Below are 49,195 nucleotides of genomic sequence, written 5' to 3' on the forward strand. Positions count from 1 at the left end.
ACACTAGCTCAGTTGGTAGAGCGCAACCTTGCCAAGGTTGAGGTCACGAGTTCGAACCTCGTGTGTCGCTCCAATATATAGCCCTCATCGTGCTTAACGGTGACAAAAGCGACACTAGCTCAGTTGGTAGAGCGCAACCTTGCCAAGGTTGAGGTCACGAGTTCGAACCTCGTGTGTCGCTCCAGTTTCTTTTTTATAAATGAAAGCAAAGCCTTCATCATCAACAAAGATGAAGCACTCGGACGCGGGGTGGAGCAGCTTGGTAGCTCGTCGGGCTCATAACCCGAAGGTCGTCGGTTCAAATCCGGCCCCCGCAACCAAATACAAGACGATAGATTGAATGCTTATTTATTAGCACAATCCTAAGTCGTCGACGGATGCGCCGCTTGATTCAATTCCTGCTTCTCGCAACCAATCACATCGCTCTTTTCATAATGCTGCGAAGCATGAATCCCCAAAAACTAAATTTTATCCGCATCATATGATGTCGGACGATTTCGTTTGTGTTTAAAACACGATATGAATCGGCTGGCGTACAAGCATGATGAGGTTCTGCATGTTTTATCTACTTTAATTAACAGAGTTATCCACATATGTCGTTCTGTGGATAAGTTAGTTGATAAAGTGTTTTTAGCTTGATTTTTTGCGATGGAGAAGAAAGATCTTTTCGCTGAAGGAAAGTCGAAATAATAGCGAAATATTGATTAAATCTTTGTTAATTAAGAGAAAAATAAGTTTTTTGTCGGATCGGATACGTTAAAATACGATCATTAACTGGTATTTTTTTGATCCTAGTCATTTCTCCAAGCTGTGTTTAACTTTTTTCTGCTAGCTTGTTTTTCTTGAATCTCAAATTTTTTTCCACATTACAAAATTGAGAACAAGGTCATGAATTGAACATGTAAAAGTGCTTTCAATCTCTTGCATATAGACTACGCACTATGCGTCTCTTGGTAGCCCCTTCTCGACGATTCTTATTAAGCGCTGCTTTTTCGTCTCTGTAGATGCTTTATTCTCAATGGGGAGTTGATTCAGTTGCTCGGCCAAAGCCCATTTGATGTGTTCATCAAGTAATTTATTTTCACCTTGTCGACTTTCTAACGCATCAATGACTCGTTGACTGTATTCTGCATTACCAAGTGCGACAGCAATATTACGCAGCCACTGTATATGACCAATGCGACGAATAGCGGAGCCTTCCATATTTTTTAGAAAAGTCGCTTCATCCCAGTTAAACATGTCAACGAGATCCGGGTTTTTGAAACTATCGCGACGATGGAAATCACTCTGCTCCGTTATGTCGGCGTAGCGATTCCATGGGCAAACCAATTGGCAGTCATCACAGCCATAAATGCGGTTACCCATTGGCTTGCGAAACTCTTCAGGGATCACGCCATCGAACTCGATGGTGAGGTAAGAGATGCAGCGTCTAGCATCGACAACTTTGTCTTCAACGATGGCTTGTGTTGGGCATGAGGTAATGCATGCTTTGCATTTACCGCACTGATCAACGCTTGGCTCGTCAACGGGAAGTGGCAAGTCGATAAGTAACTCGCCTAAAAAGAACCACGAGCCACAGTCCTGATCTAAAATCAGGGAATGTTTCCCTGTCCAGCCTAAGCCTGCTTTTTRGGCGAGTGGTCGCTCCAATATTGGTGCGGAGTCGACGAAAGGTCGGTAACCATACTGACCAACTTCTTGTTCAATAAGTTTGCCAAGTTTATTCAGTTGTTTTCTGACGAGCTTGTGATAATCACGCCCTAATGCATAGCGACTAATATAGGCATGATTTTTATTTGCTAGGTTCGAAGCGAATTGTGCTTCTGGTGGTAGGTAGTCCATCCGAACGCTGATCACACGAACGGTTCCCGGGAGTAGCTCATTGGGTCTAGCTCGCATCATACCGTGACGAGCCATCCAGTCCATTGAGCCGTGATAGCCTGCATCGAGCCATTTTTTCAGTGCGGCTTCATGCTCACTCAGATCAACGTCGCAGATCCCAACTTTTTGGAAGCCGAGCTCTTTTCCCCAAATTTTGATTTGTTGTGCGAGTTGTTCGTAGTTCATGCTAACCACCGGAATAAAAGGGGGGCGGATCTTAACGGATCTCTGGCTTTGGTGCTACCCAGTTATGGACGTTTTTGATGCTGTGAATACTGCTTATTGAAGTCATTTGCATATATTCTAAATCTAGGTCGATACTAAGGTGATTAAGATACCGTTCCTTGGATACTTTTTTCGCACATATGACATTTGAAAGCTTGTCTCTCAAAACCAACACGGTTTACTATTCCTGTTCTTTTGATTTTTATATAGTCAACGATCATTAGTTAGAGAAGCATCAATGAGCACGAAACAATTCAATTTAAAAGATGAGCACGAAACGGTTGCACTAGGTACCGCTCTGGCTCACCTTTGTTCGCAACAAACCACAATTTATCTGCATGGTGATTTGGGTGCAGGTAAAACAACCTTTAGTCGTGGTTTTGTCCGTGCTCTTGGCCATCAAGGTAACGTGAAAAGCCCAACTTATACTCTAGTCGAACCGTATCAGTTGGATCAGTGGCAAGTGTACCATTTCGATCTTTATCGTCTTGCGGATCCTGAAGAGCTTGAGTTCATGGGGATTCGAGATTACTTCACAGATGATGCAATTTGCTTGGTTGAATGGCCTGAAAAAGGGCATGGTTTGTTGCCACAACCGGATCTTGATGTGAACATTCGCTACCAAGGTGAGCAGCGTGTAGCCGAACTAACAGCTAATAATGATTATGGTGTGCAGTTACTCAGTCGATTGGAGCTATGTTGAGTTTTTCAAATTTTAGAGTAGTGGCGACGTTTGTCGCCACTTTTCTCCTTCTCATCCCCAATTTAGCATTTGCTAACGTCGTTAAGAGTTTTCGAGTTTGGCCTTCTCCTGATGAAACGCGTGTTGTCATCGATTTAGGCTCGGAAGCTGACTATTCCTATTTCTCTTTATCCGGACCGGATCGTCTTGTCGTGGATTTAAAAAGCACGACCATGCAGGCCAAACTGCCTGTTACTGTTACGGACAGCCCGGTTTTAAAGCTAGTTCGAAAAAGCTCTCCGCCAGAGAAGGGCACCTATCGTTTGGTGTTTGAACTGAAAAAGAGCGTTCAAGCAGAATTGTTTAAATTAAGCCCAACCCCTGGCGGGCAATATGGTCACCGTTTGGTGATTGACCTGCCGCACGGTAAGAAAGCATCGACTTCAGCTTCTAAACCGAGCAAGCCAGCGGCGACCAATAAAGACATGAGTTCAGTACAACGAGCTCAAGAAGTCTTGATCGTTATCGACCCTGGTCACGGTGGTGAAGACCCTGGCTCTATTGGCCCTTCACGCCGTAAGTATGAAAAAGATGCGGTATTGAGTATTTCACGAAAAATCGCCGCTCAGCTTGATGCTACGCCTGGGATTAAAACGCGTATGACACGTACCGGAGATTACTTTGTGAATCTAAACCGTCGTGTAGCCATTGCCCGTGAAAATGATGCGCACTTACTAATTTCCATTCACGCTGATGCGTTTACCTCACCGAAGCCTCGCGGAGGTTCGGTTTTCGTGTTGAATACTCGTCGTGCAAATACTGAAATTGCTCGTTGGGTTGAGAACCATGAGAAACAATCTGAAATATTAGGTGGTTCGGGTAATGCGTTCTTCACTAAGACCAAAGATCGTAACGTGAACCAAACTTTGTTGGACTTGCAGTTTAGTCATTCACAAAAAGAAGGGTATAAGCTGGCAACAGAAATCCTTGGTGAGATGGGGCGTGTTGCGCACCTGCATAACACCAAACCGATTAATACTAGCCTTGCTGTTTTACGCTCTCCGCAGATTCCGTCTGTATTAGTGGAAACGGGCTTTATTTCTAACCCAACAGAAGAGCGGTTGCTGTTTCAACGAGCGCACCAAGATAAGTTAGCTCAGGCGATCACCAAGGCGGTCGTTAAGTACTTAAAAGATAATCCACCAGAAGGTACGGTATTCTCGCCTTCAGCGAAGCCAATAGTGCATACCGTAAAACGTGGCGAGTCGTTATCGGTGATTGCGAATAAATATGGGCTTAGCTCTAAAGCGCTGATGTCGGCAAACAACTTGAAGTCGACTGGGTTGGCAATTGGTCAGAAGCTCAAAATCCCTTCTGCTGGCACGATTAAAGTGCCAAGTAAACCGATTACTGTTGAGACAGAAACCATTATTCACAAGGTTAAGTCAGGTGAGTTCTTAGGTAAGATCGCGAGTCACTATAAAGTGAAGGTTTCAGATATCCGCCGTGAGAACAACTTGAAGTCAGATACCTTGTGGGTAGGACAAAAGTTGAAGATAACCGTCGCTGTCAAAGATAAGCCGATTCGTAAGCACAAAGTTTCTCGAGGTGAATACCTTGGTAAAATAGCGTCCAAATACGGAGTCAGCGTTTCGAGCATTCGTAAAGCGAACAACTTACGCTCTGATCAGCTGGCGGTTGGGCAAGTTCTTATCATTCCAAACAAGTAGGTGAGCTTTTAACTCATTATGACGATTAAAATTTTGCCAGCTAGACTTGCAAACCAAATCGCAGCAGGGGAAGTGGTCGAAAGACCCGCCTCTGTGATTAAAGAACTGGTTGAAAATAGTCTTGATTCTGGCGCAACTCGAATCGATATTGATATCGAGAAAGGAGGCGCAAAGCTGATTCGTGTTCGTGATAATGGCAAAGGTATCGCGAAAGATGAACTCGGCTTGGCGCTCAGTCGTCATGCTACATCTAAGATACATACCTTGGATGATCTTGAAGCCATCATGAGTCTAGGTTTTCGCGGTGAAGCGTTAGCCAGTATTAGCTCAGTCTCGCGTTTGACGCTCACATCGCGTCCTGCGGCACAAGAAGAAGCCTGGAGTGCCTACTCCGAAGGGCGTGATATGCAGGTGAAGCTTAAGCCTGCAGCGCACCCGATTGGTACGACTGTTGAGGTGTTGGATTTATTTTTTAATACTCCAGCGCGTCGCAAATTTCTTCGTACGGAGAAAACCGAATTTGCTCATATTGATGAGTTATTGAAACGCATTGCGTTAAGCCGCTTTGATGTCACCATCAATGTGCGCCATAACGGCAAGATCATTCGTCAATATCGTGCGGCGAAAAATCAGCTTCAAACCGAAAAACGTATTGCAGCTGTCTGCGGTAATGCGTTTGTGCGGCATATGCTTAGAATCGAGCTTGAGCATCAAGGGTTAAAGCTACATGGTTGGATTACCACACCAGAAGGAGCAAGGCAGCAAAGCGATTTACAGTATTGCTATGTGAATGGCCGAATGATGCGTGACAAATTAATCAATCACGCGATTCGTCAAAGCTATGAAATGAGCTTAAAGCCAGATCAGTTCGCTGCCTATGTGCTCTTTATTGAGTTAGACCCGCACCAGGTAGATGTGAATGTCCACCCCGCTAAGCATGAAGTGCGCTTTCACCAAGCTCGCTTAGTGCATGATTTTATCTATCAAGCTTTGGCGGATGCACTTGCGCAAAGCGCCGTGATTGATAAACCACAGGTTAATGAATCCGCATTTCATCGTGTGGAACCGACTGAGTCCGAAGAGGTTGAGCATTCGCCTGAGCCTGAAAAAGTGCAAAGGCCGACACCTTCACAAGTACCAGAGCGGGTTTATCAAGCGATAGAGAGTACACCGGCTTATCCTGGACGCAATGATTATGAAGTGAAGCCTCGTAATAGCGGTCCTAGTGAAACCTCCGTGCGAGAGGCGCGCGTAGTGGAGTCATTCAAACGTAATGATTGGGTGGAATCCAAATCCGCACCAAAGCCGAATCACAGTAAAGAGCGCCATGTTGAGCCAGCACCAAGCAAGCAAGAAGTGCGCGCTTATCACGAGTTGTTGAAAACGCCAGAGTTTGAGTCTCAATCCGTAACGCCGATAGTGCCCCAAAAGGCAACTTCGCATGCATCACTTCCATCGATTAATGCATTAGGCAAAGCGCTAGTGATGGTCGATGAGCAATTTGTTTTGATGAGCAGTGACAGTGGGGCGGCGTTAGTCTCGTTACCTAGAGCGGAATTTTATCGTGTAAAAGGGCAGCTCACTCCAAGCGATGGCGCGCTTAAAGCACAGCCTTTACTCGTTCCTCTATCTATTAAGTTAGAGGCCGAGTTAGTGAAGCTGGCTCAAGATTATCAACAAGATTTGGCGTTACTTGGCATTCAATTGAAAGCGAGAAATGAGCAAGCCTTAATGGTGATGGGCGTTCCCGCGCCGCTACGTCAACAAAACTTACAAAATCTAGTACCAGATCTGTTATCTTACGCGCAATCTTGTGTGAAGGAAGGTATAGCAACGGCTCAGATGCTGTCTGAGTTGATAGATTGGCTCGCATTGCAGGTCACGACAGTGAAGAGTCACTATACTTTTTCTGAAGCAATTCAAATTATTGCGGAACTTGAACAGCTAAGAGATGGTCAATTGCCATTAGAAGATACAAAATTTGTATCCGCTGTTGATTTCTCTGCCACGATAGCCAAATTAAAACCATGACAGATAAACTACCTTTGGCGCTATTTTTAATGGGGCCAACTGCATCAGGCAAAACTGAGTTGGCGATTCGTCTTCGTCAAAAGTTCCCGGTTGAGATCATCAGTGTTGATTCTGCTTTGATCTATAAAGGGATGGATATCGGTACGGCGAAACCGGATGAAAAAGAGTTAAGTTTAGCGCCTCATCGCTTGATTGATATTTTGGATCCGAGCGAATCTTACTCTGTAGCCGACTTTCGTCGTGATGCATTGAAAGCGATGGATGATATTGTTGCAGAAGGAAAAATTCCACTCTTAGTGGGTGGGACAATGCTGTATTATAAGGCGCTACTTGAAGGTTTATCCCCACTTCCTGCTGCAAATCCTGAAATTCGTCAGCAAATTGAACAAGAAGCATTGACTAAAGGTTGGTCAGTGTTGCACGATGAACTCAAAGAGGTTGATCCTGTGTCAGCAGCGAGAATCCATCCCAATGATCCCCAACGTTTATCTCGGGCATTGGAAGTTTTTCGTATTTCAGGTAAAACTTTGACTGAATTGACTCAAACGAAAGGTGAAAGCCTGCCATACCGAGTCAAGCAGTTTGCAATAGCTCCCAAGGATAGGGCAGAACTTCACCGTCGAATTGAACTTCGTTTCGAAAAGATGATGGAAGCGGGCTTTGAAGAAGAAATGAAAGCGCTACATTCGCGAAAAGATCTTCACCCCGATCTTCCTTCCATACGATGCGTCGGTTACCGACAGATGTGGGAGTATTTAGATGGGGAGTGTACACGTGACGAAGCAGTATTTCGTGGCGTATGCGCGACTCGTCAATTGGCCAAGCGTCAAATCACCTGGTTACGCAGCTGGGATGACTTAACTTGGTTGGATAGCGAGAACATTGAACAGGCATTAGAAACGATGTCGGAAGCAATAGCATCTGATTGACATAGCTGTGTATAATGTGATCGTTTTTGCGTGAACGCACTCTCAAAGGATCTGTTGTTGGCGGTTTTTATACTATGCTGCTAATTACTTAGAGTGCATTTTTGATTCGTTTAGCTCAGATGCAAAAGCAGTATCTTTTGCATTGCACCACTAGCTAAATAATTACAACTACAAATTAAATAAGGAAAATAAAATGGCTAAGGGGCAATCTCTACAAGACCCATTTCTAAACGCGCTACGTCGTGAGCGTATCCCGGTATCTATCTACCTTGTGAATGGTATTAAACTACAAGGTCAGATCGAATCGTTCGATCAATTTGTGATCCTGCTGAAGAATACTGTTAACCAAATGGTGTACAAGCACGCGATCTCAACAGTTGTGCCGGCTCGTCCAGTGAGCCATCACAGCGGTGAACGTCCACAAGGTGAGCGTCCACAAGAGAAATCAGAAGATTAATTCTTCATCGAGTATTTTTAAAATAAGGAGTTGATTGCTTGTTTGACCGTTATGAATCCGGTGAGCGAGCCGTACTTGTTCATATCAACTTCACGCAAGAAGGTGAATGGGAAGATCTGGCTGAGTTCGAAATGCTGGTTTCTTCTGCTGGGGTAGAGGCGCTACAAGTGGTAACTGGTAGTCGTCAATCCCCACACCCGAAATACTATGTCGGAGAGGGTAAGGCCCAAGAGATTGCTACTGCGGTACAGTCGACAGGTGCCGAAATTGTGATTTTTAATCACGCCCTCTCTCCTGCCCAAGAACGTAACCTCGAAGCACTGTGCCAATGTCGAGTTCTCGACCGCACTGGTCTTATTCTCGATATCTTTGCTCAACGAGCTCGAACACACGAAGGTAAGCTACAGGTAGAGCTGGCTCAACTTCGTCATATCTCTACTCGTTTGATTCGTGGTTGGACGCACCTTGAAAGGCAGAAAGGGGGTATCGGTTTACGTGGCCCGGGTGAAACCCAGCTGGAAACCGACCGTCGCTTATTGCGTGACAGAATCAAAGCCATCCTGCGACGCTTAGACAAAGTAGCGAAGCAGCGTGAACAAGGGCGCCGCGCCCGAAATCGAGCTGAAATCCCAACGGTTTCACTTGTGGGTTACACCAACGCGGGTAAGTCGACACTCTTCAACCGTATTACAGAAGCTGGCGTGTATGCCGCTGATCAACTATTTGCTACTTTGGACCCGACTTTACGTAAGATAGAGTTAGCAGATGTTGGGCCTGCCATTTTGGCTGACACGGTTGGTTTTATTCGACATTTGCCTCACGACTTGGTTGCGGCCTTCAAGGCAACCTTGCAGGAAACGCAAGAAGCTGACATTTTGTTACATGTTGTTGATGCCAGTGATGAGCGTTTTCGTGAGAATATTCAAGCTGTTCATGAAGTACTAGAAGAGATCGATGCACATGAAGTGCCGACTCTGGTTGTCATGAACAAAATCGACAATCTAGATTCGCAGAAACCACGTATAGAACGAGACGAGGAAGGCGTACCTCGCGCAGTTTGGGTTTCAGCAATGGATGGGTTGGGCATTGATGTCCTGTTTGAGGCTCTGACGGAACGTCTGGCGTCACAAATGGTCGAGCATCAGTTGCGAATTCCTCCACAGTATCAAGGACGATTCCGTAGTACCTTCTTCCAAATGAAGTGTATTCAACGTGAGGAATATGACCAGGATGGTAACTTGTTGATCGATATTCGAATGCAGCAAGTAGATTGGTCTAGACTTGAAAAAAGAGAAGGGGCAGTTTTGACTGGCTTTATAGTCACTTAAAGGACTGCTACAGTATAACGTCATATCAAATGATGGAGCTTTCTAATGGCGTGGAATGAGCCTGGAAATAACAACGGCAACAATGGCCGCGATAATGACCCTTGGGGTAATAATAATCGTGGTGGCCAGCGTCCTGGTGGCCGAGATCAAGGTCCGCCAGATTTAGATGAAGTGTTCAATAAACTGAGTCAAAAACTGGGTGGCAAGTTTGGTAAAAAAGGCGGCGGTGGTTCTCCAATCGGCGGCGGTGGTGGTAGTGCAATTGGCTTTGGCGTGATTGCTCTTATTGCTGTTGCAGTTTGGTTCTTCGCTGGTTTTTACACCATCGGTGAAGCAGAGCGTGGTGTTGTGCTGCGTTTAGGTAAATACGATCGTATCGTAGACCCAGGCCTTAACTGGCGCCCTCGTTTTATTGATGAATACGAAGCGGTAAACGTACAAGCGATTCGTTCACTACGTGCATCTGGTCTAATGCTGACTAAAGATGAAAACGTCGTAACAGTCGCGATGGATGTTCAGTACCGAGTGACTGACCCGTACAAATACTTGTACCGTGTAACCAATGCGGACGATAGCTTGCGTCAAGCAACGGATTCTGCACTACGTGCAGTAATTGGTGACTCATTGATGGATAGCATTCTAACCAGTGGTCGTCAGCAAATTCGTCAAACTACGCAAGAAACACTGAACCAAATCATTGATAGCTATGATATGGGTCTGGTACTTGTTGACGTAAACTTCCAGTCTGCGCGTCCACCAGAGCAAGTGAAAGATGCGTTTGATGATGCAATCGCAGCTCGTGAGGATGAAGAGCGTTTCATCCGTGAAGCTGAAGCATACAAGAACGAAATCTTGCCGAAGGCAACGGGTCGTGCTGAACGTTTGAAGAAAGAAGCGCAAGGTTACAATGAACGTGTCACTAACGAGGCTCTTGGTCAGGTAGCACAGTTCGAAAAACTACTACCAGAATACCAAGCGGCACCAGGTGTAACGCGTGACCGTCTGTACATCGACGCAATGGAAGAAGTGTACTCAAGCACTTCGAAAGTGTTGATTGACTCTGAATCAAGCGGCAATCTTCTGTACCTTCCAATCGATAAGTTGGCGGGCCAAGAAGGTCAGGCAGACACAAAACGTAAATCGAAGTCATCTTCAACCTACGATCAAATTCAACTGGAGTCTGAGCGTACACAAGAAGACACTTCGAACACGCAGTCTCGTTCAACAGGTTCACGTCAAGGGAGATACTAAGAATGCGTAAGTTAATGATCCCTGTATTGGTAATCGCACTGGCATTAATGTTGATGTCTTTGTTTGTGATTCCTGAAGGTGAGCGCGGTATCGTGGTTCGATTTGGTCGTGTTCTTAAAGACAACAACGACATCACTCGAATTTACGAGCCTGGTTTGCATTTCAAGATGCCTCTGTTTGACCGTGTGAAACAACTTGATGCACGTATCCAAACGATGGATGGCCGTGCAGACCGTTTCGTAACGTCTGAGAAAAAAGACGTTATTATTGATACCTACGTGAAGTGGCGTATTGAAGACTTTGGTCGTTACTACCTAGCGACAGGCGGTGGTAATTCGCTAACGGCGGAGGCACTACTTGAGCGTAAAGTAACGGATGTGCTTCGTTCTGAAATCGGTGCTCGTGAAATCAAACAGATTGTATCTGGTCCACGTAACGATGATGTACTACCAGAAGATGCAAGTGCAGATGTTGTCGCAACTGAAGCGGCACGTGAAGCGCTTGAGATTGATGGTGAACGTGACCTAATTATGTCTGAAGTATTGAAAGACACGCGTGAAAGCGCGATGAAAGACTTGGGTGTTCGTGTTGTTGATTTCCGCATGAAGAAAATCAACCTGCCTGATGAAATCAGTGAGTCTATCTACCGTCGTATGCGTGCAGAGCGTGAGTCTGTAGCTCGTAAGCACCGCTCTCAAGGTCGTGAGAAAGCGGAAGTTATTCGTGCTCAAGCTGAGCTAGAAGTGGCAACCATTCTAGCTGAAGCTGATAAGACTGCTCGTGTAACACGAGGTGAAGCGGATGCAGAAGCAGCGAAGATTTATGCTGAAGCATACAACAAAGACCCTGAGTTCTTTAGTTTCCTACGCTCGCTACGTGCGTATGAGAAGTCCTTCAGCTCTAAGAGCGATATCCTGGTACTTGATCCGAAGAGTGAGTTCTTCCAATACATGAACCAGTCGAAGGGCGGCATGGAGAAATAATCTCAGCGTCAAATGAAGCAAAAGGCTCCTTAGGGAGCCTTTTTTGTATCTGATGCTAAGTGCTAGCTCATCATTATGGCGATTACGGCTCCAGCAACTACTAGGCAGCCACCGATGCGTCGTAGCTGATTGTTGGGCTGTTCACTTAATTGAGCCACCATATTCCGCCAACCGTTTGGAGCAATGAGTGGTCCAATGCCTTCCACGATCAGGACGAGCCCAATCGCCAACCATATGGATTCAGACATACCGCTTTCCAGTCGAATAAAGAAAACTAAATACTATCAGTGATATGCTGATTTCAAAATGAGCAAAGCAGCAAGATGACATTCTGGTAGCAACTCTGTGAACAAAAAATGACTGCAAGAAGCGTGATTCGGTGCTAGAATCCATTTTTAACTAGCAATCAGACTTGGAAAGATGGGAAATAACGTAGTCGTTCTAGGCACCCAATGGGGTGACGAAGGTAAAGGTAAAATCGTAGACCTTTTAACTGAAGATGCAAAATACGTGGTACGCTACCAAGGCGGTCACAACGCAGGTCATACTCTCGTAATTGACGGTGAAAAAACCGTTCTTCACTTAATTCCATCAGGTATCCTTCGCGATAACGTAAAATGTGTTATCGGTAACGGTGTTGTACTATCACCTGAAGCTCTACTTAAAGAAATGAAACCTCTTGAAGAGCGCGGTATTCCAGTACGCGAGCGTCTTTTCATTTCTGAAGCATGTCCGCTAATTCTTCCTTACCACGTTGCAATGGACCAAGCTCGCGAAATCGCTCGCGGTAAAAAAGCTATCGGTACAACAGGTCGTGGTATCGGTCCAGCATACGAAGATAAAGTTGCTCGTCGCGGTCTACGCGTTGGCGACCTATTCGATATGGAATCGTTCGCTGAGAAGCTAAAAGAAGTCATGGAGTTCCATAACTTCCAACTCGTTAACTTCTACAAAGCGGAACCAGTAAGCTACGAAGCTGTGCTTGAAGAAGCAAAAGGCTACGCAGAGCTACTTACTTCAATGGTTATCGACGTAACTGACGAACTAGACGCAGCACGTAAGCGCGGCGATAAGATCATGTTCGAAGGTGCACAAGGTACGCTACTTGATATCGACCACGGTACTTACCCATACGTAACGTCTTCTAACACGACTGCTGGTGGTGTTGCTGCAGGTTCAGGTTTTGGTCCTCGTCACATCGGTTACATCTTGGGTATCGCGAAAGCGTACTGTACTCGCGTTGGTGCAGGTCCATTCCCGACAGAACTATACGATGGTCTAGATAAGCAAGATCCAATTGGTAAGCACTTAGGTGAAGTTGGTCACGAGTTCGGTGCGACAACTGGTCGTCTACGCCGTACAGGTTGGTTCGATGCTGTTGCTATGCGTCGTGCAATCCAAATCAACTCTGTATCTGGTTTCTGTCTAACTAAACTAGACGTACTAGATGGTCTAGAAGAGCTAAAAATCTGTACTGGTTACAAGATGGAAGATGGCTCTGTGCTAGAAGTTTCTCCGATGGCTGCTGAAGCATTCGAAAAAGCAACGCCAATCTACGAAACAATGCCTGGTTGGTCTGAGAACACATTCGGTGCTAAAGCGCTAGAAGATCTACCACAAGCGGCTCTTAACTACATCAAGCGTATTGAAGAGCTAACAGGTGTGCCTGTAGATATCATTTCAACAGGTCCTGACCGCAACGAAACTATCATCAAGGTTCATCCATTCGAAGCTTAATTGATAGTCGTTAAAGATTGCAAAAGCCGACCTTCTGGTCGGCTTTTTTGTATCTGAACAAAAAACGGCAGTGATTCTCATATGGCAAATTTTTGCCGCTGAGTCTAAGTCAGAGGCAAAAATTGTCTAAAGCTTAGCTGGTTTTTGCCGATAAGGTTATCAAGCAGAGGAGATCCTTCATCGATCTTTGGTTTCTTAGATACCTTAAAGAGTACGTTTATGAAGTTACGAACAGTGGCTGCTTCACTGTTATTGACCTTGGTAGCTACCACAGCGAAAGCCAATGTTGCTGATGTGGGGGCGCCAGTTCCTATCTACACCGAAGCAGAGCTGATAAAGCTTATTGAGCAAAATAAGCACTTACAACGTGTGCGCGCTGATAACTGCCAGCTGGTGGAGGATATCGTTGCTCGTGCGACTCGAATTAACTTGCCCACTTATGAATTTCTGTACGGCGACATGTTGGCGTGGGGTGTGTGTGTCGAGCAAGATGTCGAACTAGGCCTTTACTACATCGAAAATGCAGCACATCAGGGATTACCTGCCGCGCTAGAGCAGATTGGTCGATACTATTCGCGTGGTACTTTAGTGCAGCAAGATAAAGAGCGAGCGATTCCTTACTTGCGAGAAGCCGCCTCAATGGGAAACCTAAATGCGCGTATTCATTTAGCCGAATTGCTCCTGCGTGATTACGGCAGCCCACTTGATTACGAAGATGCGTATCGTTGGTTATATAACTCTGTCACAGCAGATAAGCGGCAGCATAAGCGCATCACTGTATTGAGAAATGGCCTTGAGCAGCGCATGCCACAAAACGTTATTGCTCGAGCTAAAAGGCGAGACACCTTTTGGTAACGTCCTATCAAGGCAAACAACTTCATACAACAAAGCCCACATWATGTGGGCTTTGTTGTTTCCCGAAGAGTAATCTTGAGCGATTAAACGACTTTGTGTGGACCGAAGCATTCGTAATGGAATTGCTCTTGTGGTACGCCAAGTTCTAATAGTTGTTTCGCTACGTGCTGCATGAACCCGACAGGGCCACAGAAGTACACCTGCACGTTATCTTGCTTTAATGCGGCTTCAATTTCATACAGATTGACAAAACCCTTGAAGTGGAAGTCTTCACCTAGCTTGTCTTCTGCCGTTGGGTGGTTATACCAAACGAGCGCGTTCATGTTTTCTTTCGCCGCGACTAGTTGGTTCACGTGTTGCTTGAAAGCATGATGTTGACCATTTTCTGTTGCATGAACCCAAGTTACAGGTGCTTGATGTGCTGAGAGACTTTCTAGCATGGACAGCGTTGGCGTAAGTCCTACACCTGCAGAAATTAGAACAACGGGTGTTTGTGGTTCGGCATCCATAAAGAAATCACCGGCAGGGGCGGCAAGCTGCACTTTTTCGCCAATGTTCAGGCTATCGTGCAGGAAGTTCGATACTTTTCCTCCTTCTTCACGTTTTACCGAGATACGGTAAGTGTTCTCTTGAACCGCAGAAGATAGGCTATATTGGCGAATTTCTTGGTTTTCTAACTGGTCACTGTTGATATAGATGCCAAGATATTGTCCCGGTTTATACGGTGCCACTTTTTGGCCATCGGTTGGCTTAAACACAAAGCTGCAAATGTGTTCGCTCTCGATTTGTTTATCGACTAATTCAAATTCGCGTAGACCGCGCCAACCGCCTTCCAAAGCTTCATTTTGTTGGTAAATTTGTTCTTCGCGCTGAATAAATACATTCGCAAGTACGCCGTAAGCCTCAGCCCAAGCATCCAACACTTCTTGACCTGGATTAAATAACTCATCAATCGTCGCAAGTAGATGTTTACCAACGATTTGGTACTGATCTTCTGTGATCAAAAAGCTCGTGTGTTTATGCGCAATTTTTTCTACTGCGCCAAGTAGAGTTGGCAAATTTTCAATATTGGCAGCATAGGCGCAGATGGCGTTGAATAGCGCTTCACGCTGATCGCCGTTACGCTGGTTACTCATATTAAAAATATCTTTCAACTCTGGGTTATGAGTAAACATACGTTCGTAAAAGTGCGCGGTCAGTTTTGGTCCCGTTTCGGCGATAAGTGGTGCGGTCGCTTTGACGATCTCGATGGTTTGATTGCTGAGCATATGGGCTTCCTACTTTAAGTTGTATTTGTAATGCATGTTTAAAGTTGTATCTCAAATGTATCTTTCGATCAAGAAAAGATTTACACTTTTATCGATAGCTCAAGTTTGGCGTTTTAGTGTCACCAGCGAGTTATTGAGTCGCACTTTGGGAGAGAATATGCAGTTAACGAGCTTTACTGATTATGCGTTGAGAACCTTAATTTTCTTGGCTTCGTTGCCGGAAGATGAGTTAACTAATATCACTGAAGTGACGGATTTATTTGGTGTGTCACGTAACCATATGGTTAAAGTTATCAACCGTTTAGGGCAACTAGGTTATGTCCATACCGTGCGTGGAAAAAACGGTGGTATTCGGCTGATGAAACCTGCTTCTGAAATCACAGTAGGTGGTGTCGTGCGAGATTTAGAGCCGTTAGATTTGGTCAATTGCGGCGTAGATTTTTGCCATATTACCCCTGCCTGTCGCCTCAAAGATAAATTGGCAAAAGCAAAAAGTGCCTTTTTGGCGGAGCTGGATGATTGCACGATCGAATCCTTGCTGAGCGACAATTCTGAGTTGTTGATCTTACTGGCTCGTCCTTAACTCATTTGCACGTCTAGAGTCGATCTCGATCATTCTTTTTTCAAAGCAATTCTGTAGCTTATCGAGAGACTCAGATATACTAGCCATATACCTTCCTTGCTAGATAGGCGTGCCTATGTCAGACAATATTCCAAACGATCCTTTTGCAGATCGTGAATCCAAAAATTACGAAAATCCAATTCCAAGCCGAGAGTTTATCATCGAGTTTCTAGAGCAAGCGGGCGTTCCAATGAATCGCAATGACTTGTTTGAGGCACTAAAGCTTGAGGGCGAAGAGCAATACGAAGGGTTGCGTCGTCGGCTACGTGCGATGGAGCGAGATGGTCAACTGGTGTTTACCCGCCGTCAGTGCTACGCATTGCCTGAAAAACTTGAAATGGTGAAAGGTTACGTGATTGGTCATCGTGATGGCCACGGTTGGGTGCGTCCAGAAGGCAGCGTCGGCAAGGATGATGATATTCTGTTACCGCACCATCAAATGAAGAACATCATCCACGGTGACTTTGTTTTAGTGCAACCTACAGACAACAGCAAGCGCGGTCGTCGTGAAGGGCGCTTGGTTCGAGTGTTAGAGGAGCGTAATGATCAAATCGTCGGTCGTTTCTTCCTCGAATATGGTTATTCCTATGTTGTCCCTGATGACTCGCGTATCAGCCAAGATATTCTGATCCCAAATGAGCACAAAGCGGGTGCACGCATGGGTAACGTGGTCGTGATTGAAATTACTGATCGTGGCTCACGCTCACGTGGCATGATGGGTAAAGTGGTTGAAGTACTTGGTGAAAATATGGCACCAGGTATGGAAACGCAAATTGCGATTCGTACACACCAAATCCCTCACGAGTGGCCAGAGGCCGTCGATAAACAAATCGAAAACTTAGGCGAAGAAGTACCAGAAGAAGCCAAAGTTGGTCGTGTGGATCTACGTGAGTTACCACTTGTGACCATTGACGGCGAAGACGCACGAGACTTTGATGATGCTGTTTACTGTGAGAAGAACAAAGAAGGTGGTTGGCGTTTATGGGTAGCGATTGCTGACGTCAGTTACTACGTTCGCCCTGACTCTGCGCTGGATAAAGAAGCCATCAACCGTGGTAACTCGGTGTACTTCCCATCGCAAGTAGTGCCAATGCTACCGGAAGTGCTATCAAATGGTTTGTGTTCACTTAACCCACAAGTTGATCGTCTGTGTATGGTGTGTGAAATGACCATCTCAGAGACGGGTAAACTATCGGGCTACAAGCACTACGAAGCCGTGATGAACTCGCACGCTCGTCTCACATATAGCAAAGTGAGCGCGATTCTAGAAGGGGATGAGGAACTACGTGAGCGTTACCAGCCGCTTGTTTCTCATCTAGAAGAGCTGCACAAGATGTACAAAGTGCTGAAAGAAGCACGAGATCAACGCGGTGCAATCGAATTTGAAACCGTTGAAACCAAATTTATCTTCAATGCGGAACGTAAAATCGAAAGCATTGAGCCAGTAATTCGTAATGACGCGCACAAGATCATCGAAGAATGTATGATTTTAGCCAACATTGCTTCGGCATCGTTGGTAGAAAAAGCGAAAGAGCCTGCGCTCTATCGTATCCACGAATCTCCAGGTGAATTACGCCTGCAAGGTTTCCGTGACTTCTTAAGTGAACTTGGTCTTGAGCTAAAAGGTGGTTTAGAGCCTTCACCAACGGACTATGCTGATCTCGCACGTCAAATCTCTGGGCGTCAAGATCAAGAGTTGATTCAAACCATGCTGCTGCGCTCAATGAAGCAAGCGGTATACAACGCAGATAACGCGGGGCACTTTGGATTGGCACTGAAACGCTATGCGCACTTTACGTCGCCAATTCGTCGTTACCCTGACCTGTTACTTCACCGTGCAATCAAGTATCTGATTGCGAAAGAAGAAGGTCGTAATCAAGATCGCTGGACACCAACGGGTGGCTACCATTACTCGTTCGATGATATGGACTTTTACGGTGAACAATGTTCGATGACAGAGCGCCGTGCGGACGATGCAACACGTGATGTTGCGGATTGGTTGAAGTGTGAATACATGCAAGATCACGTCGGTGACGAACTAGACGGCGTGATTGCTAATGTCACTAGCTTTGGCTTCTTTGTACGTTTAACGGATTTGCACATCGATGGTTTGGTGCATATTTCTACCCTTGCGAACGACTACTATCAATTTGACCCGATTGGTCAACGACTTATTGGTGAAAGTTTCGGTAACATCTATCGCTTAGGTGATGCAGTAAAAGTAAAAGTACTGGCTGTTAACCTCGATGATAAGCAAATTGACTTTGAATTGGTCGAAACAAGTCGTAAGCTACGCGGTGAAGGTAAGACTGCGAAGAAACGCGCAGCGGAAGCAAAACGCAAAGCGAAAGATAAAAAACGTGCTGCGACTCGCTCTTCATCGAAAGAAGGTGGCGCGCCTCGCGCAGTTCCTGCGATAGAGCCAACTAAGCGTCCAGAAGAAACGGGCGCAGTGAGTAAGCGCAATGGCCCCAAACGTGATGACGCCGAAGGCAAAAAGAAGCCTAAAGTGAAAAAAGCACGTAAAAAAAAGCCACACAGTAAGCCGAAGAAAACCAAGCGCACTAAAAAAGAAGCGTAGTAGGCTGAAGCGCCAGCTCAGTTCAAACTCGGCTGGCGCAGGCAATACGACCCGAACAACAGGTTAAACAATGAGTAACGAATTTATCTACGGCATTCACGCAGTGAAAGCGGTATTGGAGCGCGAACCAGAGCGTTTTATCGAGGCATACGTTTTAAAAGGTCGTCAAGATGATCGCCTAATGCCAATCCTAAATGATCTTCAGGTTTGTGGTGTCTCTATTCAACAAATGACGCGTAAAACTCTGGATGATAAAGCGCGTGGTGCAAATCACCAAGGCATCATTGCTCGCGTAAAACCAGCAAAACAACTGAACGAGAACGACATTGATGACATCTTAGCGCAGCATGAATCACCGCTACTGTTAGTGCTGGATGGTGTGACGGACCCGCACAACCTTGGTGCGTGTTTGCGTAATGCAGATGCGGCAGGCGCTGCGGCGATCATCGTACCGAAAGATCGTTCTGCACCAATGAATGCCACGGTAAGTAAAGTAGCATGTGGCGCTGCAGAGGTTGTGCCTTTGATTCGTGTAACCAACCTTGCACGTACAATGCGTACGTTACAGGAAAAAGGTATTTGGTTTGTGGGTACGGCTGGTGAAGCTACGCACGACATTTATCAAGCTAAGCTTACTGGTCCTCTTGCTATCGTGATGGGTGCTGAAGGTGATGGTATGCGTCGTCTTACTCGCGAAACCTGCGATGATTTAATTAAGATCCCTATGGCGGGCAGTGTATCAAGCTTGAACGTATCAGTGGCTTCTGGTATCTGTTTGTTTGAAGCGGTTCGTCAGCGTTTGGCTGCCCAAAAATAAGGCGAGCACACTAAGCGTCGCTGAGTGTGACACTGAGTGACATCAAGATTAAGCACACAGGATGGGGAACCATCCTGTGTTATTTTAGCTAGGGAATTTATGACCCAACAAGATATTAAATTGATTGCTTTTGATCTGGATGGAACACTGCTTGATAGCGTGCCAGATCTTGCCGTAGCGGCCGATCAAGCAGTTCAGGCGTTAGGCTATCCTTCTGTATCAGAAGAGCAGGTGCGTGATTACGTTGGTAATGGTGCTGATATATTGATTGGACGTGCATTAAGCCAAAGCATGACTATCAGCAGTGATTTGAGTGATGAGCTGCGTGCTAAAGCGCGTGAGCTGTTTGATGAATACTACAAGCAAAGCGGCCATAAGCTAAGTCACCTTTACCCAACAGTAAAAGAGACGCTTGAAGAGCTACACCAAGCTGGTTTTACGATGGCGATTGTGACGAACAAGCCCTCGAAATTCGTACCAGAAATTCTAGAGCAGCATGACATCGCCAAGTACTTCGTAGACGTATTAGGTGGTGACGCGTTTCCAGAGAAAAAACCAAACCCGGTGGCGCTGAACTGGCTAATGGAAAAGCACCAGGTAAAACCAGCAGAGATGCTGATGGTTGGGGATTCGAAAAACGATATCTTGGCGGCGAAAAATGCGGGTTGTGCTTCATTTGGTTTAACTTACGGTTATAACCATGGCGAGCCCATTTCAGCTTCGAACCCTGACGTAGTGGCGAACCGCCTCGCGGAATTACTGGAAGTCGTCGCTGTTTCTGCATAACGGCAACAAAAGATCTTCCAAAATACTTGTTAATGAGTACACTGAGTAAACCGTGCGCTAAAAGCCGCACGGTTTTTCATTTTAATTAGATTAAGAAGTCAAAGGAATCATTCTAATGAGCAAACCCATTGTATTGAGTGGTGTTCAACCGTCAGGTGAACTAAGTATCGGTAACTACTTGGGTGCTCTACGTCAATGGCAGCAGATGCAAGACGATTATGATTGCCAATACTGTGTAGTAGACCTTCATGCGATTACGGTTCGTCAGGATCCTAAAGCACTGCATGAAGCGACATTAGACGCACTGGCAATTTGTCTGGCAGTTGGTGTTGATCCGAAGAAGAGCACGCTATTTGTTCAGTCACACGTACCAGAGCATGCTCAACTTGGTTGGCTTCTTAACTGTTACACGCAAATGGGTGAGCTGAGCCGTATGACTCAGTTTAAAGACAAATCGGCACGTTACGCGAATGACGTAAACGTGGGTCTGTTTGATTACCCTGTGTTGATGGCAGCAGATATTTTGCTTTACGGCGCACACCAAGTACCAGTTGGTAGCGACCAGAAACAGCACCTTGAGTTAGCGCGTGATATCGCAACGCGTTTTAACAACATCTACTCACAAGAGAGTCCGATTTTTACCGTTCCTGAGCCGTACATTCCAACAGTCAATGCACGTGTGATGAGTCTTCAAGACGCGACGAAGAAAATGTCGAAGTCAGATGATAACCGTAAGAACGTGATTACTCTGCTTGAAGAGCCAAAGTCGATCATCAAGAAGATCAACAAGGCGCAAACAGACACCGAAACCCCACCAAGCATTCGCCATGATATCGAGAACAAAGCGGGTATCGCGAACCTAATGGGACTTTACTCTGCGGCGACAGGAATGAGCTTTGAAGATATCGAAGCCAAGTACAAAGGCGTAGAAATGTATGGTCCATTTAAGAAAGATGTTGGCGAGGCGGTTGTAGCAATGCTGGAGCCAATTCAAGCAGAATACCATCGTATTCGCGCTGATCGTGCTTACATGGATGAGGTAATGCAGCAAGGTGCAGAAAAAGCATCGGCTCGCGCCGCTGAAACGCTGAAGAAAGCATACAAAGCGGTAGGCTTTGTCGCTCGCCCATAGTCGCTAAGAATAGATTACAAAAAGCTCCACGTTGATGGAGCTTTTTTTATGCTTTTTACTGGAATGGCGTGTCTTTCATGCAACGTTCCATATCGTAATATTCAACACGTCCTCGAGCACCTAAAAAGGCGGACTTCACCACCATGCCTCTATCAATGAAGTAACTGAGCTGCACGCATGATATATCGTAGCTAAGTTCTTTAATTCTCGCTGGGATCCAGTAGGTTCCTGGTGTTCTTAGACGCTGGGTAAAAGTAATAACACCCTCGTCACTGACCTCTAACTCTTCAATTCCATCCAGCTCATTTTTGGCTGATTCGATGATGTTTTGATTCGCGGTAGGTTGAAGTGGCTCACTGGCGGTCAATTGACATCCCGTTATCAAGCCAAGTAAGAAGAGAGCTAGCGCACTGCGTTGAATTTTTTTCATTTATCGTTCCTGGGTTTACAGCTAATGAGATCTTAATGTCTCGCGCAGGTGTTATATCTTTTGTGTATGAATTTGGCTAGTGAATAAGGAGAAGTTATTGAGCAAATGAGGAAAATTTTGAAGTATGAGGGTCATTCGTAAGAAAAAGCCGAGCGAATAATAGGTGACTTAAGTTTAGACATGGCTATAAAAATGAAAATCAAAGCTTTCTAAATTAGTGATTAATTATATTTTCATTTATAACAAAGTGAGCTTGGTTAATAAGCCACTTCACGAGCGATGTATTTTCTACTCCTTAACATGAAGTGAAAAAATAAACTGAGTAATTAATCTAAATTTTGATTTGTTTATCAATAGCGTTCTGTATTTATTACAAAAAATGTTTGAATGGGATGTTCTGGCATATTTTCTTACATTCACATGTGATTCATTTCACGGCTTTAATTGCTCATTCTTATTTATTTCATAAATAAACCTGATAGTAGACGCAAATGGTAGGCTCTGATCAGAGCTAAGTTTGCATTTACATCAATATCAGGTATGACAATGGACACGTTAATCAAACCCTCAATACTCGCACTAACCATCGCCAGTGCACTTAGCGCAAACGCGAACGCAGAGATTATTATTTCCCAGTATGTGGAAGGCGGCGCTTATAATAAAGCGGTCGAGATCGCCAATACAGGTGATACTGCGGTGACACTCACAGGCTATGAATTAGCAAAATCTTCGAATGGTGGCGGCTCGTGGGGCAGCACTCTTGATCTTAGTGACGTAACGTTACAAGCGAAGCAAGTGTATGTGCTTGCTCATGGCGATGCGAGCGAAGCAATAAAGGCGGTTGCGGATTACACTGATAAAAATGTAGCGAACTTTAACGGCGACGATCCGTTGGCACTTCTTAAAGATGGGGAAGTGCACGATATATTAGGTGTGATGGGGGACGTGGATTTCGCTAAAGACACCACGTTAGTTCGTAACAGTGATGCGCTTACACCTTCAACTACCTACCAATCCACTCAGTGGACAGCCTTACCTAAAGATAATATTGATGGTTTAGGAGAATTAAATACAACTGAGCCACCTGCGCCATTTGCTTGTGAAGTAGATGGACAAGAACCAGCCTTTACCACCATCCAAGAGATTCAAGGTGAAGGTGCTTCTTCTCCATTTATTGATGGTTACCCTTACATCACGACCGAAGATCACTTCGTAACTGGTGTGGTCAGTGCTGTAACAACAGGCTTAACTAAAGGCTTCTACCTGCAAGCACTTGAGAATGATGGCAACGACAAGACATCTGAAGGTTTGTTTATTCACACTGATGTTGCCGATACAGAACTGAAAGCTGGTGATGTTGTTTGTGTGAAAGGGAAAGTACAAGAGTACTACAGCAACACTCAGCTTTCTTCTGATGCAAACAGTTATGTAAAAACAGGCACATCAAACGCCTCTTTGGTTACTCCGTTAACGATTAAGGAAGGGGAAACACTACGTGATGCACTAGAGCGTCATGAAGGTATGCAAGTTGAGCTCAGCTCGGCTAGCGAACTTTTCGTTACTCGTAACTTTTCTTACGATTATGACTCTCGACGCAACAACATGATGTTGTCTCATGAAGCACCGTTGTTTAAGCCGACTCAATTGCATGCAGCAGAGAGTGACGCTGCGGTTGCCCTTGCCAAAGAGAATGCGGCCAACCGTATTTACTTGGAATCGGATAGCAAAGCGCCAAATGGTCAAATCCCATATTTCCCAACGTTTGCACAAGACCTAGATCAAAATGGCTCTTCAGAGCAGCACATTCGCCTAGGCTCTCGTGTCGAAGGTCTGCAAGGTGTTGTGGCTTACAGCTACAACGAGTACCGCCTAATTGCGACCAATGAAGTTGATAGCAGCAACTTTGTCACGTCAGGTGATGACTTTGACGTTGCGCGTAAAGCGGCGCCAGCCATAGCCGATTCTGATTTACGAGTGGCGAGCTTTAACGTTCTTAACTACTTCACTTCGGTTGCTGACAGCGGGCACGACAACCCAACCGGGCAAAATCGTGGCGCAACAAACCTTGATGAGTTCTTGATCCAGCAAGCGAAAATCGTTTCAGCGATGAATAAGATGGACGCGGACATCATTGGCTTGATGGAAGTGGAAAACAACGGCTTTGGTGATGGTAGTGCTATCCAAAACTTGGTTGATGCTTTAAACGCTGAGATTGATGACGTGGAAGATCATTACACGTATGTCGAAATCGAAGAGCAAGATAAATACCAAGAGGAATACTTTGGCAGTGATGCGATCATGGTGGCGATCTTATATCGTGCTAACGCAGTAACACCAAAAGAAGCAGCAAAAGTCATTGTGACGCCAGAGCAACATATTGCAGAGAACACCATTACTCGTAAAGAGGGCACTGAAAGCAACCCTGCATACGACAAATATCAACGCCATAGCTTATTACAGACCTTCACAGTGAAAGAGACTGGCGAAGATCTTTCAGTGGTCGTGAACCACTTTAAATCGAAAGGTTCTGAATGTATTGAAGAGTGGATTGCTGGTGTAGAAGACTCAGAACCCGCGGATCTGCAAGGTAACTGCAACAACTTCCGTGTTTCTGCTGCGAAAGTCGTTGGTGAAGCGCTGAAAGATATTGATGGCGATGTGCTCGTTATGGGCGATTTGAACGCTTACGGCAAAGAAGATCCGTTACTTACCCTCACTGATTACTCAAAAGAGAAATACGGCCGTGATATCTACACTGCCGCTTACACAGCCATTGGTGGCGGTGAGCTTCAAGTAGAGAAAACCAAGATTGAAAAAGGCTACGGTCTGCACAATTTAAACACCTTGCTGCATGGCGCTGATACGTTCTCGTACACCTATTCAGGTGAATTGGGGAACTTGGACCATGCATTGGCAAGCAGCAGTTTAGCGCAAAAAGTGGTGGCGATTGAAGACTGGCACATCAACTCTCTAGAAAGTAACTTGTTTGAATACAGCAGCAAATACACGGGTGACATGCCGAAGTACAAAGATGCGTTCTCAGCGTCTGATCATGATCCAGTGATTATTGCTATTGATTTGCCAGATGATGATATCGATTTACCGAAAGCGGGTGAAAACTTAGCTATTGATGTACGTCTACCACCAACTGCGGTTGCGGGCGATATTGTGACAGTGAACTTAACAGCATCCACACAAGCGGCCGCGACAAGCAGTGATGCAAAAGTTTACTCGGCTAGCCAAACCTTGACTCAAACTGACATTGACGCACGCAGCGTGAATATTGAGTTTGAACAAGCGCCAGAACAAGGTAATTACCAGTTAGAAGAGAAAGTGACAGACTCGACAGGCAACGTCGTTAAGTTTAGCTCTGTTCGTGATGTTTCAATGACGCAAACCGAAACGGGTGTAGAAGGTTCGAAGGATTCAGATGGTGGTTCGTTTGGTTTTGGCGCGCTACTCGCGATGCTTGGGCTTGGCTTACTACGTCGCCGCAACTAAGCCAGCTGTCTCCTAAAATACAGCTGTAAAGACCAAAGGCCAGCCGATGCTGGCCTTTTTATTGCACAAAGACTTGCCTTTCTAGTTTGGTGTTGCAAAATACCGCCCTTAATTGTCGCAAACCAGACAATCATCTCTTAAGTCTTGCCTAAACGGATTGGAGCAGCTGACACTCTATGTTGTTGATCATCGATAACTACGATTCTTTCACTTACAACCTCTACCAATACTTTTGCGAGCTTGGCGCTAGTGTAAAAGTCGTGCGTAACGATGAAATCGACATTCAAGGGATTGAAGCGTTGAACCCAACTCACTTAGTGATCTCACCTGGACCGTGTACGCCAAACGAGGCAGGTATCTCTCTACAAGCTATCGAATACTTCGCTGGTAAGCTTCCAATATTGGGTGTTTGCCTTGGTCATCAAGCGATAGCGCAAGTGTTTGGTGGGGAAGTCGTGCGCGCTCGACAAGTGATGCATGGGAAAACGTCACCTATTCGTCACAATGGTGGCAGTGTGTTTAAAAACCTGAATAACCCACTCACCGTAACCCGTTATCACTCTCTCGTGGTGAAAAACGGTACGTTACCCGATGTGTTTGAACTGACCGCATGGACTGAGCTGCCGGATGGAAGTATGGACGAAATCATGGGTTACCAACATAAAACTCTGCCAATTGACGCAGTGCAGTTTCACCCAGAATCGATCAAAACAGAGCAAGGTCACGAGTTGCTCGCGAACTTTTTAGCACGTAAAGCGATCTGATCGCGATCACTTTTCTTAACAAATCATTCATCTTTTTGCCGAGGTGAGTGGATTGCAAAACTATGCGGTTCATTCTGGCCTCTTTGTCTATTCATGTCTTTTTAAACCTTCTATCCCCTGTATTACATAACATTTATAAAAAATCGCTTCTCTATTTTACTTTCTTGATGCATAAATAGTCATAAGCAGTGATTAATGGAAGTTGCTTTCGAGAACGAAAAGAATAAATCACTATTGAAATGGTTAATTAAATGTAAATACAATGCCGCAATAGCTTAAATGCAAAACATTATTTGCTGGCAAAGAGAGCCGGTTAAATTCGCTTATCTGCTACGCATGCGGTATCAAGAAGGAATGTGCAATGACAACGGAAATTAAAGTAGAGCGCGGTTTATTCGATGAGGTAATGGTACCTTGCTATAACCCGATGGAAATGATCCCTGTTAAAGGTGAAGGTTCACGTGTTTGGGATCAGGAAGGTAATGAATACATCGACTTTGCTGGTGGTATTGCAGTGAGCTGTCTTGGCCATTGTCATCCAGTAATGGTAAACGCATTAACAGAGCAAGCTAACAAGCTGTGGCACTTAAGTAACGTGATGACGAACGAACCAGCACTTCGTCTGGCGAAAAAGCTAACAGAAGTGAGCTTTGCTGAGCGCGTATTCTTTGCTAACTCTGGCGCAGAAGCGAACGAAGCGGCACTTAAGCTGGCACGTCGTTACGCTGCTGACGTACATGGCGCTGAGAAATCAGAAATCATTGCATTCAAACAAGGCTTCCACGGTCGTACGTTCTTTACCGTAACGGTTGGTGGTCAAGCGGCTTACTCTGACGGTTTTGGTCCTAAGCCTGGAGACGTTACCCACTTACCTTACAATGATATCGAAGCACTACAGGCACACATGTCTGATCGCACATGTGCGGTGATGATGGAGCCGCTACAAGGTGAAGGCGGTATCGTGCCACCAACGCCTGAGTTTGCTCAAGCAGTACGTGAGCTGTGTGACAAACACAACGCGCTACTGATCTTCGATGAAGTGCAAACCGGTAATGGTCGTACAGGTAACTTCTACGCTTACCAAGGTTTAGGTATTACACCTGATATTCTAAGCACCGCGAAATCACTTGGTGGCGGTTTCCCAATCGGTGCAATGCTGACTACTGCAAAATTAGCAGAGCACATGAAAGTCGGTACGCACGGTTCAACATACGGCGGTAATCCACTCGCGTGTGCTGTAGCAGAAGCAGTTGTGAACGAAGTTACTAAGCCTGAAGTGTTGGCTGGTGTGCTAGAACGCGAAGCGATGTTCCGCGAAGGTCTAGAGAAGATCAACGCGAAGTACAACATCTTCTCAGAAGTTCGTGGTCAAGGCCTATTGCTTGGCGCTGCACTGAATGAAGAATGGCAAGGCCGCGCACGTGATGTTCTCGTCGCTGCAGGCAAACAAGGTCTAATGGTATTGGTTGCGGGTGCCAATGTCGTACGTTTCACACCATCACTCGTTATCACACAACAAGAAATTGAAGAAGGCTTGGCGAAACTGGATAAAGCGATCGCGACTTTAGTTTAATCGCGATATCAGTTTCAACGTCAACGCAGACACCCCCGTCAAGGATCTCTGATGGGGGAATTGTTCCTACAATATAGTTAGGATCTTCTTGCATCTGGAGGGAGTATTGATGCTAGTAGTTCGCCCTATCGCGATGTCGGATTATGACGCGCTGCACACTTGTGCGGTGGAGTCTGGTCACGGATTTACATCTCTACCGGTTAACGAAGAACTGTTAACCAATCGAATCAAACACTCAGAGTACAGCTTTGGTAAGCCAGATGTGGCAGAACCAGGTGATGAAGGCTACCTGATGGTCGGCTTTGACTCTGAAACGGGTGAGGTTGCGGGTACCACCGGAATCGAAGCATCTATCGGCTGGGATGTCCCATTTTACTCGTATCACATTAGTAAAGTGGTGCACTCGTCACCAAAGCTTGGCGTCAATAATGTCGTCAAACTGCTTACTTTTGGTAATAACTACACGGGTAACAGCGAAATTTGTACCTTGTTCTTGCGTGAGAAATTCCGCCAAGGTCTGAATGGTCGTCTAATGTCGAAGTGTCGTTTCCTCATGATGGCTGAGCACCCAGAGCGTTTCTCTGAAACGATCTTTGCGGAGATGCGTGGTGTTTCAGACGACGAAGGCAACTCGCCGTTCTGGCAATGGTTACAAGAGCATTTCTTCTCCATCGATTTCACGCTTGCGGATTACCTCACAGGTATCGGCAAGAAAGGCTTTATTGCTGACTTAATGCCGAAGCTGCCTATTTACATCAACCTGTTGAGTCCAGAAGCGCAAGCCGTGATTGGTCAAGTGCATGACAATACTCGCCCAGCATTAAAGCTGCTTGAGCGTGAAGGCTTCACTAACCGTGGCTACGTGGATATTTTCGATGCGGGTCCAACCGTTGAATGTGACTTACGCAATATTGAATCGGTACGTCACTCGTTCCGTGCGCAAGTGAAAATTGCACAACATAGCAGTACGCAAGACTTCTTGATGTGCAACTCATCGTTCGAAAACTTCCGCGCAGCAGTCACCAAAGCGGCGTATGACCCTGAAACACAAAGCGTCATGATCGCACCAGACGTTGCGGATGCACTTTTGGTTGAGGAAGGGGATTTTGTTCGCCTTCTTCCGCAGTAACAGACGACAGAATTTAAGGATAGAAACAATGACACATTGGATTGCAGGTGAATGGGTACAAGGTCAGGGTGAAGCATTTACGTCTCTGTCGCCTTACAACCAAGAAGTGATCTGGCAAGGCAACGGTGCAACGGCAGAGCAGGTGAATCAAGCGGTATCTGCAGCGCGTGAAGCGTTTATTGACTGGAAAAAACGCCCATTTGCAGAGCGTGAAGCGATCGTGTTGGCTTTTGCTGAGAAAGTAAAAGAGAACAGCGAGAAAATCGCCGAAGTTATTGCCAAAGAAACTGGTAAGCCAATTTGGGAAACGCGCACTGAAGCAGCGGCAATGGCAGGTAAAATTGCAATCTCTATTCGTGCTTACCATGACCGCACCGGTGAAGCGAGCCGTGAAGCGGCGGGCAACCAAATTGTGTTGCGTCATCGTCCACTGGGCGTGATGGCGGTATTTGGCCCATATAACTTCCCTGGTCACCTACCAAATGGTCACATTGTGCCTGCGTTACTAGCGGGTAACACCGTTGTGTTCAAGCCATCCGAGCAAACGCCTTGGACTGGCGAGCTAGCTATGAAACTTTGGGAAGAAGCAGGTCTGCCGAAAGGCGTGATCAACCTTGTCCAAGGTGCGAAAGAAACCGGTATTGCGCTTGCTGATGCGAAAGGCATTGATGGCGTACTGTTCACGGGCAGCGCGAACACAGGGCATGTATTGCACCGTCAATTTGCGGGTCAACCTGGCAAGATGTTAGCACTAGAAATGGGTGGTAATAACCCGATGGTGATCTCTGATAAATACGGTGATTTGGATGCCACGGTGTACACCATCATCCAGTCAGCGTTTATCAGTGCTGGTCAACGTTGTACGTGTGCTCGTCGTTTGTACGTGCCATTGGGTGAGAAAGGTGATGCGCTCATCACGAAACTGGTTGAAGCGACGAAGAATATTCGCGTAGACCAACCATTTGCAGAGCCTGCGCCATTTATGGGGCCGCAAATCTCCGTTGCCGCAGCCAAGTTCATTCTCGATGCACAAGCGAACCTTCAATCACTTGGTGGTGAAAGCTTGATTGAAGCTAAAGCAGGAGAGGCGGCGTTTGTTTCTCCGGGCATTATTGATGTAACGAACATTGCTGAGCTACCAGATGAAGAGTACTTCGGTCCACTTCTGCAAGTGGTGCGTTACGAAGGGCTAGAAAAAGCCGTAGAACTGGCGAACGACACGCGCTTTGGTCTCTCTGCTGGTTTAGTTTCAACTGACGACCAAGAATGGGAATACTTCGTTGACCATATTCGTGCAGGGATCGTGAACCGTAACCGCCAGCTCACTGGTGCAAGTGGTGATGCGCCATTTGGTGGTCCTGGTGCGTCAGGTAACCTACGTCCAAGCGCTTATTACGCAGCAGACTACTGTGCGTACCCGATGGCATCAATGGAAGGTCAAGAGACTATCTTGCCTGCAACATTAAGCCCAGGTGTGGCGCTATAAGTTTTAATAACAGAGTCGCAACCATGTATTGCGGCTCACCTTGCCGGCGAATCATTTAGGTATGGGTTGTAGTGATCGTTGGCAGAACACGGAAAGTGAGCAAAGACTCGGAAAAGCGTGTTGACTGACTGGCATTTACCGTCACAGGTTGATGGCTGCTCGTTCATTATTCTGGACAACTTTTCGTTGTGAACGAGCAGTCAACTTCCGCTTACCTTTTAACTCTACATCTCGTAACAAGGAGTCGTTATGACGCCCGATGTGTTATTTGAATCGCTATGGCAAGATTACATTCAACGTCTTTGCCCTTCTGCTGCGAAAGTACATCAGCTGCTTCAAGAAGATGAGCCTCTGATTAATGATCATATAGCTTTACGTACCTTCAATATTGCGCCTCTTGGTATCGAAACCTTAGCTAAACCATTTGTAGCCATTGGCTATCAGGCATGTGGTGACTACGTTTTCGAAAGTAAAAAGCTGGTTGCTAAACACTATGAGCACCCTGATCCGAAGCAACCTAAAGTCTTTATTAGTGAGCTAAAAGTTGAGGAGTGTTCACCTGAGCTGCAAGAGATTGTGAAAAAGCTGGTGGCACAAGTCGATGCAGGCAAGCTGAACGATAGCGCATTCTTACATGGTGGACGCTTGTGGGATTTAAGCTTTGCTGACTACCAAACGTTGGCTAAAGAAAGTGAGTATGCATCTTGGTTGGCTGCGCATGGTTACGGCGCAAACCACTTCACGGTGAGCGTTAACCAGCTCAATGAATACGAAGAAGTGAAGCAAGTAAACGATCACTTACGTACGGCCGGATTTACCATTAATGAAAACGGCGGGGAAGTGAAGGGCACTCCTGAGGTGCTGCTAGAACAATCATCGACCATGGCGGATAAAGTGGCGGTTCGCTTTAGCGAAGGCACTGAAATTATCCCTGGTGGCTTTTACGAGTTTGCTAAGCGCTACCCGATGGAAAACGGTGAGCTGTACCCAGGTTTTGTGGCGGCTTCAGCGGACAAAATCTTTGAAAGTACGAATGGCTAACTTTTAGGGTGAACCTTTCGGCTAACCAACTTGCTCATTAGTCTTTTGTTGCTCTGAGCTTAATGTGGTTACAAGACAAATAAAAAGCCACCAATGKCGMCATTGGTGGCTTTTATAATTTTGTTCGCGTCACTCTGGTTTGAGATTAACGAGTACCGTAAACCACGATAGTTTTACCGTGCGCAGAGATTAAGTTCTGCTCTTCTAACATTTTCAAGATACGACCTACTGTCTCACGAGAACAGCCAACGATTTGACCGATTTCTTGACGAGTGATCTTGATTTGCATGCCGTCTGGGTGAGTCATTGCGTCTGGTTGTTTTGCAAGGTTCAGAAGCGTCTGAGCGATACGACCAGTTACGTCTAGGAACGCCAGGTCACCCACTTTTTGGCTAGTTACTTGAAGACGACGAGCCATCTGCGCAGAAAGGCGCATTAGGATGTCTGGGTTTACTTGGATAAGCTGACGGAATTTCTTGAAAGAAATTTCAGCAACTTCACAAGGAGATTTAGCACGAACCCAAGCTGTGCGCTCTTGGTCTTCCTCGAATAGACCAAGTTCACCAATAAAGTCTCCTTGGTTTAGGTAAGAAAGGATCATCTCCTTACCTTCTTCGTCTTTGATAAGAACCGCAACAGAACCTTTAACGATGTAGTACAAAGTTTCTGCCTTTTCGCCCGCGTGAATTAGCGTGCTCTTTGAAGGGTACTTATGAATATGACAGTGTGAAAGAAACCACTCTAATGTTGGGTCGGTTTGAGGTTTACCTAGAACCATAATATCTCACTTCCTCTGCAGGGTACGCTTGCGCTATCCATATTTTAGCTAAGCCTGAATTAGGCCTACTAGAATAAGAGCACTTTTTATATGCTGCAAGCTCTCTTGTGTTTCGGTAAGAAATAGTATCCTTTTTCGAAAACGATTTCTTGATTTTAATCGTGCCATGATTGAGATTTTGTAAGCAAAACTGTGCACATGATCACGGTATGAAAAGTAAACATCTTCGCAGGCAGGTTTTTAGCCAATTTTCCCTGTTTCGATGAGCTGTTGTAGGATAGGCCGAACTATGAGCTCCATTGCAAAGCTCATCTTACCGCCTGGCACGACAATCGTGTTGTGGCGTGACATGAATGAGCCATCAATCATAGCCAGGAGATATGGGAAGTCGACTTTCTTTATCCCACGCAAGCGAATCACGACAAAGCTCTCATCCAGGCTTGGGATACCTTTCGCGTTAAGTGGGTTGGAGGTATCGACCGTTGGGACGCGCTGAAAGTTAATATGAGTGCGAGAAAATTGTGGCGTGATGTAGTTAAGATAATCGTCCATCGAGCGCACGATAGAATCCATTACTGCTTCTCGTGAATGACCGCGGTCACGAGTATCACGCACAAACTTTTGGATCCACTCTAAGTTTACGATTGGTACCATACCAATCAAGAAATCCACATGCTGCGCGACATTAACATCGCCATCCACAACACCGCCGTGCAAGCCTTCATAGAAGAGAACGTCACTGTTCTCCGGTAAGTCTTGCCACGGTGTGAAGGTACCAGGCATTTGATTATAAGGTACGGCCTCGTCAAAGGTGTGTAGGTAGCGACGTACGCTGCCTGCGCCATCGTGACCATATTTACGGAAAAACTCTTCCAATCCTGGAAAGTCATTAGCTTGAGGGCCAAAGTAGCTAATGTGTCGACCTTGCTCGCGCGCTTTACGGATTTCTATATCCATTTCAGGGCGAGTAAAGCGATGGAAGCTGTCGCCTTCAACCCATGCGGGTTTAACGTTCATCATATTGAACATCTTACGGAAGGCTTCAGATGTAGTGGTCGTGCCGGCACCGGATGAACCAGTAACCGCAATAATTGGGTGTTTAGCTGACATGACAAACCTTGTCGAAAATTACTTACCTGTAATGTGCAGTAGGCTGCTACTGCACGGTCGATAACCCACTATAGCACGTAACAATGCCTTGTCATTGAGTGGGGTACGGTAAAATGTGAAGGGTCTAAAATTTTGTTTTTACCTGAATATCGACGGTTTCGTGCAGTTCAGAGAATACGATAACCGCTTCGCCTTTTTCTAATTGAGTTTTTACTTGATCCACTTTGTCTTGCAAAGAAACCTCGACGGTTCCGTAATCCGTGCCTTCACGTAAGACGAATTCACGAATTAAGTTTTCCAATGTTTCTGGCGCAATGTCTTGCCATGGAATGATCATAAATACCTCGAACTTTTATGATGAGCGGCTAGTTTACTGCTTTCGCTGCTTGGATACAGCAGAAAGGTAATCTGCGGCAATACTTTCGTAATACGCTGGCAGCGCTTCTTCCAACCAAAATTTCGGCTTGAGCGCTGAACCTGTAAGGAAACCAACATGCCCACCGTGCTCAAAGAGACGGTAATCAATATTATCTGGCAGAACAAATTTCGGGATCACATCGTCGGTCATGAATGGATCGTCTTTGGCGTGAATGATCAGTGTCGGTAGCGTGATCTGTTGTAATTTACTTAAGCCAGAACATTGATCGTAATAATCTTGTGCGTCTTTAAAACCGTGCAGTGGTGCCGTGATCAAATCATCGAATTCATACAATCGTGTGACACGTTTTATTGAGTTGTAGGACAAAGCGAGCTCGCCATGCAACAAGTGATGTTTTTGCAACGCGTTGCGTTTGAGTGAAGAGAGTAGGTAACGGCGATACACTTTCGAAAAGCCTTGTTCAATACGGTTTGCACACGCTGCTAGGTCTAAAGGCGCTGAGATAATGGTCGCCGCATTCAAAATGGGGTGGTCTTTGTATTGGGCTAAATAATTCGCCAACATGTTACCGCCAAGAGAAATACCAACCGCAACTTTGGGGTTATCAGGAAAGCGTTGCTCAAGGTGCTCTAAGAAGTGGCGGGCGTCAGTCACTTCACCAGAATGATAGGCGCGAGCTTTCTTGTTTGGCTTACCGCTACAACCGCGGAAATGCATCATCACCGACAGCCATCCGGATTGAGCAAATGCATTCATTAGGCCATTGGCGTAAGGGCTATAGAAGCAGCCTTCTAGTCCATGAAATAAAACAAAAATCGGCTTTTTTTGCGCAGGTTCTTGGGTTGGGTCCTCGCTCCATGCGAGATCGAGAAAATCGCCATCGGATGTATCGAGGGTTTGCCAAATCGGCGTAAACAACGCTTTTTTGCGAATAAAACGCGGTAAAAGCGTTTGAAGATGCGGGTTTTTGATCCCGGCTGCTGCGAAAAATTGTGTCATACCTAACTGCTCTTATGCGGTTCTTCGGTGTCAGTTGAAGAACTTATTAATATAATCCTTTATAAAGATTATAGGTATTCTACAGATTTATGGGCGTTTTGGTGGGTGAATGTTTGGCACCGGAATAGCAAAGGCCTGTTGCAAATGCTCACCACCAAGTTGACGACAGTATCTCAGCGTGAGTGGGGCGCCATCATTTTTGACCAGCGTGAGCGAGTTAATGCAGTTCACCAAATCCGCTTGTTGTTGCTTTTCTAGTTGCAGCTCAAACTGCAAGGTTTCACGATATAAAGCGTCATTGACTTGAGACTTAAGATGGCGACGTAAGTCGCGAAAAGAGTGCAGTAAGGTTTCGCTTCGGCCCAGACAGCTTTGTACCAGAGGCCAGTCTTTTTCTTGGAAAATGAGTTGCTGCTCATCGAGCCATCTGAGCAGCAGGAGTAGGTTCACGTTGCCGTGATAATTGTTCTGTAATGATAAACACGCTTCTTTCACTTCTCGCACACCATAAAATTGCAGACTGAACTGCCAAAGGTGTTCTAGGGTGAGTGTGTATTCAGCGTGTTGATTACTCATTGATTAAACTCTAGCTCCATCTGCTCCAGTTCTTCCTGAGCAGACATCCATTCCATTTCAATTTCTTCGAGCTCTGCCTTACTAGAAGCTTGAAGAGCCAGCACTTGGTTAAGTTTAGCTTTATTTTCGGCTTCATACAGTGAGTTATCTGCCAATTGTTCTTCAGCTTCGGCCAGTGCAGCACCTAACTTATCCATTTTATTTTCTAATTGTGTCAGCGTTTTGCGAATTGGCGCCGTCTGCTTACGAAATTCTGCATCGCGACGTTTCTGCTCTTTTTTCGCTGCCGCGCTGTTGGCGCTATCTTTGGCTGGCTGTGCGGCTTGTGCTTCTTTGCGTTCCGCTCTTTGTTGCTCGGTTAACCACTTGTAGTAGTCGTTTAAGTCACCATCGAACGGCGCAACTTGACGATCGTGCACCAAGTACAAGTCATCGGTTGTAGCACGCAATAGGTAACGGTCGTGCGAAACAATCACCATTGCACCTTCGAACGTTTGCAGGGCCATCGTCAATGCCTGACGCATGTCCAAATCCAAGTGGTTGGTTGGTTCATCAAGTAGCAACAGGTTTGGCTTTTGCCACACAATTAAGGCCAGCACTAAACGGGCTTTTTCACCACCCGAAAACGGCGCGACTTTCTCCAGTGCTTTGTCGCCTTGGAAGCCAAAGCTGCCCAGGTAATCACGTAGCTGTTGTTCGGTTTGATCCGGCGCGATCTGCATCATGTGTTGCAGCGGCGTTTCCTCTGGGTGCAGCGTTTCTAATTGATGCTGAGCAAAGTAACCTATTTTTACGCCTTGTGAGTAAGTCAGATCGCCACCTTGCGCGTTAAGCTCACCAGAGAGTAATTTGATTAAGGTCGATTTACCCGCGCCATTACGGCCGAGCAGACCAATGCGACTGCCAGGAACCAAGTTCAAGCGGATCTTCTCTAAGATCAGGTTGTCACCGTAGCCTGCCGATACTTCATCCATCATCATGATTGGGTTTGGCAGCGCCGCGGGCTCACGGAATTGGAAGCTAAATGGGTTATCGAATTGAGCGGGTAACACTTTCTCCATGCGCTCCAAAGCTTTAATACGGCTTTGAGCCTGGCGTGCTTTAGAAGCTTTATAACGGAAACGGTCGATGTAGCTTTGCATGTGCGACATCTGTTTCTGTTGCTTCTCGAACATCGCTTGCTGCAGCACCATTTTTTGCGCTCGTTGGTTTTCGAACGACGAATAGTTACCCGTGTATTCGTTCAATTGTTGGTTTTCGATGTGAATAATACGGCCAACAATGGGGTCAAGGAAGTCACGGTCGTGCGAGATCAGGATCAGTGTGCCTGGGTAGTTTTGTAGCCAACGTTCAAGCCACATCACCGCGTCTAAGTCCAAGTGGTTGGTTGGCTCATCGAGTAGCAATAAGTCAGAACGGCACAATAGCGCTTGAGCTAAGTTAAGGCGCATACGCCAACCACCTGAGAATTGAGTCAAACTCCAACTCATTTGCTCTTGGCTGAAACCTAAACCGTCGAGCAATTCTGCCGCGCGAGCGCGAATGCTATAACCGCCGATGGTTTCAATTTTACCGTGGATCTCGGCAACCAAGGTGCCGTTGTCTTGTGCTTCCGCTTCAGCCAACTGCTTTTCGAGCGCTCGGTACTCGCGATCACCATCGATGACGTATTCCAGTGCAGTGCGCTCTAGCGCAGGCGTTTCCTGTGCGACCCAGGCCAACTCCCAATGTTGAGGTTGGCTAAATGAGCCTGCATCAATCGACAGTTCATCTTTCAGCAATGCAAATAGCGTTGATTTACCGCAGCCGTTTTTGCCCACAAGACCGACTTTATCGCCAGGATGGATAGTCGCTGAAGCTTGTTCTAAAAGAGGTTTACCGCCACGCAGTAACTGAATATCAGAGAAGGTAATCATAAAGTTTTCATTCACTTTGCGCAGTGCGCGTTGCTTGGTTACATCGCGAAGTGGTTTCAATCGTTTTTAAAGCCACTTGGGTATATATCTTGCGGTGAATAGTAGGGGTATTGGCCGGAAAAGTCGATTGATTCGCTTTAATTGCATTATGCTGTACAAAAAAGTATAACAATTTGATAACGGATAAAAATAACCACAAGGACGACCATTTGGCTGTTGCACCGTCTATTCTCCCAAGAGTTCTGGTCATTTATGCTCATCCAGAGCCACATAACTCGATTGCTAATCAAGTGATGATTAAAAAAGCTCAGTCGCTTGAGCACGTCACTGTGCACGATCTTTACGGTGTTTACCCTGACTTCTTTATTGATGTGAATTATGAACATGAGTTGTTGCTCATGCATGATGTGATCGTGTTTCATCACCCGCTTTATATGTATTCATGCCCAGCCCTGTTAAAAGAGTGGTTGGACCGAGTGCTGGGCAAAGGTTTTGCTTTTGGCGGAGGTTCGGCGCTGGAGGGAAAATACTGGCGCAGTGTGATTACAACGGGGGGGAAAGAAGAGGCCTTTAGCGCGAAGGGGTACAACAAATATCCATTAGAGCAAATCTTACAACCGTTTGAACTGACGGCCGCCTTGTGTCAAATGCACTGGATTGAACCTTTGGTGTTGTATTGGTCGCGTAATGTCTCGGATATTGAGCGGTATGAGCACGCCGAATTGTATCGTCGGTGGTTGAACAACCCACTTGAAAACTGGGAAGCAACAGACCAAGGAGGTCAGTATGGCGATAACCAGTGAGTTTCTTCAAAGTAGCGTGGTCTTTCTCTCGGCTGCGGTTATTGCGGTACCGATTGCTCAGCGTCTCGGACTTGGCTCGGTTTTAGGTTATTTACTTGCCGGTGTGTTGATTGGCCCTTGGGGTCTTGGCTTAATCAGTGATGTTGATGCTATTTTGCACTTTGCTGAACTTGGGGTCGTGTTGTTACTGTTCTTGATCGGCCTTGAACTAAATCCTAAAAAACTGTGGCAAATGCGAGGACCGATTCTAGGTTTAGGCGGCGCGCAGGTGGTGGTGACGACCGCCGTGCTAGGCAGTGTCGTCAGTATGTTCGGCGTAAGCATGCAAGTGAGTTTGGTGATTGGGATGGGGTTGGCGCTGTCCTCAACGGCAATTGCTCTAAAAGTGATTGAAGAGCAAGGGCTCAATGGCACCGAAACGGGTCAGTCTGGTTTTGCGGTATTGCTCTTTCAAGATATTGCAGTGATCCCAATGTTGGCAATGTTGCCCTTGCTTGCTGGCGGGCAGAGTGGCGGTAGTTGGGTGGATGTCTTCACGGTATTAGGCAGTGTGGTGGCCCTGTTGATTGGTGGTCATTTCTTATTGCGTCCACTATTTCGTTTTGTTGTGATGAGCGGCGTTCGTGAGCTCTTTACCGTCGCCGCATTGTTGGTCGTGCTTGGGATTTCTGTCGTCATGCAAAAGCTCGGGCTTTCTATGGCTCTAGGGACTTTCTTAGCCGGCGTTCTGCTGGCCGAGAGTGAATATCGGCATGAATTGGAAATCGCTATCGAGCCGTTTAAAGGTTTGTTGTTGGGGTTGTTCTTCATCGCGGTTGGTATGGCGGTAAATTTGGGGTTATTGGCATTACACCCTTTAGAGATTCTGGGCGCGGTGGTGGCTTTGGTGGTGGTTAAGGGCTTGGTTTTGTATGCATTGGCGAGAGCTGCCCGTGTCGGAGCCAAAGCGAGAAGCCGTATGGCCGCGATTTTAAGCCAAGGTGGTGAGTTTGCCTTTGTCATATTTACCGCAGCGAGCCAAGAGGGCATTTTATCCAAAGAGCAAGTAGCGTTTTTGTTGGTGGTGGTCAGTTTATCCATGGTGACGACACCACTTTTGCTGATGGGACAAAAAAAATGGTTTGCTCATACCCTGAATCAAGAAGAAGAGGGCATGACCACGAAAGTAGTGGATCGCCGGCCACGCGTTATCATTGCAGGCTTTGGACGTTTCGGTCAGATCGTCGGACGTTTAATGTATGCCAATAAAATCAAAGTGACGGTATTAGAAAGTGATGCCAGCCAAATCCACCTACTGCGCAAGTATGGTTACAAAGTGTTTTATGGTGATGCTACCCAAATTGATCTTTTGCGGGCTGCTGGCGCAGATAAAGCAGAAGCATTGGTCATTTGTACCGATTCACCTGATGAGGTGATGGCCATCGTTGATATCTGCCGCGTGCACTTCCCGAAACTTAAGTTGCTAGCCCGAGCAAGAAGCCGTGTCGAGGCGTATCAGTTAATGAGCCACGGTGTCGAGAATTACTCTCGTGAAACATTTTTAGGGGCATTGGATCTCGGTCGCCAAGCGCTCGTAGAACTTGGTATGCACCCATATCAAGCAAAGCGGGCAGAAGCACATTTTCGTAAGTTAGATAATGCTATGCTTAAGGACTTATTGCCTCAGCACAATGAAGATAAGAAATTGGCTCAGAGAGCGAAAGAGGCACGCAAAGAGCTAGAAGAAATTTTTGGTCGTGAGATGGAGAGCGACCATCAGTCACCTAATCATTGGAAGTAGTACTTGAGCCAAGACTCAAGCTAAGGAAATAGCGTGAAAATCAAGAAACGTTTTATTGCCGGCGCTAGCTGCCCAAATTGCAGCCAGCAAGATACCCTGCGCTGGTGGATTGAAAATAATATCGAGTTAGTTGAGTGTGTCGAGTGTGAGTTTACTGAGCAGCGTAAACCGCAATCTGTAGAGAAAAATAAACACTCAGATCAGGAAATGATCGGAATTTTTAAGCCGGAATAATTGAACTTCGATAATTGATCCCCATAATACACCCAGATATCTCAGTACTTAACCCCATTCAGGTTAAGTCAATTAATCTCCCTGGAGTTAGTATGAAAATTGAAAAGAACGTTGTTGCAAGCCTTGCATACAAAGTAATGATGGAAGACGGTGTCGTTGTTGATCAATCAACAGCAGAAGCGCCTCTAGATTACCTTCACGGTCACAACAACCTAATCACTGGTCTTGAAAAAGAGCTTGAAGGTAAAGTGGCTGGCGACAAGTTCTCAGTAACGGTAGCTCCTGAAGAAGCTTACGGTGAGCACAACGATGCGCTAGTACAACGCGTTCCTGCGGACGTATTCCAAGGCGTTGACCAAATCGAAGTGGGCATGCGCTTCCTGGCTGACACTGACCAAGGTCCAATCCCTGTAGAAGTAACAGAAGTTGATGGCAACGAAGTGGTTGTTGACGGTAACCATATGCTAGCTGGTCAAACACTAACTTTCGAAGTAGAAGTTATGTCTACACGTGAAGCAACAGCAGAAGAGATCGAACACGGTCATATCCATCAAGCTGGTGGTTGTGGTCATGACCATGATCACGACGATGAAGGCTGCTGTGGCGGCGGTAGCTGTGGTTCTCACTAATCACAAGCTCCTTCACTAGATAGTCTTATCTAGTAAAGCTTTGCAAAGCGCAAGTTGAGGTTTCAACTTGCGCTTTTTGTTTATCTAAGGTGTAGTGCATAGAAGAAAAGAACAACTTATGGGAAAAGCGATGACGAAACCTTTCTCGATTGCGATTCATGGTGGCGCAGGCACCATTTTACGTGAACAGATGAGCAATGAACTTCAGCAATCCATCTTGGCTGATTTGGAAGCGTCGGTAAAAGCTGGCTATCAAATTCTAGAGAAAGGCGGCGACGCTTTGGATGCGGTTGTTGCTGCAGTAAAAGTATTGGAAGACTCGCCTAACTTTAATGCGGGTAAAGGCTCGGTGCTGACCAACAACGAAATGGTAGAAATGGATGCCTCTGTCATGGATGGTCGAAACCAAGCCGCAGGCGCGGTCGCTGGTGTTCGTCATATCAAGAATCCAATTGAGCTCGCTCGTGACGTAATGCGAAACAGCAATCACGTGTTGTTGGTGGGTGAGGGCGCAGAGAAGTTTGCTTTTGAACAAGGCCATGAGTATACCGAACAGGATTACTTCTTTACTGATCGCCGTTATGAGCAGTTGCTGTCTATGCGTGAGAAAGGGCTGTTTGCTTTGTCGGAATCTCGCTACCCAGATGATCGTAAACATGGCACCGTCGGAGCCGTAGCGTTGGACCAACAAGGCAACTTAGCCGCTGCAACCAGCACGGGTGGCGTAACGAATAAGCAATACAATCGAGTTGGGGATTCGGCTTTGATAGGCTGCGGCACGGTGGCCGAAAATGGCGTCGTCGCGGTTTCGACTACGGGTGTCGGTGAGTTTTTTATCCGTAAACGTGTCGCAGAAGACGTCGCCGCGCGGATGCGTTATTTACAAGAAGATGTTCATACTGCTTGTGAGCATATTATTCAGGGGGAACTGAAAGAGATGGGCGGCGAAGGCGGTTTAATCGCAATTGACGCGCAAGGTGAGCTGCACTTTGCGATGAACAGCTCTGGTATGTACCGAGCTGGCATCAACACTCAAGGCGAGTTGAGCGTCAAAATCTACGCTGACGAATAGCCTCCTCTTGAGCAACCTTCTTAAGTAATCAATACAACAAAGCCCAGAACRYGTTCTGGGCTTTGTGCTATTTGAGCCTGCATTTTAATAATGCGGTGGTGGGGTTTCTTCTGACGGATCGGCTAAATTCGACGAGTCCATATTTTTTACTTTACCTACCACATATTTCATCTGATCGAGCATCTTGGTAATTTGCAGTTGCTGCTGCGATAAGGCGCCGTTCAGATCTTCAATAGTCTGTTCTTGGAACGCAAGCTGACATTCTAAGTCATTAATGCGAGCTTCCAATTGCTGAATAAGTTTTTCTGTCATGATCCGTTCTCTAACTGCCAAGCTTGGGCAATACCTGCTGAAGTAGCAGTAATTACGCGTTGTTTTGAATCAAAGGCTGCATCATACACGACCGCACGGGGAGGGCGAGTGTCTTTTTTTGGCTCAACCTCAAATCCATCAATCCGTTTTCCGGTTTGAGTATCCCATATTGAAACGCGGCCAGAAGGCGTTCCTGTCACTAACTGAGTTCCGTCATCAGAAAACCGCGCAGTAGAGAAGATCAATTGGCGCGACCAACTGCTCAACTGTGCGACCTCTTGTCCAGTTTTTAAATCCCAAATTACCGCTTGGTTTCCGCCATCGGATGTCATTGCTAACTTGCCATCTCGTTGCAGGGCAACACGAACAACCCGTTGTTCATGTTCGAAGGTCCGCAGCACTTGTCCGGTTTCGGTGTCCCACAAATACGCTTTGTAGTCATTACCACCAGTCAGTGCGAATCGGCCATTAGGAGAAATGGCGACGGAATTGACTTTTTCACGATGAGCAAGGAACTCCAAGCGACGTCCGGTGACTAAGTTGACGTAAATTGCTTTACCGTTGGATAACCCGAGCAGAACTTGCTCACCGTTACTGGTGATATCAACGTCGCGAATGAGCGCATCAGAAATAGACCAAAGGCCTTCGGATTGCGTCCAACCTAAGTCCCAAACTGCGAAGTTCATTTGGCTTGCTGTGACTGCATAGCGACCATTGTCTGAGATACGAATATGGGATACCACGTTGGCATCGGCATCGAGCTCACCCAGGTTGGCTAGTTGTTCATTTTGCTCTAGGTCCCACAACATCAAATGGTGTTGCTGAGAATAGAGCAGAGCAAATCGTCCATCTCTGCTAAGTGCGAAGCTCGTCGCACCCTGAGGCTCTATCGGCCAACGGTGCACTTCACGCTCGGCGAAAAAGCAACCATTTAACGTGGTGATGACAATTAAATATAGGAATAAATGAGAAATTCTTTGCATCACATCTAATAATCCGGTTTGTGTCTTAAGACATATAGCTAGTATATTGGTATAACGATTGTCTTCACTAGTCTCATAGAAGATTTGTGCACAACAACCAATGGCAAAGCCATTATTGGGAGAATTTAATGAAATCAGTTTTAAAAGTGTCGCTACTTGCTGCAACAGTTATGCTAGCGGTAGGTTGTCAGAAAGAAGAAACTAAAACAGAAGCCGCACCTCAAGCAGAACAAGTTCAAGCAGAAACCGGTAAAGCGGTTCACTTTAAAACCGACGACGATAAAGCGGCATACGCAATCGGTGTTTCATTTGCTAATTACCTAAGCACAAGCATCGACAAGCCAAGCGAAATCGGCATTAATCTTAACAAAGACTTGGTACTAAAAGGTATCGAAGACGTTTTCAAAGGCAATGCTGAATTGAATGAAGAAGAAACACGTGCAGCACTAGAATCTCTAGATAAGCGTGTTGCTGAAAAGATGCAAGCACAAGCGGCTGAGAAAGCCGCTGAAGCAAAAAAAGCTGGCGATGATTTCCGTGCTGAGTTCGAGAAGCAAGAAGGCGTAGTGAAGACAGATACAGGTCTTCTATACCAAGTTATTACTCCTGCTGAAGGTGAGAAGCCAAAAGACACTGATACGGTTCAAGTACACTACAAAGGTACGCTAATCGATGGTACGCAATTTGATAGCTCTTACGATCGTGGTGAACCTGCAACATTCCCACTTAACCGTGTAATCCCAGGTTGGACAGAAGGTGTTCAGCTAATGCCTGTGGGTTCTAAATTCAAATTCGTTATCCCGCCAGAGCTAGCATACGGTGATCAAGACACACCAAGCATTCCTGCTAACTCAACGCTAGTATTTGAAGTTGAGCTGCTAAAAGTCGAGAACGACAACGCAGAGCAATAACAATAAGCCGCGATAAGTTATTGAAAAAGGTCCGTTTAACGGGCCTTTTTTGTTCTAGGTCACTAGTTGGTGAGTTTGCTAGGTTGATTTTCAAATTTTCTGATAAACTTACACCAATTTGTTGATTTTTCGCTCGAAGGCTTATGACAACTACAGAAACAATAAACGCGGAGATGTTGCTCGAAATGGAATCCGTTAACGTGATGCCGTTTACCGAGCACGACAAAATCATTTTAAGATCTTATGAGGCGGTCGTTGATGGTATCGCCAGCCTGATAGGTCCCTTTTGTGAAATCGTTCTTCACTCGCTAGAAGACTTAAATACCTCTGCAATTAAAATCGCTAATGGTGAAAACACGGGTCGCCAAGTCGGCTCACCGATCACTGATTTAGCGCTTAAAATGCTAAAAGACATCGAAGGCTCGGAGCGCAACTTCTCACGTTCGTACTTTACCCGTGCAAAAGGTGGCGTGTTGATGAAGTCGATCACTGTTGCCATTCGTAATGGTGAAAATCGCGTGATTGGTTTGTTGTGTATCAACGTCAACTTGGACGCGCCCTTCTCGCAAGTCCTTCAATCTTTCATGCCAACGCAAGAAGCAAAAGAAGCGGCTTCCTCGGTTAACTTTGCTAGTGACGTAGAAGAGCTGGTGGACCAAACTGTTGAACGCACCATCGAAGAGATCAATGCGGATAAATCCGTATCGAACAACACCAAGAATCGCCAAATCGTGATGGAATTGTACGACAAAGGCATCTTCGATATTAAAGATGCCATCAACCGCGTTGCAGATCGTCTTAACATTTCAAAACACACCGTCTACTTATACATTCGTCAACGTAAAACCGAGGACGATGAAAAGTGAGTAAACTGACTTACACGTTGGTGGTGAATGGTCCTGTTTACGGTAGCCAGTCAGCGCGCAGTGCTTATCAGTTCGCCAAGGCGGTGATTGAGCAAGGCCATCAGTTAGTGAGCGTTTTCTTTTATCAAGAGGGCGTGACCAATGGTACTGCTTTGAGTGTGCCTGCCAACGACGAATTTGATCTCAATAAGGCATGGCAATCTTTGGCAAAAGAGCATGGTGTTCGTCTAGAAACTTGTGTTGCTGCGGCTTTGCGTCGTGGGATCGTAAGTGAAGAAGAAGCGAATCAACATGGTTTGGTCCAGAGCAATCTAGCGGAAGGTTTTGAGCAAGCCGGCTTAGGTAGCTTAGCCGAAGCGATGTTAACCCAAGACAGAGTGGTACAGTTTTGAGTCAGCTAACTTATCTATTTCGTAGCGCACCGCATGGCAGTGCGGCTGGTCGTGAAGGTGTGGATGCACTGTTAGCCGCGTCGGCTTACTGTGAAGATATCAGCGTCATTTTCATGGGAGATGGGGTTTACCAGCTTCTACTAGGACAAGAACCGAGTAAGATCTTGAGCAAAGATTATGCGCCGATGCTGAAGCTTTTCGATTTATACGATATCGAACAAGTCTTTGTGTGCTCAGAGTCATTAGCTCAGCGAGGTTTGGCTCAAGCGGACTTAGTCATTGAAGCTCAAGCGTTAAGCTCAGAGCAGCTCAAAGATAAGTTGCAACACGCTGGCAAGCTACTGTCGTTCTGAGGAAGTTATGCTACATATTATAAAAACGGTCTCCGCTCTAGAAGACGCCATGCCCTTATGCAGTGCACAGGATGACATCTTACTTATAGAAGATGCCGTGTACGCTGCTAACTCGCAGCATAAAGCGTTCTCCCACCTAAAAAACCGCAGTGTATTTGTGCTAGAGAGCGATATTCACGCTCGCGGTATTGCGAATCGTATCAGTCCATCACTGACGATCGTGAATTACTCAGGCTTCGTTGAGCTCACAGTTAAACAGGATAAATCGCTTACTTGGGATTGAACGTGATTTACTGTCGCTAAAGCTTTACGGATGAATTGTCCTAATTGAACAAAAAAGATCCGTATATTTCTTGACACACCTCTCACTGCTGCATAGAATTTTGCGTCCCTAACTGCAATGGTAGTTGGGGATAGATTTTTCACAAAGCTTACTTTCAAGTAAATCAGGAGCTAGTTAATGGCAACTATTAACCAGTTGGTACGTAAGCCTCGTGCAAAGCAAGTTGTTAAAAGCAACGTGCCTGCACTAGAAGCGTGCCCACAAAAACGTGGTGTATGTACTCGTGTTTACACTACTACACCTAAAAAACCTAACTCAGCACTTCGTAAAGTTTGTCGTGTACGTCTGACAAACGGCTTCGAAGTTACATCGTACATCGGCGGTGAAGGTCACAACCTTCAAGAGCACAGTGTTGTACTAATCCGTGGCGGTCGTGTAAAAGACCTTCCGGGTGTACGTTACCACACTGTTCGCGGTGCACTTGACTGTGCTGGCGTTAACGACCGTAAACAAGGTCGTTCTAAGTACGGTGTGAAGCGTCCTAAGTCTTAATGGATTCCGTTAAGTAAGGCCAAACACTAAATTATTTTTAATTTTTTGAAAAAACTGAAAAGTTTTGGATAAAACCTGAAGAAGACAACGGAGATAAATCCATGCCACGTCGTCGCGTCATTGGTCAGCGTAAGATCCTTCCAGATCCAAAATTCAAATCTGAATTGCTGGCAAAATTCGTTAACATCCTAATGGTTGACGGTAAAAAATCTACTGCAGAGAAAATCGTTTACACTGCACTAGATGCTATGGCTGAAAAGTCTGGTAAAGACCACTTAGCTATTTTTGAAGAAGCTCTTGAAAACGTACGCCCTGCGGTAGAGGTTAAATCTCGCCGTGTTGGTGGTTCAACTTACCAAGTACCTGTAGAAGTACGTCCGGTTCGCCGTAACGCACTTGCTATGCGTTGGTTGGTTGAAGCTGCGCGCAAGCGTGGTGAAAAATCTATGGCTCAACGCCTAGCAGCTGAAATGCTAGACGCGTCTGAGAACAAAGGTACTGCGGTTAAGAAACGTGAAGACGTTCACCGCATGGCTGACGCAAACAAAGCGTTCGCTCATTACCGCTGGTAATACCTTCTGTGCTGCGAGGTTCTCTCGCAGCACTTTTCTATACTCTAAGGTACACCTTAGTAAGAGGATACAATCGTGGCTCGTAAAACTCCTATTGAGCGCTACCGTAATATCGGTATCTGTGCTCACGTAGATGCAGGAAAAACAACCACAACTGAGCGTATTCTGTTCTACACTGGCCTTTCTCACAAAATCGGCGAAGTTCACGATGGTGCTGCAACCATGGACTGGATGGAGCAGGAGCAGGAACGTGGTATCACTATCACATCCGCTGCGACTACTACATTCTGGCGTGGTATGGAAGCACAGTTCCCTGAGCATCGCGTAAACATCATTGATACCCCTGGACACGTTGACTTTACTATCGAAGTAGAGCGTTCTCTTCGTGTACTTGATGGTGCTGTGGTTGTGTTCTGTGGCTCATCTGGTGTTGAACCTCAGTCTGAAACTGTATGGCGTCAAGCAGACAAATACCACGTTCCACGTTTGGTATTTGTAAACAAGATGGACCGTGCGGGCGCAGACTTCCTACGCGTTGTGGACCAAATTAAAAATCGTCTTGGTGCGAACCCTGTTCCAATCCAACTGAACGTTGGTGCAGAAGATGAGTTCAGAGGTGTCATCGACCTTATCAAGATGAAGATGATCAACTGGAATGAAGCCGATCAAGGCACTTCGTTTACTTACGAAGACATCCCAGCTGACATGATCGAACTTGCTGAAGAGTGGCGCAACCACATGGTTGAATCCGCTGCTGAAGCTAGCGAAGAGCTGATGGACAAGTACCTTGAAGAAGGTGAATTGACTGAAGCTGAGCTCAAACAAGCTCTACGTACTCGTACACTAAACAACGAAATCGTACTGGCCACTTGTGGTAGTGCGTTTAAGAACAAAGGTGTTCAAGCGGTACTAGATGCTGTGATCGAGTTCTTGCCATCGCCAGTTGACGTACCTGCAATTAAAGGTGTTGACGAAAGAGAAAATGAAGTTGAGCGTCACGCTGACGACAACGAACCATTCTCTGCGCTAGCATTTAAGATCGCGACTGACCCATTCGTGGGTACGCTAACGTTCATGCGTGTTTACTCTGGTGTAGTAAACTCCGGCGACGCTGTTTACAACTCTGTAAAAGAGAAGAAAGAGCGTTTCGGTCGTATCGTTCAGATGCATGCGAATAAGCGTGAAGAAGTGAAAGAAGTTCGCGCTGGTGATATCGCTGCTGCTATCGGTCTGAAAGACGTAACAACAGGTGACACACTGTGTGATCAGAACCACAAAGTGATTCTAGAGCGCATGGAGTTCCCTGAACCAGTTATTCAGATTGCTGTAGAACCTCGTTCTAAGGCAGACCAAGAGAAAATGGCTATCGCGCTAGGTAAACTGGCTGCGGAAGATCCATCATTCCGCGTGGAAACGGACGACGAATCAGGTCAGACTCTGATCTCAGGTATGGGTGAACTTCACCTAGACATTATCGTTGATCGTATGAAGCGTGAATTCAGCGTTGATTGTAACGTTGGTAAACCTCAGGTTGCTTACCGTGAAACCATTCGTGGTAAAGCGGAAGTTGAAGGTAAGTTTGTTCGTCAATCAGGTGGTCGTGGTCAATACGGTCATGTGTGGGTCAAACTTGAGCCTTCTGAACCTGGCGAAGGTTTCGTATTCGTAGACGAAATCGTGGGTGGTGTGATTCCTAAGGAATACATCAGTTCGGTATCGAAAGGTATCGAGGAACAAATGAATAGTGGTGTTCTAGCGGGTTACCCTGTACTAGATATTAAAGCTACACTATTTGATGGTTCTTACCACGATGTAGACTCAAGCGAGATGGCGTTTAAGATCGCTGGCTCGATGGCATTCAAGAAAGGTGCACTAGAAGCACAACCTGTGATTCTAGAACCAATGATGAATGTCGAAGTAACCACTCCGGAAGACTGGATGGGTGACGTTGTTGGTGACCTAAACCGTCGTCGCGGTATCATTGAAGGCATGGACGAAGGTGTGGCTGGTCTTAAGATCATCCGTGCTCAAGTACCACTATCTGAAATGTTCGGTTACGCAACTGATCTACGTTCTGCAACTCAAGGCCGTGCGTCTTACTCTATGGAGTTTCACGAGTACGCTGAAGTGCCGAAAAACTTCGCAGATAAAATTATTGCAGAGCGTGGTTACTAATTGACGATTGAACTACAAAAAGTTTACGACTTTTTGCGAGATCAGGGCGTCCAAATATTGCGCTAACGGGCGTTGGCGCATAAAATAACAATTTCTGGCGCGTCGTCGATCAATAATGATCACGACGAATCATAACTAGGAAGGAACACGATCGTGTCTAAAGAAAAATTTGAACGTACGAAACCGCACGTTAACGTTGGTACTATCGGCCACGTTGACCACGGTAAAACAACTCTAACTGCAGCTATCTGTACTACTCTTGCTAAAGTTTACGGCGGTGTAGCTAAAGACTTCGCATCTA

Annotated in this window: 47 protein-coding genes and 2 tRNA genes; 37 read left to right on the forward strand and 12 right to left on the reverse strand. The window is 46.0% G+C overall.

From position 1 onward, the window contains the following. The first annotated feature begins 108 nt into the window (after positions 1-108). Positions 109-184, forward strand: a tRNA-Gly gene (locus R2S67_RS21050). Positions 185-243: 59 nt separating this feature from the next. Continuing rightward, positions 244-320, forward strand: a tRNA-Met gene (locus R2S67_RS21055). A gap of 619 nt (positions 321-939) precedes the next feature. Here R2S67_RS21055 and queG read toward each other — a convergent pair. Then, positions 940-2,067 carry a tRNA epoxyqueuosine(34) reductase QueG gene (gene queG / locus R2S67_RS21060; protein ID WP_317346949.1) on the reverse strand — a complete coding sequence of 376 codons (1,128 nt, stop codon included), beginning with the start codon at positions 2,065-2,067 and terminating at the stop codon, positions 940-942. Between the two features lie 277 nt (positions 2,068-2,344). On the opposite strand from queG, the gene tsaE reads away from it, so the two are divergent. The 8 genes from tsaE to hflC all read left to right on the forward strand — a co-directional run bounded on the left by tsaE (position 2,345) and on the right by hflC (position 11,497). Further along, complete coding sequence (tsaE, locus tag R2S67_RS21065) at positions 2,345-2,809, forward strand: tRNA (adenosine(37)-N6)-threonylcarbamoyltransferase complex ATPase subunit type 1 TsaE (RefSeq protein ID WP_005395381.1); 465 nt, start codon at positions 2,345-2,347, stop codon at positions 2,807-2,809. Then, positions 2,803-4,518: a LysM peptidoglycan-binding domain-containing protein gene (locus R2S67_RS21070; protein ID WP_046874541.1), complete on the forward strand. Its 1,716-nt coding sequence runs from the start codon at positions 2,803-2,805 to the stop codon at positions 4,516-4,518. The genes tsaE and R2S67_RS21070 overlap by 7 nt, the downstream gene beginning before the upstream one ends. A gap of 18 nt (positions 4,519-4,536) precedes the next feature. Continuing rightward, positions 4,537-6,549, forward strand: a complete 2,013-nt coding sequence (gene mutL, locus R2S67_RS21075) for a DNA mismatch repair endonuclease MutL (protein WP_317346950.1) — start codon at positions 4,537-4,539, stop codon at positions 6,547-6,549. Beyond that, complete coding sequence (miaA, locus tag R2S67_RS21080) at positions 6,546-7,478, forward strand: tRNA (adenosine(37)-N6)-dimethylallyltransferase MiaA (protein ID WP_005395375.1); 933 nt, start codon at positions 6,546-6,548, stop codon at positions 7,476-7,478. The genes mutL and miaA overlap by 4 nt, the downstream gene beginning before the upstream one ends. A gap of 193 nt (positions 7,479-7,671) precedes the next feature. Then, positions 7,672-7,935, forward strand: a complete 264-nt coding sequence (gene hfq / locus R2S67_RS21085; protein ID WP_005381379.1) for an RNA chaperone Hfq — start codon at positions 7,672-7,674, stop codon at positions 7,933-7,935. Between the two features lie 38 nt (positions 7,936-7,973). Then, the gene (gene hflX, locus R2S67_RS21090; RefSeq protein ID WP_005381380.1) at positions 7,974-9,263 is read left to right on the forward strand and encodes a ribosome rescue GTPase HflX; all 1,290 of its coding nucleotides are present in this window, start codon (positions 7,974-7,976) and stop codon (positions 9,261-9,263) included. 45 nt (positions 9,264-9,308) lie between these two features. Next, positions 9,309-10,514: an FtsH protease activity modulator HflK gene (gene hflK, locus R2S67_RS21095; protein WP_005395374.1), complete on the forward strand. Its 1,206-nt coding sequence runs from the start codon at positions 9,309-9,311 to the stop codon at positions 10,512-10,514. A 2-nt stretch (positions 10,515-10,516) separates the two neighbouring features. Then, on the forward strand, positions 10,517-11,497 hold the full coding sequence (gene hflC / locus R2S67_RS21100; RefSeq protein WP_005395373.1) for a protease modulator HflC: 981 nt from the start codon (positions 10,517-10,519) through the stop codon (positions 11,495-11,497). A gap of 62 nt (positions 11,498-11,559) precedes the next feature. Here hflC and R2S67_RS21105 read toward each other — a convergent pair whose 3' ends face one another. Continuing rightward, a complete protein-coding gene (locus R2S67_RS21105) occupies positions 11,560-11,745 on the reverse strand; it encodes a DUF2065 domain-containing protein (RefSeq protein WP_005381383.1) in 186 nt (61 codons plus the stop codon). A 172-nt stretch (positions 11,746-11,917) separates the two neighbouring features. On the opposite strand from R2S67_RS21105, the gene R2S67_RS21110 reads away from it, so the two are divergent. Beyond that, positions 11,918-13,234, forward strand: coding sequence for an adenylosuccinate synthase (locus R2S67_RS21110; protein WP_005395372.1), 1,317 nt, complete (start codon positions 11,918-11,920; stop codon positions 13,232-13,234). Positions 13,235-13,453: 219 nt separating this feature from the next. Then, positions 13,454-14,089 carry a flagellar protein MotX gene (motX, locus tag R2S67_RS21115; RefSeq protein WP_317346955.1) on the forward strand — a complete coding sequence of 212 codons (636 nt, stop codon included), beginning with the start codon at positions 13,454-13,456 and terminating at the stop codon, positions 14,087-14,089. Positions 14,090-14,172: 83 nt separating this feature from the next. On the opposite strand, the gene hmpA is transcribed toward motX, so the two are convergent. After that, positions 14,173-15,357 carry an NO-inducible flavohemoprotein gene (gene hmpA, locus R2S67_RS21120; RefSeq protein WP_317346957.1) on the reverse strand — a complete coding sequence of 395 codons (1,185 nt, stop codon included), beginning with the start codon at positions 15,355-15,357 and terminating at the stop codon, positions 14,173-14,175. 157 nt (positions 15,358-15,514) lie between these two features. Here hmpA and nsrR point away from each other — a divergent pair, with 157 nt between their 5' ends. From nsrR to trpS, 5 genes are all read left to right on the forward strand, one after another. Next, complete coding sequence (nsrR, locus tag R2S67_RS21125; RefSeq protein ID WP_005387939.1) at positions 15,515-15,940, forward strand: nitric oxide-sensing transcriptional repressor NsrR; 426 nt, start codon at positions 15,515-15,517, stop codon at positions 15,938-15,940. Positions 15,941-16,055: 115 nt separating this feature from the next. Beyond that, complete coding sequence (gene rnr / locus R2S67_RS21130; RefSeq protein ID WP_046874538.1) at positions 16,056-18,560, forward strand: ribonuclease R; 2,505 nt, start codon at positions 16,056-16,058, stop codon at positions 18,558-18,560. A 70-nt stretch (positions 18,561-18,630) separates the two neighbouring features. Continuing rightward, positions 18,631-19,377, forward strand: a complete 747-nt coding sequence (gene rlmB / locus R2S67_RS21135) for a 23S rRNA (guanosine(2251)-2'-O)-methyltransferase RlmB (protein ID WP_005395369.1) — start codon at positions 18,631-18,633, stop codon at positions 19,375-19,377. A gap of 99 nt (positions 19,378-19,476) precedes the next feature. After that, a complete protein-coding gene (locus R2S67_RS21140) occupies positions 19,477-20,163 on the forward strand; it encodes a phosphoglycolate phosphatase (RefSeq protein ID WP_005395368.1) in 687 nt (228 codons plus the stop codon). Between the two features lie 115 nt (positions 20,164-20,278). Next, positions 20,279-21,295, forward strand: coding sequence for a tryptophan--tRNA ligase (gene trpS / locus R2S67_RS21145; protein WP_317346958.1), 1,017 nt, complete (start codon positions 20,279-20,281; stop codon positions 21,293-21,295). Between the two features lie 55 nt (positions 21,296-21,350). Here the strand turns inward: trpS and R2S67_RS21150 are convergent, their stop codons facing one another. Further along, positions 21,351-21,725 carry a hypothetical protein gene (locus tag R2S67_RS21150; protein WP_012841336.1) on the reverse strand — a complete coding sequence of 125 codons (375 nt, stop codon included), beginning with the start codon at positions 21,723-21,725 and terminating at the stop codon, positions 21,351-21,353. Positions 21,726-22,271: 546 nt separating this feature from the next. Here R2S67_RS21150 and R2S67_RS21155 point away from each other — a divergent pair. The 6 genes from R2S67_RS21155 to R2S67_RS21180 all read left to right on the forward strand — a co-directional run bounded on the left by R2S67_RS21155 (position 22,272) and on the right by R2S67_RS21180 (position 31,219). Further along, positions 22,272-25,226: an ExeM/NucH family extracellular endonuclease gene (locus tag R2S67_RS21155; protein ID WP_317346959.1), complete on the forward strand. Its 2,955-nt coding sequence runs from the start codon at positions 22,272-22,274 to the stop codon at positions 25,224-25,226. Between the two features lie 176 nt (positions 25,227-25,402). After that, positions 25,403-25,990, forward strand: coding sequence for an aminodeoxychorismate/anthranilate synthase component II (locus tag R2S67_RS21160; protein ID WP_134648354.1), 588 nt, complete (start codon positions 25,403-25,405; stop codon positions 25,988-25,990). 361 nt (positions 25,991-26,351) lie between these two features. Further along, positions 26,352-27,563, forward strand: coding sequence for an aspartate aminotransferase family protein (locus R2S67_RS21165; protein WP_005397689.1), 1,212 nt, complete (start codon positions 26,352-26,354; stop codon positions 27,561-27,563). Between the two features lie 109 nt (positions 27,564-27,672). Then, complete coding sequence (gene astA / locus R2S67_RS21170; protein WP_085344615.1) at positions 27,673-28,692, forward strand: arginine N-succinyltransferase; 1,020 nt, start codon at positions 27,673-27,675, stop codon at positions 28,690-28,692. Between the two features lie 28 nt (positions 28,693-28,720). Continuing rightward, a complete protein-coding gene (astD, locus tag R2S67_RS21175) occupies positions 28,721-30,178 on the forward strand; it encodes a succinylglutamate-semialdehyde dehydrogenase (RefSeq protein WP_005397684.1) in 1,458 nt (485 codons plus the stop codon). Positions 30,179-30,427: 249 nt separating this feature from the next. Continuing rightward, positions 30,428-31,219 carry a DUF1338 domain-containing protein gene (locus tag R2S67_RS21180; RefSeq protein ID WP_005397681.1) on the forward strand — a complete coding sequence of 264 codons (792 nt, stop codon included), beginning with the start codon at positions 30,428-30,430 and terminating at the stop codon, positions 31,217-31,219. Positions 31,220-31,364: 145 nt separating this feature from the next. Here R2S67_RS21180 and crp read toward each other — a convergent pair whose 3' ends face one another. From crp to R2S67_RS21210, 6 genes are all read right to left on the reverse strand, one after another. After that, positions 31,365-31,997 carry a cAMP-activated global transcriptional regulator CRP gene (crp, locus tag R2S67_RS21185; protein WP_005381432.1) on the reverse strand — a complete coding sequence of 211 codons (633 nt, stop codon included), beginning with the start codon at positions 31,995-31,997 and terminating at the stop codon, positions 31,365-31,367. 240 nt (positions 31,998-32,237) lie between these two features. Beyond that, positions 32,238-33,107: a phosphoribulokinase gene (locus tag R2S67_RS21190; protein WP_005397679.1), complete on the reverse strand. Its 870-nt coding sequence runs from the start codon at positions 33,105-33,107 to the stop codon at positions 32,238-32,240. 124 nt (positions 33,108-33,231) lie between these two features. Then, the gene (locus R2S67_RS21195) at positions 33,232-33,444 is read right to left on the reverse strand and encodes a YheU family protein (protein WP_005397677.1); all 213 of its coding nucleotides are present in this window, start codon (positions 33,442-33,444) and stop codon (positions 33,232-33,234) included. 33 nt (positions 33,445-33,477) lie between these two features. After that, entirely contained in the window at positions 33,478-34,485 is a 1,008-nt protein-coding gene (locus tag R2S67_RS21200) for a hydrolase (protein WP_046874535.1), read from the reverse strand. A gap of 87 nt (positions 34,486-34,572) precedes the next feature. Further along, complete coding sequence (locus R2S67_RS21205; protein WP_005397673.1) at positions 34,573-35,061, reverse strand: TIGR02444 family protein; 489 nt, start codon at positions 35,059-35,061, stop codon at positions 34,573-34,575. After that, positions 35,058-36,977: an ABC transporter ATP-binding protein gene (locus R2S67_RS21210; RefSeq protein WP_114324009.1), complete on the reverse strand. Its 1,920-nt coding sequence runs from the start codon at positions 36,975-36,977 to the stop codon at positions 35,058-35,060. Before R2S67_RS21210 ends, R2S67_RS21205 begins: the two co-directional genes overlap by 4 nt. 209 nt (positions 36,978-37,186) lie before the next feature. On the opposite strand from R2S67_RS21210, the gene kefG reads away from it, so the two are divergent. From kefG to R2S67_RS21235, 5 genes are all read left to right on the forward strand, one after another. Further along, positions 37,187-37,780 (forward strand): glutathione-regulated potassium-efflux system ancillary protein KefG, encoded by a 594-nt coding sequence (gene kefG, locus R2S67_RS21215; protein ID WP_317346974.1) that lies wholly within the window; start codon positions 37,187-37,189, stop codon positions 37,778-37,780. Beyond that, positions 37,764-39,560, forward strand: a complete 1,797-nt coding sequence (kefB, locus tag R2S67_RS21220; protein ID WP_114324008.1) for a glutathione-regulated potassium-efflux system protein KefB — start codon at positions 37,764-37,766, stop codon at positions 39,558-39,560. The genes kefG and kefB overlap by 17 nt, the downstream gene beginning before the upstream one ends. Before the next feature lie 33 nt (positions 39,561-39,593). Further along, positions 39,594-39,794: a YheV family putative zinc ribbon protein gene (locus R2S67_RS21225; protein ID WP_005381449.1), complete on the forward strand. Its 201-nt coding sequence runs from the start codon at positions 39,594-39,596 to the stop codon at positions 39,792-39,794. Between the two features lie 92 nt (positions 39,795-39,886). After that, positions 39,887-40,423 (forward strand): peptidylprolyl isomerase, encoded by a 537-nt coding sequence (slyD, locus tag R2S67_RS21230; protein ID WP_005397664.1) that lies wholly within the window; start codon positions 39,887-39,889, stop codon positions 40,421-40,423. 130 nt (positions 40,424-40,553) lie between these two features. After that, positions 40,554-41,495 carry an isoaspartyl peptidase/L-asparaginase family protein gene (locus R2S67_RS21235; RefSeq protein ID WP_041853012.1) on the forward strand — a complete coding sequence of 314 codons (942 nt, stop codon included), beginning with the start codon at positions 40,554-40,556 and terminating at the stop codon, positions 41,493-41,495. A gap of 84 nt (positions 41,496-41,579) precedes the next feature. Here R2S67_RS21235 and R2S67_RS21240 read toward each other — a convergent pair whose 3' ends face one another. Continuing rightward, positions 41,580-41,807 carry a SlyX family protein gene (locus R2S67_RS21240; protein ID WP_005438375.1) on the reverse strand — a complete coding sequence of 76 codons (228 nt, stop codon included), beginning with the start codon at positions 41,805-41,807 and terminating at the stop codon, positions 41,580-41,582. Next, positions 41,804-42,790: a hypothetical protein gene (locus R2S67_RS21245; protein WP_317346989.1), complete on the reverse strand. Its 987-nt coding sequence runs from the start codon at positions 42,788-42,790 to the stop codon at positions 41,804-41,806. Before R2S67_RS21245 ends, R2S67_RS21240 begins: the two co-directional genes overlap by 4 nt. A gap of 128 nt (positions 42,791-42,918) precedes the next feature. On the opposite strand from R2S67_RS21245, the gene fkpA reads away from it, so the two are divergent. The 9 genes from fkpA to R2S67_RS21290 all read left to right on the forward strand — a co-directional run. Further along, positions 42,919-43,701, forward strand: coding sequence for an FKBP-type peptidyl-prolyl cis-trans isomerase (gene fkpA / locus R2S67_RS21250; protein ID WP_005397659.1), 783 nt, complete (start codon positions 42,919-42,921; stop codon positions 43,699-43,701). A 143-nt stretch (positions 43,702-43,844) separates the two neighbouring features. Beyond that, positions 43,845-44,567: a transcriptional regulator gene (locus tag R2S67_RS21255; RefSeq protein ID WP_031780643.1), complete on the forward strand. Its 723-nt coding sequence runs from the start codon at positions 43,845-43,847 to the stop codon at positions 44,565-44,567. Beyond that, positions 44,564-44,959 (forward strand): sulfurtransferase complex subunit TusD, encoded by a 396-nt coding sequence (gene tusD / locus R2S67_RS21260; RefSeq protein WP_046874531.1) that lies wholly within the window; start codon positions 44,564-44,566, stop codon positions 44,957-44,959. Before R2S67_RS21255 ends, tusD begins: the two co-directional genes overlap by 4 nt. Beyond that, positions 44,956-45,312 carry a sulfurtransferase complex subunit TusC gene (gene tusC, locus R2S67_RS21265; protein ID WP_005397648.1) on the forward strand — a complete coding sequence of 119 codons (357 nt, stop codon included), beginning with the start codon at positions 44,956-44,958 and terminating at the stop codon, positions 45,310-45,312. The genes tusD and tusC overlap by 4 nt, the downstream gene beginning before the upstream one ends. Before the next feature lie 7 nt (positions 45,313-45,319). Further along, positions 45,320-45,595 carry a sulfurtransferase complex subunit TusB gene (gene tusB / locus R2S67_RS21270; protein WP_041852883.1) on the forward strand — a complete coding sequence of 92 codons (276 nt, stop codon included), beginning with the start codon at positions 45,320-45,322 and terminating at the stop codon, positions 45,593-45,595. 177 nt (positions 45,596-45,772) lie between these two features. After that, complete coding sequence (gene rpsL, locus R2S67_RS21275) at positions 45,773-46,147, forward strand: 30S ribosomal protein S12 (protein ID WP_004399892.1); 375 nt, start codon at positions 45,773-45,775, stop codon at positions 46,145-46,147. Positions 46,148-46,248: 101 nt separating this feature from the next. Beyond that, the gene (rpsG, locus tag R2S67_RS21280) at positions 46,249-46,719 is read left to right on the forward strand and encodes a 30S ribosomal protein S7 (RefSeq protein WP_005382796.1); all 471 of its coding nucleotides are present in this window, start codon (positions 46,249-46,251) and stop codon (positions 46,717-46,719) included. A gap of 75 nt (positions 46,720-46,794) precedes the next feature. After that, positions 46,795-48,894 (forward strand): elongation factor G, encoded by a 2,100-nt coding sequence (gene fusA, locus R2S67_RS21285; protein WP_005397643.1) that lies wholly within the window; start codon positions 46,795-46,797, stop codon positions 48,892-48,894. A gap of 153 nt (positions 48,895-49,047) precedes the next feature. Further along, positions 49,048-49,195: GTP-binding protein (locus R2S67_RS21290; protein ID WP_238382785.1), on the forward strand; the 148-nt coding region annotated here is incomplete at its 3' end.

This window comes from Vibrio sp. T13N, assembly GCF_032970445.1.
In the GTDB taxonomy this organism is placed as follows: domain Bacteria; phylum Pseudomonadota; class Gammaproteobacteria; order Enterobacterales; family Vibrionaceae; genus Vibrio; species Vibrio diabolicus.

Coding starts and splice junctions, on each gene's coding strand:
- R2S67_RS21155 (WP_317346959.1), top strand. CDS start 22,272: ATGGACACGTTAATCAAACCCTCAATACTCGCACTAACCATCGCCAGT.
- R2S67_RS21180 (WP_005397681.1), top strand. CDS start 30,428: ATGACGCCCGATGTGTTATTTGAATCGCTATGGCAAGATTACATTCAA.
- R2S67_RS21140 (WP_005395368.1), top strand. CDS start 19,477: ATGACCCAACAAGATATTAAATTGATTGCTTTTGATCTGGATGGAACA.
- kefB (WP_114324008.1), top strand. CDS start 37,764: ATGGCGATAACCAGTGAGTTTCTTCAAAGTAGCGTGGTCTTTCTCTCG.
- R2S67_RS21255 (WP_031780643.1), top strand. CDS start 43,845: ATGACAACTACAGAAACAATAAACGCGGAGATGTTGCTCGAAATGGAA.
- crp (WP_005381432.1), bottom strand. CDS start 31,997: ATGGTTCTAGGTAAACCTCAAACCGACCCAACATTAGAGTGGTTTCTT.
- R2S67_RS21160 (WP_134648354.1), top strand. CDS start 25,403: ATGTTGTTGATCATCGATAACTACGATTCTTTCACTTACAACCTCTAC.
- R2S67_RS21245 (WP_317346989.1), bottom strand. CDS start 42,790: ATGCAAAGAATTTCTCATTTATTCCTATATTTAATTGTCATCACCACG.
- R2S67_RS21105 (WP_005381383.1), bottom strand. CDS start 11,745: ATGTCTGAATCCATATGGTTGGCGATTGGGCTCGTCCTGATCGTGGAA.
- R2S67_RS21070 (WP_046874541.1), top strand. CDS start 2,803: ATGTTGAGTTTTTCAAATTTTAGAGTAGTGGCGACGTTTGTCGCCACT.
- astA (WP_085344615.1), top strand. CDS start 27,673: ATGCTAGTAGTTCGCCCTATCGCGATGTCGGATTATGACGCGCTGCAC.
- hflC (WP_005395373.1), top strand. CDS start 10,517: ATGCGTAAGTTAATGATCCCTGTATTGGTAATCGCACTGGCATTAATG.
- miaA (WP_005395375.1), top strand. CDS start 6,546: ATGACAGATAAACTACCTTTGGCGCTATTTTTAATGGGGCCAACTGCA.
- R2S67_RS21235 (WP_041853012.1), top strand. CDS start 40,554: ATGACGAAACCTTTCTCGATTGCGATTCATGGTGGCGCAGGCACCATT.
- rpsL (WP_004399892.1), top strand. CDS start 45,773: ATGGCAACTATTAACCAGTTGGTACGTAAGCCTCGTGCAAAGCAAGTT.
- R2S67_RS21205 (WP_005397673.1), bottom strand. CDS start 35,061: ATGAGTAATCAACACGCTGAATACACACTCACCCTAGAACACCTTTGG.
- mutL (WP_317346950.1), top strand. CDS start 4,537: ATGACGATTAAAATTTTGCCAGCTAGACTTGCAAACCAAATCGCAGCA.
- R2S67_RS21200 (WP_046874535.1), bottom strand. CDS start 34,485: ATGACACAATTTTTCGCAGCAGCCGGGATCAAAAACCCGCATCTTCAA.
- slyD (WP_005397664.1), top strand. CDS start 39,887: ATGAAAATTGAAAAGAACGTTGTTGCAAGCCTTGCATACAAAGTAATG.
- hfq (WP_005381379.1), top strand. CDS start 7,672: ATGGCTAAGGGGCAATCTCTACAAGACCCATTTCTAAACGCGCTACGT.
- tusB (WP_041852883.1), top strand. CDS start 45,320: ATGCTACATATTATAAAAACGGTCTCCGCTCTAGAAGACGCCATGCCC.
- R2S67_RS21150 (WP_012841336.1), bottom strand. CDS start 21,725: ATGAAAAAAATTCAACGCAGTGCGCTAGCTCTCTTCTTACTTGGCTTG.
- R2S67_RS21195 (WP_005397677.1), bottom strand. CDS start 33,444: ATGATCATTCCATGGCAAGACATTGCGCCAGAAACATTGGAAAACTTA.
- motX (WP_317346955.1), top strand. CDS start 13,454: ATGAAGTTACGAACAGTGGCTGCTTCACTGTTATTGACCTTGGTAGCT.
- R2S67_RS21210 (WP_114324009.1), bottom strand. CDS start 36,977: ATGATTACCTTCTCTGATATTCAGTTACTGCGTGGCGGTAAACCTCTT.
- rnr (WP_046874538.1), top strand. CDS start 16,056: ATGTCAGACAATATTCCAAACGATCCTTTTGCAGATCGTGAATCCAAA.
- rlmB (WP_005395369.1), top strand. CDS start 18,631: ATGAGTAACGAATTTATCTACGGCATTCACGCAGTGAAAGCGGTATTG.
- R2S67_RS21240 (WP_005438375.1), bottom strand. CDS start 41,807: ATGACAGAAAAACTTATTCAGCAATTGGAAGCTCGCATTAATGACTTA.
- R2S67_RS21110 (WP_005395372.1), top strand. CDS start 11,918: ATGGGAAATAACGTAGTCGTTCTAGGCACCCAATGGGGTGACGAAGGT.
- R2S67_RS21165 (WP_005397689.1), top strand. CDS start 26,352: ATGACAACGGAAATTAAAGTAGAGCGCGGTTTATTCGATGAGGTAATG.
- hflK (WP_005395374.1), top strand. CDS start 9,309: ATGGCGTGGAATGAGCCTGGAAATAACAACGGCAACAATGGCCGCGAT.
- nsrR (WP_005387939.1), top strand. CDS start 15,515: ATGCAGTTAACGAGCTTTACTGATTATGCGTTGAGAACCTTAATTTTC.
- tsaE (WP_005395381.1), top strand. CDS start 2,345: ATGAGCACGAAACAATTCAATTTAAAAGATGAGCACGAAACGGTTGCA.
- fkpA (WP_005397659.1), top strand. CDS start 42,919: ATGAAATCAGTTTTAAAAGTGTCGCTACTTGCTGCAACAGTTATGCTA.
- trpS (WP_317346958.1), top strand. CDS start 20,279: ATGAGCAAACCCATTGTATTGAGTGGTGTTCAACCGTCAGGTGAACTA.
- astD (WP_005397684.1), top strand. CDS start 28,721: ATGACACATTGGATTGCAGGTGAATGGGTACAAGGTCAGGGTGAAGCA.
- hmpA (WP_317346957.1), bottom strand. CDS start 15,357: ATGCTCAGCAATCAAACCATCGAGATCGTCAAAGCGACCGCACCACTT.
- rpsG (WP_005382796.1), top strand. CDS start 46,249: ATGCCACGTCGTCGCGTCATTGGTCAGCGTAAGATCCTTCCAGATCCA.
- R2S67_RS21190 (WP_005397679.1), bottom strand. CDS start 33,107: ATGTCAGCTAAACACCCAATTATTGCGGTTACTGGTTCATCCGGTGCC.